This window comes from Microbacterium sp. 16-032 (assembly GCF_041079455.1).
Lineage (GTDB): Bacteria > Actinomycetota > Actinomycetes > Actinomycetales > Microbacteriaceae > Microbacterium > Microbacterium testaceum_A.
The window spans coordinates 57,672-115,342 of the sequence record NZ_JBFYGQ010000001.1; the positions used below are offsets into that span (position 1 = coordinate 57,672).

General features: G+C 70.3%; 47 protein-coding genes and 2 tRNA genes (2 of these 49 cut by a window edge). 29 read left to right on the forward strand and 20 right to left on the reverse strand.

Translation table 11 applies throughout. The features are described from left to right. Nucleotides 1–1,295 carry the 3' portion of a long-chain fatty acid--CoA ligase gene (locus AB6V31_RS00225; protein ID WP_369363287.1) on the forward strand. It extends 241 nt beyond the left edge of the window, so only the last 1,295 of its 1,536 coding nucleotides appear in the window; its start codon lies off the left edge, out of view; its stop codon occupies nt 1,293–1,295. Nucleotides 1,296–1,298: 3 nt separating this feature from the next. On the opposite strand, the gene AB6V31_RS00230 is transcribed toward AB6V31_RS00225, so the two are convergent. Next, nucleotides 1,299–2,186: a DUF808 domain-containing protein gene (locus AB6V31_RS00230; protein ID WP_369363289.1), complete on the reverse strand. Its 888-nt coding sequence runs from the start codon at nt 2,184–2,186 to the stop codon at nt 1,299–1,301. 239 nt (nt 2,187–2,425) lie between these two features. Here AB6V31_RS00230 and AB6V31_RS00235 point away from each other — a divergent pair, with 239 nt between their 5' ends. The 5 genes from AB6V31_RS00235 (at nt 2,426) to AB6V31_RS00255 (ending at nt 5,527) form a co-directional block, all read left to right on the forward strand. Then, nucleotides 2,426–3,016: a molybdopterin-dependent oxidoreductase gene (locus AB6V31_RS00235; protein WP_074694778.1), complete on the forward strand. Its 591-nt coding sequence runs from the start codon at nt 2,426–2,428 to the stop codon at nt 3,014–3,016. Further along, the gene (locus AB6V31_RS00240; protein WP_369363292.1) at nt 3,013–3,744 is read left to right on the forward strand and encodes an FAD-binding oxidoreductase; all 732 of its coding nucleotides are present in this window, start codon (nt 3,013–3,015) and stop codon (nt 3,742–3,744) included. Before AB6V31_RS00235 ends, AB6V31_RS00240 begins: the two co-directional genes overlap by 4 nt. Beyond that, nucleotides 3,744–4,004 carry a DUF6510 family protein gene (locus tag AB6V31_RS00245; protein ID WP_369363294.1) on the forward strand — a complete coding sequence of 87 codons (261 nt, stop codon included), beginning with the start codon at nt 3,744–3,746 and terminating at the stop codon, nt 4,002–4,004. Before AB6V31_RS00240 ends, AB6V31_RS00245 begins: the two co-directional genes overlap by 1 nt. A 92-nt stretch (nt 4,005–4,096) precedes the next feature. Continuing rightward, entirely contained in the window at nt 4,097–4,486 is a 390-nt protein-coding gene (locus AB6V31_RS00250; RefSeq protein ID WP_074694775.1) for a DUF2510 domain-containing protein, read from the forward strand. Between the two features lie 204 nt (nt 4,487–4,690). Next, on the forward strand, nt 4,691–5,527 hold the full coding sequence (locus AB6V31_RS00255; protein WP_369364109.1) for an alpha/beta fold hydrolase: 837 nt from the start codon (nt 4,691–4,693) through the stop codon (nt 5,525–5,527). A gap of 83 nt (nt 5,528–5,610) precedes the next feature. Here AB6V31_RS00255 and AB6V31_RS00260 read toward each other — a convergent pair. From AB6V31_RS00260 to AB6V31_RS00280, 5 genes are all read right to left on the reverse strand, one after another. Further along, a tRNA-Ser gene (locus tag AB6V31_RS00260) sits at nt 5,611–5,699 on the reverse strand. A 95-nt stretch (nt 5,700–5,794) separates the two neighbouring features. After that, entirely contained in the window at nt 5,795–7,084 is a 1,290-nt protein-coding gene (locus AB6V31_RS00265; RefSeq protein WP_268102426.1) for an LCP family protein, read from the reverse strand. Nucleotides 7,085–7,353: 269 nt separating this feature from the next. After that, nucleotides 7,354–7,438: transfer RNA gene (locus AB6V31_RS00270), tRNA-Ser, on the reverse strand. 99 nt (nt 7,439–7,537) lie between these two features. After that, nucleotides 7,538–9,361 (reverse strand): amidase family protein, encoded by a 1,824-nt coding sequence (locus AB6V31_RS00275; protein ID WP_369363296.1) that lies wholly within the window; start codon nt 9,359–9,361, stop codon nt 7,538–7,540. A gap of 41 nt (nt 9,362–9,402) precedes the next feature. Next, nucleotides 9,403–10,119 (reverse strand): cohesin domain-containing protein, encoded by a 717-nt coding sequence (locus tag AB6V31_RS00280; protein ID WP_369363298.1) that lies wholly within the window; start codon nt 10,117–10,119, stop codon nt 9,403–9,405. A gap of 261 nt (nt 10,120–10,380) precedes the next feature. Here AB6V31_RS00280 and AB6V31_RS00285 point away from each other — a divergent pair, with 261 nt between their 5' ends. After that, nucleotides 10,381–11,640: a DUF2254 domain-containing protein gene (locus tag AB6V31_RS00285; protein ID WP_369363300.1), complete on the forward strand. Its 1,260-nt coding sequence runs from the start codon at nt 10,381–10,383 to the stop codon at nt 11,638–11,640. A gap of 130 nt (nt 11,641–11,770) precedes the next feature. After that, the gene (locus AB6V31_RS00290) at nt 11,771–12,061 is read left to right on the forward strand and encodes a PLDc N-terminal domain-containing protein (protein WP_369363302.1); all 291 of its coding nucleotides are present in this window, start codon (nt 11,771–11,773) and stop codon (nt 12,059–12,061) included. Nucleotides 12,062–12,091: 30 nt separating this feature from the next. Here AB6V31_RS00290 and AB6V31_RS00295 read toward each other — a convergent pair whose 3' ends face one another. Both AB6V31_RS00295 and serS read right to left on the reverse strand, forming a co-directional pair. Continuing rightward, entirely contained in the window at nt 12,092–12,991 is a 900-nt protein-coding gene (locus AB6V31_RS00295) for an HAD family hydrolase (protein WP_369363304.1), read from the reverse strand. Beyond that, a complete protein-coding gene (serS, locus tag AB6V31_RS00300) occupies nt 12,988–14,256 on the reverse strand; it encodes a serine--tRNA ligase (RefSeq protein ID WP_369363306.1) in 1,269 nt (422 codons plus the stop codon). Before serS ends, AB6V31_RS00295 begins: the two co-directional genes overlap by 4 nt. Nucleotides 14,257–14,431: 175 nt before the next feature. On the opposite strand from serS, the gene AB6V31_RS00305 reads away from it, so the two are divergent. The 3 genes from AB6V31_RS00305 (at nt 14,432) to AB6V31_RS00315 (ending at nt 18,956) form a co-directional block, all read left to right on the forward strand. Next, nucleotides 14,432–15,721, forward strand: a complete 1,290-nt coding sequence (locus AB6V31_RS00305; protein WP_082450274.1) for a diacylglycerol kinase family protein — start codon at nt 14,432–14,434, stop codon at nt 15,719–15,721. A gap of 180 nt (nt 15,722–15,901) precedes the next feature. Then, nucleotides 15,902–17,272, forward strand: a complete 1,371-nt coding sequence (locus AB6V31_RS00310; protein WP_369363307.1) for a deoxyribodipyrimidine photo-lyase — start codon at nt 15,902–15,904, stop codon at nt 17,270–17,272. A gap of 268 nt (nt 17,273–17,540) precedes the next feature. After that, complete coding sequence (locus tag AB6V31_RS00315; protein ID WP_369363309.1) at nt 17,541–18,956, forward strand: tail fiber protein; 1,416 nt, start codon at nt 17,541–17,543, stop codon at nt 18,954–18,956. 137 nt (nt 18,957–19,093) lie between these two features. On the opposite strand, the gene AB6V31_RS00320 is transcribed toward AB6V31_RS00315, so the two are convergent. Next, nucleotides 19,094–19,516: an Asp23/Gls24 family envelope stress response protein gene (locus tag AB6V31_RS00320; protein ID WP_369363311.1), complete on the reverse strand. Its 423-nt coding sequence runs from the start codon at nt 19,514–19,516 to the stop codon at nt 19,094–19,096. Between the two features lie 204 nt (nt 19,517–19,720). On the opposite strand from AB6V31_RS00320, the gene AB6V31_RS00325 reads away from it, so the two are divergent. Further along, on the forward strand, nt 19,721–20,758 hold the full coding sequence (locus tag AB6V31_RS00325; RefSeq protein WP_176786316.1) for an LLM class flavin-dependent oxidoreductase: 1,038 nt from the start codon (nt 19,721–19,723) through the stop codon (nt 20,756–20,758). A 188-nt stretch (nt 20,759–20,946) separates the two neighbouring features. Here AB6V31_RS00325 and pheA read toward each other — a convergent pair whose 3' ends face one another. Next, complete coding sequence (pheA, locus tag AB6V31_RS00330; protein WP_056224342.1) at nt 20,947–21,909, reverse strand: prephenate dehydratase; 963 nt, start codon at nt 21,907–21,909, stop codon at nt 20,947–20,949. A gap of 165 nt (nt 21,910–22,074) precedes the next feature. Here pheA and pgm point away from each other — a divergent pair, with 165 nt between their 5' ends. Continuing rightward, a complete protein-coding gene (pgm, locus tag AB6V31_RS00335; RefSeq protein WP_369363313.1) occupies nt 22,075–23,721 on the forward strand; it encodes a phosphoglucomutase (alpha-D-glucose-1,6-bisphosphate-dependent) in 1,647 nt (548 codons plus the stop codon). A gap of 375 nt (nt 23,722–24,096) precedes the next feature. Here pgm and AB6V31_RS00340 read toward each other — a convergent pair whose 3' ends face one another. The 3 genes from AB6V31_RS00340 to AB6V31_RS00350 form a co-directional block, all read right to left on the reverse strand. Beyond that, a complete protein-coding gene (locus tag AB6V31_RS00340; RefSeq protein ID WP_369363315.1) occupies nt 24,097–25,143 on the reverse strand; it encodes an NAD(P)-dependent alcohol dehydrogenase in 1,047 nt (348 codons plus the stop codon). Nucleotides 25,144–25,313: 170 nt separating this feature from the next. Beyond that, nucleotides 25,314–29,168 (reverse strand): glycoside hydrolase, encoded by a 3,855-nt coding sequence (locus tag AB6V31_RS00345; protein ID WP_369363316.1) that lies wholly within the window; start codon nt 29,166–29,168, stop codon nt 25,314–25,316. 283 nt (nt 29,169–29,451) lie between these two features. Further along, nucleotides 29,452–30,498, reverse strand: a complete 1,047-nt coding sequence (locus tag AB6V31_RS00350) for a LacI family DNA-binding transcriptional regulator (RefSeq protein ID WP_056224350.1) — start codon at nt 30,496–30,498, stop codon at nt 29,452–29,454. A 111-nt stretch (nt 30,499–30,609) separates the two neighbouring features. On the opposite strand from AB6V31_RS00350, the gene AB6V31_RS00355 reads away from it, so the two are divergent. The 8 genes from AB6V31_RS00355 (at nt 30,610) to AB6V31_RS00390 (ending at nt 39,842) form a co-directional block, all read left to right on the forward strand. Continuing rightward, a complete protein-coding gene (locus tag AB6V31_RS00355; RefSeq protein ID WP_056224355.1) occupies nt 30,610–31,533 on the forward strand; it encodes a carbohydrate ABC transporter permease in 924 nt (307 codons plus the stop codon). A gap of 122 nt (nt 31,534–31,655) precedes the next feature. Then, nucleotides 31,656–32,465: a carbohydrate ABC transporter permease gene (locus tag AB6V31_RS00360; RefSeq protein WP_056228004.1), complete on the forward strand. Its 810-nt coding sequence runs from the start codon at nt 31,656–31,658 to the stop codon at nt 32,463–32,465. 143 nt (nt 32,466–32,608) lie between these two features. Then, nucleotides 32,609–33,949 (forward strand): sugar ABC transporter substrate-binding protein, encoded by a 1,341-nt coding sequence (locus AB6V31_RS00365; RefSeq protein WP_056228009.1) that lies wholly within the window; start codon nt 32,609–32,611, stop codon nt 33,947–33,949. Nucleotides 33,950–34,020: 71 nt separating this feature from the next. Beyond that, nucleotides 34,021–35,541, forward strand: a complete 1,521-nt coding sequence (locus AB6V31_RS00370) for an alpha-N-arabinofuranosidase (protein WP_369363318.1) — start codon at nt 34,021–34,023, stop codon at nt 35,539–35,541. Nucleotides 35,542–35,555: 14 nt separating this feature from the next. Then, complete coding sequence (locus AB6V31_RS00375; RefSeq protein ID WP_369363320.1) at nt 35,556–37,277, forward strand: beta-galactosidase; 1,722 nt, start codon at nt 35,556–35,558, stop codon at nt 37,275–37,277. A 219-nt stretch (nt 37,278–37,496) separates the two neighbouring features. Then, complete coding sequence (locus AB6V31_RS00380) at nt 37,497–38,060, forward strand: pyridoxamine 5'-phosphate oxidase family protein (RefSeq protein WP_369363322.1); 564 nt, start codon at nt 37,497–37,499, stop codon at nt 38,058–38,060. Further along, complete coding sequence (locus AB6V31_RS00385) at nt 38,057–38,497, forward strand: cupin domain-containing protein (protein ID WP_369363324.1); 441 nt, start codon at nt 38,057–38,059, stop codon at nt 38,495–38,497. Before AB6V31_RS00380 ends, AB6V31_RS00385 begins: the two co-directional genes overlap by 4 nt. Before the next feature lie 136 nt (nt 38,498–38,633). Continuing rightward, nucleotides 38,634–39,842, forward strand: coding sequence for a Fic family protein (locus AB6V31_RS00390; protein WP_369363326.1), 1,209 nt, complete (start codon nt 38,634–38,636; stop codon nt 39,840–39,842). 60 nt (nt 39,843–39,902) lie between these two features. On the opposite strand, the gene AB6V31_RS00395 is transcribed toward AB6V31_RS00390, so the two are convergent. Beyond that, nucleotides 39,903–41,174, reverse strand: a complete 1,272-nt coding sequence (locus tag AB6V31_RS00395; protein ID WP_369363328.1) for an MFS transporter — start codon at nt 41,172–41,174, stop codon at nt 39,903–39,905. A 69-nt stretch (nt 41,175–41,243) separates the two neighbouring features. On the opposite strand from AB6V31_RS00395, the gene AB6V31_RS00400 reads away from it, so the two are divergent. After that, a complete protein-coding gene (locus AB6V31_RS00400; RefSeq protein WP_295844327.1) occupies nt 41,244–41,828 on the forward strand; it encodes a TetR/AcrR family transcriptional regulator in 585 nt (194 codons plus the stop codon). 114 nt (nt 41,829–41,942) lie between these two features. Here AB6V31_RS00400 and AB6V31_RS00405 read toward each other — a convergent pair whose 3' ends face one another. Further along, nucleotides 41,943–42,959, reverse strand: a complete 1,017-nt coding sequence (locus tag AB6V31_RS00405) for a LacI family DNA-binding transcriptional regulator (protein ID WP_056224366.1) — start codon at nt 42,957–42,959, stop codon at nt 41,943–41,945. A 140-nt stretch (nt 42,960–43,099) separates the two neighbouring features. Between AB6V31_RS00405 and AB6V31_RS00410 the strand changes: the two genes are divergently transcribed. The 4 genes from AB6V31_RS00410 (at nt 43,100) to AB6V31_RS00425 (ending at nt 48,428) form a co-directional block, all read left to right on the forward strand. Continuing rightward, nucleotides 43,100–45,163, forward strand: a complete 2,064-nt coding sequence (locus AB6V31_RS00410) for a beta-galactosidase (protein WP_369363331.1) — start codon at nt 43,100–43,102, stop codon at nt 45,161–45,163. Nucleotides 45,164–45,240: 77 nt separating this feature from the next. Further along, entirely contained in the window at nt 45,241–46,101 is an 861-nt protein-coding gene (locus AB6V31_RS00415) for a carbohydrate ABC transporter permease (RefSeq protein ID WP_164481589.1), read from the forward strand. Continuing rightward, entirely contained in the window at nt 46,098–47,015 is a 918-nt protein-coding gene (locus AB6V31_RS00420; protein ID WP_056224371.1) for a carbohydrate ABC transporter permease, read from the forward strand. Before AB6V31_RS00415 ends, AB6V31_RS00420 begins: the two co-directional genes overlap by 4 nt. 72 nt (nt 47,016–47,087) lie before the next feature. Beyond that, nucleotides 47,088–48,428 carry an ABC transporter substrate-binding protein gene (locus AB6V31_RS00425; protein WP_369363333.1) on the forward strand — a complete coding sequence of 447 codons (1,341 nt, stop codon included), beginning with the start codon at nt 47,088–47,090 and terminating at the stop codon, nt 48,426–48,428. A 339-nt stretch (nt 48,429–48,767) separates the two neighbouring features. Here the strand turns inward: AB6V31_RS00425 and AB6V31_RS00430 are convergent, their stop codons facing one another. Beyond that, a complete protein-coding gene (locus AB6V31_RS00430; protein WP_369363335.1) occupies nt 48,768–49,733 on the reverse strand; it encodes a LacI family DNA-binding transcriptional regulator in 966 nt (321 codons plus the stop codon). Nucleotides 49,734–49,867: 134 nt separating this feature from the next. Between AB6V31_RS00430 and galT the strand changes: the two genes are divergently transcribed. The 3 genes from galT (at nt 49,868) to AB6V31_RS00445 (ending at nt 53,741) form a co-directional block, all read left to right on the forward strand. After that, nucleotides 49,868–50,959, forward strand: coding sequence for a galactose-1-phosphate uridylyltransferase (gene galT, locus AB6V31_RS00435; RefSeq protein ID WP_369364110.1), 1,092 nt, complete (start codon nt 49,868–49,870; stop codon nt 50,957–50,959). Further along, complete coding sequence (gene galK / locus AB6V31_RS00440) at nt 50,956–52,119, forward strand: galactokinase (protein WP_144784360.1); 1,164 nt, start codon at nt 50,956–50,958, stop codon at nt 52,117–52,119. The genes galT and galK overlap by 4 nt, the downstream gene beginning before the upstream one ends. 158 nt (nt 52,120–52,277) lie before the next feature. Beyond that, on the forward strand, nt 52,278–53,741 hold the full coding sequence (locus AB6V31_RS00445; protein WP_369363337.1) for a carboxylesterase/lipase family protein: 1,464 nt from the start codon (nt 52,278–52,280) through the stop codon (nt 53,739–53,741). Nucleotides 53,742–53,832: 91 nt separating this feature from the next. Here AB6V31_RS00445 and AB6V31_RS00450 read toward each other — a convergent pair whose 3' ends face one another. The 4 genes from AB6V31_RS00450 to AB6V31_RS00465 form a co-directional block, all read right to left on the reverse strand. Further along, the gene (locus tag AB6V31_RS00450; protein ID WP_056224383.1) at nt 53,833–54,816 is read right to left on the reverse strand and encodes an LLM class F420-dependent oxidoreductase; all 984 of its coding nucleotides are present in this window, start codon (nt 54,814–54,816) and stop codon (nt 53,833–53,835) included. A gap of 141 nt (nt 54,817–54,957) precedes the next feature. Next, on the reverse strand, nt 54,958–55,929 hold the full coding sequence (locus AB6V31_RS00455; protein ID WP_369363339.1) for a site-specific DNA-methyltransferase: 972 nt from the start codon (nt 55,927–55,929) through the stop codon (nt 54,958–54,960). Continuing rightward, entirely contained in the window at nt 55,908–56,957 is a 1,050-nt protein-coding gene (locus AB6V31_RS00460; protein ID WP_144784352.1) for a biotin/lipoate A/B protein ligase family protein, read from the reverse strand. The genes AB6V31_RS00455 and AB6V31_RS00460 overlap by 22 nt, the downstream gene beginning before the upstream one ends. Before the next feature lie 9 nt (nt 56,958–56,966). Beyond that, nucleotides 56,967–57,671: the final stretch of an MMPL family transporter gene (locus AB6V31_RS00465; protein ID WP_369363341.1), read on the reverse strand. 1,458 nt of this gene lie beyond the right edge of the window; 705 of the gene's 2,163 nt are visible here — the last part of the coding sequence; the start codon falls outside the window, past its right edge; the stop codon is at nt 56,967–56,969.

Here is a 57,671-nt window from a genome sequence, read left to right on the forward strand (position 1 = left end):
TCTTCGTGCCGGTCAATACCCGACTCGCGGGTCCTGAGATCGCTCACGTCCTCCGTGACAGCGGCGCGCGCGCCCTCGTGCACGATCCCGCGTTCGACGATCGCCTCGACGCGTTGCCGTCGCCCGAGCAGACGCCGCCGCGCATCCGCACCGGCGCGTCCGGTCGGAACGGAGAGCCGGGCCTGTCCCGCCTCCTGGATGCCGCGGGCCCGGCGCCCGCGCTCGTGGTCGCCGACCCCGCCACCCCGGCGGCGATCGTCTACACCTCGGGGACCACCGGGCGGCCGAAGGGTGCCGTGCTGACGCACGACAACCTCACCTCGGTCGCGGTCAACACCGTCATCGACTACGACGTGGTCTCCGAGGACGTCGCCCTGATGATCTCGCCCCTGTTCCACGTGGCGTCCCTGGGGATGGGAGCCCTCCCGGTGGTCTTGAAAGGCGCGACCCTCGTGCTCGAGAAGGGCTTCGAAGCGGGGCGCGCTCTCGACCTCGTCGAGCGCCACCGGGTGACGATGATCTCGGGCGTCCCCACGACCTTCCAGCTGATGGCCGACCATCCCGCGTGGAGCGACTCGGACGTCTCGAGTCTGCGCACCCTCACCTGCGGCGGCTCCGCCGTTCCCGACCGCATCCTGAGCGCGTGGGAGGCCCGCGGATTGTCGTTCTCGCAGGGATACGGCATGACCGAGACCTCCCCCGGCGCCACCTCTCTGGGCTCGCACATGACGAGGTCGAAGCAGGGCAGCGTCGGGCTGCCGCACTTCTTCACCGAGGTGCGCGTGGTCGACGAGCAGGGGCTGCCGGTCCCGTCCGGAGAGGTCGGCGAGATCCAGATCAGTGGGCCGAACGTGTTCGCCGGGTACCACGGGCTCGACGACGCCACCCGCGCTGCCACGACCGACGACGGCTGGTTCCGCTCCGGCGACCTCGGCTACCTCGACGCCGACGGTTACCTGTACGTGTGCGGTCGGTCGAAGGACATGATCATCTCGGGTGGCGAGAACATCTACCCCGCCGAGGTCGAGTCGCTCATCGCGGACCTCCCGGGCATCACGGGGGTCGCGGTCATCGGCATCCCGGACGATCGCTGGGGAGAGGTGCCCCTCGCGGTGGTCACCATCGCCCCCGGGGCGCAGGTCGACACCGCCGCCGTCCGCGCCCACCTCGACGGCCAGGTGGGCCGCTACAAGCTGCCGAAGGACGTCGTGATCGTCGATGCCCTCCCCCGCACGGCGTCGGGCAAGGTGATCAAAGCCGAGCTGCGCGAGCGCTTCTCGAGCGCCCACGCCTGAGCGTCAGTGCGCGGCCGCGCCGCGGCGCGTCAGTCGCGAGATACCCGTCACCACGCCCACGATGATCAGCCCCAGGATCAGCCCGAACACCGCCGACATGGCCGTCTCGATGATCCACTCGACGACCGGTCCCGCGGCCTCGATCGCGTGGGTCACGACGTGCACGAGGTCGAACGGGCCCGACCAGAGGGTGTCGGCGAGGTTCTGCAGCACCAGGTGCCCTCCGACCCACAGCATGGCGACCGTGCCGATCACGCTGATCACGCGGAAGACGGCGGGCATGGATGCCACGACCCGGGCCCCGAAGCGGCGGACGCCCCGCGACTCGCTCTTCATGAAGCGCAGGCCGATGTCGTCGATTTTGACCAGGAGCGCGACCGCGCCGTAGACGACCACCGTCATGGCCAGACCGATGATGAGCAGCGCCCCCAGCGTCATCCAGATTCCGAAGTTCGGGTCGAGGCTCGAGAGGGCGATGAGCATGATCTCGGTGCTGAGGATGAGGTCGGTGCGCACGGCCCCCAGCACGAGCTTCTTCTCGTCGCGCGGCTCGTCGGACTCGGCGTCTTCGTGGTGCACGCCAAACCACTCGAGCACCTTCTCGGCCCCCTCGAAGCACAGGAACCCGCCGCCGATGATGAGCAGGTAGGGAAGCACCCACGGGGCGAACGCGGTGAGCAGCAACGCGATCGGGATGATGATCACGTACTTGTTGATGATGCTGCCCAGCGCGATCTTCCAGACCACGGGCAGCTCGCGCGCGGGCGTCAGCCCCTGCACGTACTGCGGAGTGACGGCGGCGTCGTCGATGACGACTCCGGCCGTCTTGGCACTCGCGCGCATCGCGGCGCTGAGGATGTCATCGACGACGGCGAGGAGTCCGACGGACATGCGATTCTCCCGGGGTGCGAGGGCGCGCGAGGTGCGCACCGCAGGCACGACCCTATCGGGGCGCGGGGCTGTGGCCGACGGGGTGGCGCCGGGCCGGATGGCCATGGGAGGTGTTCCGGCGACGAGAGGTCGCATCGCGCACGCGTCGTCCTGCGTCGGCAGACCCCCGGCGCGCGGCGCCCTGTCGCCGCCACGCGACCGTGGCTAGGGTGAAGCCACCGCCACCGCAGAGGAGACCCATGTCGTTCATCACACGCGGATTCTCGGGACGACGACGCGAGCGCGACCCCCGACTCCCTCCCGGTCAGACGCTCGTCGGGGACTGGCCCGTGCTGTCGGCCGGCCCGACACCCCGCGTCGACGACGACGGCTGGGAGTTCGCGATCGGCACCGAGAACGGCGTGCACCGCTGGACGCGGGCAGAGCTCGAGGCCCTCGGGGTCGAGGACGTCACCGTCGACATCCACTGCGTCACGCACTGGACGAAGCTCGACATGCCGTGGCGCGGCGTCTCTCTCGATCGTCTCTTCGCCGAGGTCGACACCTCTCACCGCTTCGCGATGGTGCACTCGTTCGGCGGGTACACGACCAACATCGCCGTCGACGATCTGCTCGGGGGCAAGAGCTGGATCGCCTTCGAGGCCGACGGGGCGCCTTTGACGCCCGAGCACGGGGGACCTGCCCGCCTACTGGTGCCGCACCTGTACTTCTGGAAGAGCGCGAAGTGGGTGCAGGGGCTCATCACGATGCCCGCCGACAAGCCGGGCTTCTGGGAGCAGAACGGTTACCACCTGCACGGCGACCCCTGGCGCGAGGAACGGTACGGGTGACCGCGCGCACCGCGGCCTGGCACACCGCGACGGTCGTCGCCTCGCGCCCCGAGACCGCGACCGCCCGACGCATCGAGCTCGATGTGCCCACGTGGCCGGGCAACGAGGCGGGTTCGCACCTCGACGTGCGCCTCACCGCACCCGACGGCTACCAGGCGAGCCGGTCGTACTCGATCGCATCGGCGGGCCCGGGCACGCGCATCGTGCTCGCCGTCGACGAGGTGCCCGACGGGGAGGTCTCGCCGTTCCTCGTCCACGATCTGCGCGAGGGTGACCGGATCGAGGTGCACGGGCCGCTCGGTGCGTTCTTCATGTGGACGCCGTCCGACGACCCCGCTCCGGTGCAGCTGATCGCGGGTGGCTCTGGGGTCGTCCCGCTCTTCGCCATGGCCTCCGCGCACGCGGCGAGCGCCGACGAGACCCCCTTCCGACTGCTGTACTCCGTCCGCTCGCCGGACGACGTGTTCTTCGCCGACGAGCTCGCCACCCTCGTCGACGACCGCTTCACCCTCGACCTCGTCTACACGCGCCGAGCTCCAGCCGACGCGGATCGGGCACCCGCACGACTGACCGCCGAGGGCCTGCGCGCCGCGATCATCCCCGCCGATCAGCAGCCGCGCGTCTTCGTCTGCGGACCGACCCCGTTCGTCGAGGCGGTCGCCGGCTGGCTCATCGAGGCGGGTCACGCATCCACCCGCATCCGCACCGAGCGATTCGGAGGCTCCTGATGACGCTTCTCGACGGCAATGCCCTCGCTGGTCGCCTCGACGATCTGCTCGGCTGGGACGCCACGGCATCCGGGATTCGATGCACCCACTGCGGGCTGACGGGACTGCTCGCGACGGCGGCCGTCTACGCCTCGGCGATGGGGGCCGTCGCACGGTGCCGCGGGTGCGAGGCCGTGCTTCTCACCGTGGTCGACGGTCCCGACGGCCGCTCCTGGTTGGGGCTCTCGGGCGTGAGTGCGGTGGAGATGCACCGCGCCTGACCCGCGCGTTGCAGCGGAGCATCGGGCTCCGAAATACTCGAGCGCAGCGGCACCCGGCCATGGGGTCCGGAGCGACGAACAGGGGGCGGTCGATGAGCGACGCGCGGGCAGGGTGGTACGACGACGGTTCCGGGCGCATGCGCTGGTGGGACGGGCAGCGGTGGACCGAGCAGTTCCAGGAGCCGGCCGCCCCGCAACCGGGCGTCGCGGGCTTCATCGAACGGGCGCAGGCCGACGCCGTCTCGGGCGCGCAGCCGCGTCCCGCCCAGGACGGGTTCAGTTACGTCGTGCTCCAGGTGGTGCTGAGGGAGAAGTTCTTCGGCACGGGCTCAGGCAACCTGACCGAACTCGAGAACGTCATCAACCGCCAAGCCGCGCTCGGTTACCGCCTGCACACGATCACGACCGCCTCGTCGGGGAGCACCGGCTTCGGCGGCGGAGACCGGATTCAGGCCACGATGGTCTTCGAGCGGCAGGGCTGACCACCCGGCCGGTGACGAGGATCCCGCGGCGCCGTGACCGATGATCCGGTCACCACTCGCGTGCCTTCGAGGTGCATCGCGGCTGAACACTTCGCACTCGTGCTGGACACGGGGCGACGAGGAGGGTTTCATGCTGTTGTGTGAGCGCTCCCAGAGGCGATCGCTCCACTTACCGCCGAGCAGCAGAACATGAAAGGTTCACTCATGGGGTACGTCACGACGGACGACGGCGCGGAGATCTTCTTCAAGGACTGGGGCGATCACGACGCTCAGCCCATCGTGTTCCATCACGGGTGGCCCCTGTCATCCGACGACTGGGACGCGCAACTGCTCTACTTCCTCAACGAGGGCTATCGCGTGATCGCGACCGACCGACGCGGCCACGGTCGCTCGTCGCAGATCGGCACCGGTCACGACATGGATCATTACGCGAGCGACGTGAACGCGGTCGTCGAGCACCTCGACCTGCGCAACGCCGTCCACGTCGGCCACTCCACCGGTGGCGGACAGGTCGCCCGCTACGTCGCGAAGTACGGCGAGCCCCAGGGCCGTGCCGCCAAAGCCGTGCTCGTCGCGGCCGTTCCGCCCCTGATGCTGCAGACTGACGAAAACCCCGAGGGTCTCCCGATGTCGGTGTTCGACGGGTTCCGCGACGCCCTCGCCGCCAACCGCGCGCAGTTCTTCGAGGATGTGGCATCCGGACCCTTCTACGGGTTCAACCGCGAGGGCGTCGAGGTGCAACAGCGAGTGATCGACAACTGGTGGCGCCAGGGCATGACCGGCAGCGCCCTCGCCCACTACGCCGGCATCAAGGCGTTCTCCGAGACCGACCAGACCGAGGATCTGAAAGCGATCTCGGTGCCCGTGCTCGTACTGCAGGGGGACGACGACCAGGTCGTGCCCTACCAGGCCGCCGCCCTCAAGCAGGCCGAGCTGCTGTCGAACGCGACGTTGAAGATCTACGAGGGCTACCCCCACGGCATGCTCACCACGCACGCCGACGTGATCAACCCGGACATCCTGGCGTTCATCCGCTCCTGACCGCCACCCGACGGCGCTCGCGGCACCCCGCGGGCGCCGTCGGCAGGAACCAGAAAAGCCCCGGCGAACCGGGGCTTTTTCTGCGGAGACGGAGGGATTTGAACCCTCGGTCCCCTTACGGGGACTCCACCTTAGCAGGGTGGTGCACTAGGCCTGACTATGCGACGTCTCCAGGTGATCGACGCCCTGCGGCGCGAACACACCGGTCCATACTAACCGGATGCCGCCCGGCATTCGAACCACGTCCGAGATGCCGGGCGGCGAGGGTCAACCGCGGACGTTTCCGTTCGAGCAGGTCGCCTGTGCGGCGGTCTGCCCGGCGATGCCGCTCGGCAGCTGGATCGCGTCCGACGTCGGGGCCGGGGAGGCCTGGGCCGTCTGGGTGGGCGCGGGGCTGGCGGTGTCGACCGGCGCGGGAGCCTGCGTGGGCGCCGGGGTGGCGTTCTGGTCGACGACCACGCCGTTGCCGTCGCTGAGGTTGCCCGAGAGCTCCAGCGGCTGGTTCGCGGCGAGGGCCGCCCACAGCGTGTCGGCGTCGGTACGGTCGGGCACGACGCGGTTGGGGTTCGAGGGATCGGTGTACGTCGGGTACTGGATGAACACGATCTCGTTGAACGGCACGTCCTTGACCGCGGAGGCGATCTGCACCAGCGTCAGCGGGTTCGTCAGCGAGGTCGACGGGTCGACGTTGCGCAGAGCGGTGGAGGCGAGCTTGTAGAGCGTCGCGGGGTTCGACAGCACGTCCTGGCTCTTCAGCTTGTTGGCCAGACGCGACATGTACTGCTGCTGGTTCGAGATGCGCCCCAGGTCGCCGCCGTCGCCGACGCCGTGACGGGTGCGGAGGAACTGCAGGGCGTCGAGACCCTGCACCGTGCGCATGCCGGCGGGCCAGTCGATGCCGGTGTAGCGGTCCTTGATCCCGTTCGCGATGCAGACATCGACACCGCCGATCGCGTCGGTGATGTTGATCACCCCGCCGAAGCTGACCTTGGCGGCGAAGGGAATCTCGAGGCCGCTGAGCTCCGAGACCGTCTGCACGACGCACGAGAGGCCACCGTACGAGAACGCGGAGTTGATCTGCTGCTTGCTCATCGCCGAGGTCTCGTTGCCGTCCTTGTCGGTGCACGAGGGGATCGGCACCATCAGGTCGCGCGGGAACGAGATGACCGTGACCCGGCGGGGCGCGTCGGAGATGTGGACCAGCATGTTGACGTCGTTGAGGCTGCCCTCGGAGTCGGCACCGGTGCAGCGATCGCCGAAGAGCTGGGCGAAGCTGGGCTCGCACTCGTCGGTGCCGACGAGGAGCATGTTGACGCCGCCCTTGAGCTCGCCGAGGTCCGGCGGGACCGCCGGCTGACCCTTGAGCTCGACCGCGTCCGCGGTGAAGCTCTGAGTGAGGTCGACCGCGGCGTACGCGAGGACCGCACCACCCGACACGAGGAGGACGGCGAGGGCGATCGCCACGCCGCGGAACAGCTGCGCGAGGGGCCCCGGCGAGGTGAGTCGCCCGTGGCGCGCGACGGTCCGCTGACCGCGCGGGGTGGAGGTCTTGCTCACTCGGGTCCTTTCGAGACGGATGCCACCGGCCCGGCAGCACGTCGACCCGCGGCACGGCCGGAGGTCGCAGTAATACTAGGGATCAGGATCTGTGAATCCCGTGAAGATCGGGCGTTTCGGCGCGGGTCAGGTGCGGGAGGCGTCCCGACGGTGCGTGATCGAGACGACCCGGGTCGACGAGTCGCGCGGCGTGGGCCCAACGACGTTCTCATTGCGCTCAGCCGGTGATAACGACGAAGCGGACCCCTGCGGGGCCCGCTTCGTCGTTGCGGAGGGTGTGGGATTCGAACCCACGGGACATTGCTGCCCACTGGTTTTCAAGACCAGGTCCATCGGCCGCTCGGACAACCCTCCCGAACGACCCGAGTCTACCGAGCCGCGAACTCGAGGTCGCACGACAGGACCCGCGCGAGGCGGCCCCGGGCGAGCGAGCGCCCGGGACCGCCTCATCGCTCAGCCCAGCGGGCCGTAGGCCGCGGGCGTCGTGCGGGCGTGGGTCGCCTGCTCGAAGCCGTAGGCGAGGCCCAGGAGGGGACCCTCGGCGAAGTCGCGGCCGAGGAACTCGAGGTTCACTCCCCCGGTCGACGCCTCGGTCGAGAGCCCCTGGCCCATCGGCACCGTGACGGCGGGCAGACCCGTGTTCGGGCTCAGACGCATATTCGTGCCGATGGTGCCGTAAGGGTTGCCGGTCGGGTAGACGACGGCATCCAGCTTCTGGTCGTCCATGAACGCGGTCATGATCTGCTTGCCCTTCGCGAGCTGCAGGGTGTGCGAGCCCTGCGGACCGGCCCATGCCTGATAGGTCGACTCGGTGACGGCGGCGCGCTGACCGTACGGGTTGCTCGCGCGGCCGGGCACGATATTCGGCGACTGCGAAATGGCGAGCAGACTGCGCGCGCTCACCGTCGGGTCGAGGTAGGCGGTGATGTAGTTCTGCAGGTCGTGGTTGAACTCGGGACCACTGCCGCTCCCCTCGCCCACGATCGCCGAGAACCCGTCGGGTGCGGTGACGGCGACCACGGTCGCACCCCGTGCCTCCATGGCCGCCTTCGCCTGGGCGAAGAGACGCTGGGTGGTGGGGTTCGTTCCGAGCATCGACGCGATGTAGCCGATCTTCTTGCCCTTCAACGACTCCCCGTCGAGGTACGACGTGTACGTCTCGGGGACCTTTCCGGCCTGGCGTGCGGTGACCGGGTCACCCGCGTCTTCGCCGACGACCGCGTCGAGGGCGATCGCGGCATCCTGGACCGAACGGGCGATCGGACCACCGGTGTCCTGCGAGAGGGCGAGGGGCACGATGCCGTCGCGACTGGCGAGACCGACCGTCGGGCGTACGCCCACGAGCTGGTTGTAGGTCGAGGGGATGCGGATCGACCCGCCGGTGTCGGTGCCGAAGCCGATGCCGGCGAGGTTCGCCGCGATCGCGGCTCCCGTGCCGCCGCTCGATCCGCCCGAGGTCTGGGTCGTGTCGTACGGGCTCGACACGGTCAGCGCGGTGCCGTCGGGCTGGAACGCCGACCACTGCGACGACAGGTTGATCGCGAACTCGTCCATCGAGGCCTTCGCCACGATGACGGCTCCGTCGGCGCGGAGCCCCGTGACCATCGTCGCGTCGCTCGAGGTCTGGTTGCCGCTCCAGCAGCCGCAGCCGGCGGTGGTGGGCATGTCGGCGGTGTTGTAGTTGTCCTTCAACGCCACCGGGATGCCGAGAAGCATGCCTGTCATGCCCTTCTCGGCGCGGATGGCGTCTGCTGCCGCTGCGGCGGCGAGCGCGACCTTGCTCGTCGTGATGATCGAGTTGAGCGGTCGCACGCCGGTCGGGCGCACGACCTTGTCGTACGCGGCGATGCGGTCGAGGTACTGCTGGGTCAGCGAGACCGAGGTGATCACGCCCGCGTTCATCGCCGCCTGCATCGCCACGGCATCGGCCTCGACGATCTGGAAGGGACCGTCGTCGTAGATGATGCGCTCCGACAGCAGGGCGAGATCGGATGCCGTCACGGCACCGTCGTCGTCGAGGTCGAAGCCCGCGGCATCCGCCCATCCGGCATCGCTCGAGGTCATCCCCAGGTGGGGGGCAAGGGCTGCGAGGTCGGCCGTCGTCACCTGGGCATCGCCGGTGACGTCGAGCTCGGTGTAGTACGGGGCGAGGAAAGGCGCGGCGGACGGCGCGGGCGCGGGGGCGGCGAGCGCCGCGGTGGGGGCGACGACGGCCCCGGCGACGACGACACCGATCGAGGCGGACACGGCCAGAACACGGCGGGCCAGGGGGGTCATGACGGATCCTTCGTGGAAGAAGACGGACGAACGGGACGCGGTCATTCCTGCACCGCCTCACGGCGGCGGAGGACGAACAGCGCGCCTCCGGCGATGAGGGCGACGCCGAGAGCACCGGCGATCCACCACGGCGTCGCATCGACACCGGTCGTGGCCAGGTCGCCCGGGCCCTTCGCCGCGGGGGCGGGAGTCGCCGACGCGGACGCGGACGCCTCGGGTGAGGGCGCGGGTGACGACGTGGACGGCTGCGGAACGGGGACGGGTGCCGCCGCGATGACGACGGTTCCGGAGGCCACCGCTGCGGCCGTCACGACGTCACCGGTCGACGACACGAGACGCACCGACGACAGCTCGACGACGGCCGACCCGGCCGCGAGCGACCGGAGGGGGATGGATGCCAGGATCACACCGCTCGCGCCGCTCAGACCGGGAGACGTACCGAGGCGCGTGTGCGAGACGGTGAGGGAGCCGGGGCCCGTGACGGTCGAGGTGAACCCACCGGCGGGACCGGTCGGGGCATCGGCCGCGGGAGCGAGCAGCGTCGGGTCGAACGTGATCTCGAGGTCATAGGAGTAGAGGTCGCTCACACCGGATCCGGTGATGGTGGCGACGAGCGCGTCACCGGCGGTGACGCTCATAGGGCTCACCGACAGCGACAGGGTCGCCGCGGGAGGGGCGGCGTGCGCCGCGGGCGCGGCAAGCACGGGCCCGAACAGGGCCAGGGCCGCCACGAGGGCGGCGCCGAGGCGGCGTGACACTCTCGGGCGTGATGCGGGGCTGTGTGCAGACATGCGTGGGTCAGGCTCCTCGGGTGATGGAACGAGCACGACCGGGATCCGCGTGGGCCTCTCGGCATCCGACGATCGTTGGGTGACCCGACCTTGTCAGCACGGCATGTCCGACAAGTTGCCTCACATTTCCATCGCATATCCGTAGGCGAATGAGGGCGCGTTTTCAGGCGAGTCCCTCATCCGTCCAGCCCCCGGGTTCGCGGGGGCGCGCCGGATAACGTCGCGTCCATGGCGACGATGACGCGAAGCCCGCTGGCATCCTTCTTCCTCCGGCTCGGACGGCAGGTGTGGGTGCGCGCGGCGCTCTTCACCGCGATCTCGATCGTGGTGGCGCTCGCCGCGCGGTTCGTGGGGCCTCTGCTGCCCTTCTCGTTCAGCGTCGATCTCGCGGCCGGCTCCGTCGACGAGCTGCTGCAGATCATCGCCACGGCGATGCTCACCGTGAGCACTTTCTCGGTCACGGCGATGGTCACGGCCTTCTCGTCGGCGACGACGACCGCCACCCCACGATCGACGCAGCTGCTGATCGCCGACCCGACCTCGCAGAATGCCGTATCGACGTTCGTCGGCGCCTTCGCGTTCTCGCTCGTCGGAATCGTCGCCCTCTCCACCGGGTATTACGAAAGCCAGGGACGCACGATCCTCTTCGTGGCGACCCTCGTCATCATCGCCATCGTCGTCGTCACGCTCCTGCGGTGGATCGCCCACCTGTCGACCTTCGGACGGATGGCAGACGTCATCGATCGGGTCGAGAAGGCGGCCACGACCTCACTCGAGTGGCATGCAGCGCGGCCGACGCTGGGCGCGCGATCCGCCACGACGCCCCCAGCGGGAGCGGTGCCCGTACACACGGACGGCGTCGGATACGTCACCCATGTTGACGTCGCGGGGCTCGACCGACTCGCACGCCAGCACCAGATCGATGTGCACGTCCGCGCCGTCCCCGGCAGGATCGCCGATGCACGGGTCCCCCTCGCCCTCGTCGACGGCCCCGTCGATGCCGACGTCGCCGCGGGCGTGCGGCGGGCGTTTCGGGTCGAGAACCACCGCACGTACGAGCAGGACCCGCGATTCGGAGTGATCGCCCTCACCGAGATCGGCAGCCGCGCCCTATCGTCCGCGACGAACGACCCCGGTACGGCGATCGAGGTGATCGCGGCGCTCCATCGCGTCTTCTCGAGGGCCTTCGCCGTCCCCATCGATTCCACCGTGGATTTCGAGCGGGTGTTCGTCCCGGCGCCACGCCTCATCGATCTCGTCAACGACGCCTTCCGACCGTTGGCGCGCGACGGCGCCGCCGTGATCGAGGTGCAGGTGCGCCTGCAGAAGTGCCTTGCGTCGCTCGCCGCATCCTCACCCGGCCACGCCCCTCTCTTCCGGGAGGCCGCGCGCGCCGCGTTCGACCGCAGCCGTCGGGAGCTCGATCGCTCCGACACGCGCACCCTGCGTGCGGCCGTGCGGCAGGCCTGGGCGCGCGAAAGGGTCTGAGCGTCGGCTACGCCCCAGCTATGGACTTCCTGCGCTCCTCGGCGGAGGGATTGCCGCGCGCTCGCGCCCGGCGTAGACCGAGAACATCACACCCACGGCCCGTCGGGCCGTCCGAGTTGAGGAGGTCACCATGCTCGTCACCACGCTGTCAGCGCAGATCGTTCTCGCCGTCTTCGCGCTCGTCTACGCGGCATCCGTCTTCGCCGCGATCGTCGCCGTCCGCGATCCGCAGGCGTCCCCCGGCCTCAAGGCGATGTGGGTCGCCGCGCTGCTCCTGTTGCCGCCGGTCGGACTCCTCGCGTGGGAAGCGGCCCGCCTGGCTGATAGCCGCGCCGCCCGTCGCCCGATGACCGTCGTGGATCGCACCGCGTACCTCGCCCACCGCGCCGCGCACGTGGCGGGCGGGTCCGCGCGGGTCTGACGCCCCCCGGGCCGCCGATCCTGCAGCGGGTCAGAGCGCGCGCAGGATCGCGGCCACGCCGCCCTCGGTCACCGAGAGGCCGACCTCGCCCGCGGCGGCGTGCACCTCGGGAGGACCCTGGTGCATCGCGATCGCCCGCCCGCCGTTGCGGACGGCCCACTGCATCATCTCGATGTCGTTGCGACCGTCGCCCATGACCAGGACGCGCTCGGGGGCGATGCCCAGCCACCCGCGCACGAGCTCGAGCGCGGTCGACTTGTCGACGCCCTGCGGCGCGATGTCGAGCCACGCCGTCCACCCGATGGCGTACGACACCTGGGTCAGCCCGATCCGCTCGACGAGTTCGAGGAAGTCCTGATCGGTCTGCTCGGGCGCGACGACCACCACACGGCACACCGGCTCGGCGGACAGCTCGGCGAAGGTCACCTTGTGCGCCTTCTCGAGGTTCCAGTCGTCGAGGTAGTCGGTGAACTTGCGCGTACCGTCGGGCAGCTCCACCAGGAAGTGCGCACCCGACAGGTGCTCGCCCAGTAGCGCCAACACCTCACTGGGGTCGAACGTCTCGACGTGCGCGCGCTCGTACTCGGTGGCATCCACTCCCCCCACCCGGCGCATCACGATGGCGCCGTTCGAGCAGACGGCGTACTCGGGACGGATGCCGAGGCGGTCCATGATCGTGTGGGTGCTGTCCCAGCTGCGACCGGTGGCGAGCATGACCTCGTGACCCGCGCGGTGCGCGTGCGTGATCGCCTCGACGACCCCGGGGCTCAAGGTGTCGTCCTCGAGGAGCACCGTTCCGTCGATGTCGAGGGCGATGAGCAGGCGGCCGAGGTGAGGAGCGTCGGCGAGATCGGCGACCAGATCGGCCGCCTCCTGCTTCGGCGCTCTCTCAACGGCACCGGTGTCGGGGAGGGCGGCCTCGTCGCTCACGCGATGGGCTCCATGACCTCGAGCCCGCCCAGGTACGGCCGCAAGACCTCGGGGACCGTGACCGAACCGTCGGCGCGCTGGTGCGTCTCGAGAAGCGCCACGATCCACCGGGTGGTGGCGAGTGTGCCGTTGAGGGTCGCGACCGGCTGGGTCTTGCCTCCGTCGGCGGGACGGAAGCGGGTCTCGAGGCGGCGCGCCTGGTACGTCGTGCAGTTCGAGGTGCTCGTCAGCTCGCGGTAGGCATCCTGCGTGGGGACCCAGGCCTCGATGTCGAACTTGCGCGCGGCGCTGGACCCCAGGTCGCCGGCGGCCACGTCGATCACGCGGTAGGCGAGGCCGAGGTCCTGCAGCATCTGCTCCTGCATCGCGACGAGACGGTCGTGCTCGGCCTCGGCGTCGGCCGGGTCGGTGTAGACGAACATCTCGAGCTTGTTGAACTGGTGCACGCGGATGATGCCGCGGGTGTCTTTGCCGTACGAGCCGGCCTCGCTGCGGTAGCAGGTGGACCAGCCGGCGTAGCGCTTGGCGCCGCGCCCGAAGTCGAGGATCTCATCCATGTGGTAGCCGGCGAGGGGGACCTCGCTGGTGCCGACGAGGTAGAGGTCTTCTTTCGGCAGGTGGTAGACCTCGTCGGCGTGCTGGCCGAGGAACCCGGTGCCGCGCATGACCTCGGGGCGCACGAGCGTCGGCGGGATCATCGGGGTGAAGCCCGCCTGCAGCGCGCGGTCGAGGGCCAGGGTCATGAGCGCGAGCTCGAGGCGCGCGCCGATGCCGGTGAGGAAGTAGAAGCGGCTGCCCGAGACCTTCGTGCCGCGTTCCATGTCGATCGCCCCGAGCATCTCGCCGATCTCGAGGTGGTCGCGCGGGGTGAAGTCGTAGGTCGGGACGTCGCCGTGGGTGCGCAGCGTGACGAAGTTCTCTTCGCCCCCCGACGGGACACCGTCGATGACGATGTTCTCGATCTTCGCCAGGGCCGCCTCGGCTACCGCCTCGGCCTCGGTCGCGGCGTGCTGCGCGGCCTTGACCTGCTCGCTGAGCTGCTTCGCCTCGGCGACGAGAGCGGCCTTCTCTTCTTTCAGCGCCTGCGCGACGCGCTTACCGTGCGCGTTCTGCGCGGCACGGAGCTCTTCGAAGGCGGTGATGGCCGCGCGGCGGTCGCGGTCGGCGGCGAGGGCGTCGTCCACCGAATCCGGCGACTCCCCGCGGGCGATCTGGGAGCGCTTCACGAGCTCGGGATCTTCACGCAGCAGAGTCAGGTCGATCACGCGTCCATCCTACGGTCGAGGCGGCACGTGTCCTGCGCTGTCGCGAGCACGCGCGGCGTGCGCCGGAAGGCGGAAGGACGGGCTCCGCTCGCGGCGAATGCGGCTTCGGCATCCCTCCGTCAAGCCCGCCTCGAATACGAGTGACGGGATCGACCGCGGTCCTATGGTGGATGCCATGGCCGCCCCTGACGAGCCGCGTGACGACGCGGACGCTCCCGAAACCGTCCCCGCCGATGCTCCCGCCGAGGTGAGGGCGGACGCCGCCGCGGCCGGGGGCTCTGACGACCACTTCCACGCGGCGCGGCTGGGCGAGGACGTCGGTGACCGCCCGCGCAAGGACGTCCCTCACCCGAAGGACGCCGCAGAACCCGACGACACCATTCGCCAGCCGGAGGACGTCGAGCCGGACTCGTCGGCGGAGATGCCCGGCAAGACGCAGCGCGTCGACGCCGAGGGCGAAGAAGCGCCGATCGACGCCGAGACGACCGAGAAGAAGCGGGCCGCCCTCGTCTACAACCCCGTCAAGGTCGACCCCGACACGCTGCGCGCCCGCGTGGCGGAGCTCTCGGCCGCAGCCGACTGGGCCGAGCCGTTGTTCTACGAGACGACGGTCGACGACCTGGGCGACGACGCCACCCGCGCAGCCCTCGACGAGAAGGTCGACGCCGTGCTCGTGGCGGGCGGCGACGGCACCGTCCGTGCCGTCGCCGAGGCTCTGACCTCGACGGGTGTGCCCCTGACGATCATCCCGAGCGGGACGGGCAACCTGCTCGCTCGTAACCTCAACCTGCCCCTCGCCGACAGCGACGCGATGATCCGCTCGACTTTCGAGGGCGACGTGCTCTCCATCGACACCGGGATCGCACGCATCCGCCGCGCCAGCGGCGAGATCGAGGAGCACGGGTTCTCGGTCATGGCGGGCATCGGTCTGGATGCCGCGATGATCCAGAACACCCGCGACGACCTGAAGAAGCAGGTCGGATGGGTCGCTTATGTCGACGGAGCGGCGCGCTCGCTCGTCTCGGCCAAACCCTTCCGCGTCATGTACCAGCTCGACGGGCACCGCCTGCACTCGGCGAAGGTGCACAGCGTGCTGTTCGCGAACTGCGGCGCCCTGCAGGGCGGCGTCGCGCTGATCCCGGACGCCTCCATCGCCGACGGCAGCCTCGACGTGGCCGTGCTGCAGCCCAGCGGCGTGCTCGGCTGGTTGGGCGTCTGGCGCAAGATCGTGTGGGACAACTCGGTGCTGCGGAAGTTCCGCGCCGGTCGACGCGTGCTCGAGCGCCGTAGGGACTCGTCGGTGCGCTACCTGCGGGGCACGGGCATCGAGTTAGCGACCGCGCCCGCGCAGCCGATCGAGCTGGACGGCGACGAGTTCGGCGAAGCGACGCGCGTGTACACCCGCATCGTCCCCGGCGGGCTCTCGGTCGCGCTGCCGAAGGGGCACGACACCTCGTCTCTCTGACGGCCTCGGCACCGGCCGCCGTCCATCGAGAACGCATCCTTTCGTCGAGGACGCAGGCGTCCGGCGCCGAACGAATGCGGTCTCGGCAAACACGTGCGGTTTCGCCGAGCGCGGCCGGGCCGGGCGCGCACCGGGTGTCAAGCCCGGAATCACGGATGCCGAGGTGGATAGCGTCGAGGGATGCCATCGCCCTCCGTCGTGTGGTTTCGCGACGACCTTCGACTCACCGACAACCCGGCGCTGCGCGCGGCGCTCGACCGCGAGGAGCCGATCGTGGCGCTGTACCTCCTCGATGAGGAGTCGGAAGGCGTCCGCTCGATCGGCGGGGCGGCCCGGTGGTGGTTGCACGGGTCGCTGGCCTCCCTCAGTGAACGCCTCGAGGAGCGGGGCGGCCGACTCGTGCTCCGGCGGGGCCGAGCGGCCGACGTCATTCCCTCGGTGGTCGCGGAGGTGGGCGCCGGAGCGGTGTTCTGGAACCGGCGCTACGGCGGTGCGGAGCGCGAGATCGACGCCGGCATCAAGGAGAAGCTGCGTGACGACGGCGTGACCGTCGCGTCGTTCGCCGCCAACCTGCTCTACGAACCGTGGACGGTGCGCACGCAGAGCGACAAGCCGTACGGCGTGTACAGCCCCTTCGCCCGGGCCGTGCAGAAGCTCCCGGCCCCGCGCCCGCCGATGCCGGAAGCACGGAAGATCCCCGGCTTCGACGGCAGTGTCGACGGTGACGACCTCGGCTCGTGGGGCCTGTTGCCCACGAAGCCCGACTGGGCCGGAGGCCTGCGCGAGACGTGGGAGCCCGGAGAGCCCGCCGCGAAGGCACGTTTGAAGGAGTTCCTCGACGACGACCTGGGCGACTACTCGAAGTACCGCGACGAGTTCGCGGGCGGTGCCACCTCCAACCTGTCGCCGCGCCTGCGCTGGGGCGAGCTCAGCCCCTATCAGGTGTGGCACGACACCCTCGAGCACCGGGGATCGGGCCAGCACGCGCAGAGCGCGAGCGGGTTCCTCTCGGAGATCGTGTGGCGCGAGTTCGCCTGGCACGTGACCTACCACTCCCCCGACATCGCGACGGTGAACTGGCGTCGTACCTTCGACGCCTTCCCCTGGCCGAAGCTGAACCGATCGCACCTCGAGACCTGGCAGCAGGGCAAGACGGGCGTGGCCGTGGTCGACGCCGGCATGCGCCAGCTCTGGCACACCGGCGTCATGCACAACCGCGTGCGCATGGTCACAGCATCGTTCCTCATCAAGAACCTGCTCATCGACTGGCGCCACGGCGAGCAGTGGTTCTGGGACTGCCTCGTCGACGCGGATGCCGCGAGCAACCCCTTCAACTGGCAGTGGGTCGCGGGAAGCGGCGCGGATGCCGCTCCCTACTTCCGCGTGTTCAACCCCGACACGCAGCGCAAGAAGTTCGACCCGCACGACGCCTACATCAAGGAGTGGGCGCCCGAGTACCTCGGCGAGAACCCGCCCGAGCCGATGGTCGACCTCGGCGAGACGCGCAAGCGCGCGCTCGACGCGTACTCCCACGTGCGCCACGGGGGCTGAGTCCGCCCACGGGACCCGAGGTCGCCGCGCCGGTCGGAGCCGAGGCGTCGCCCGAGGGTCCCCCTCCGCGGAGCCCGAAGGCGATCGCCGTGCCGACAGCGAGTGCGGCAATGGCGGCTCTGTTCGTCGACCCCCGACGACACAGCGTGCACTTTCGTCGCTACGATAGCGTCCGACTACGGGCTGAGCTGGGTGCAGTGTGTTCTAGGCCGTCTTCGCACTGCTCGACGCGACCGCGTAGGAGCCCCGTCTCTTTGGGAGCCCCGCCATGAAGGCATCACCCGTTTCTTGGATCATCATCGGCGCGGTCGTCGCGGGAACGGTCGGCGCCGGCGCCGGGTGGGCCGCGTCATCCGTGGCACAGAGCCAGCCATCATCGCTGACCGCCTACGGCTGCTTCGATACGCAGTCGGGAGCGCTCACTCTGAACGCCGACTCGTCGACGTGCGACGGCGGCATGGTTCCGGTCACCTGGTCGAGCTCCCCCGCCGTAACAGGCGAGCCCGGCGCGACCGGAGAACCCGGGCCGCAGGGAGCACAGGGCGCCACGGGTGAGAACGGCGCGACGGGCGACAGGGGCACGAGCGGCGCGCGAGGAGCGACCGGCGAGACGGGACCCCAGGGCGCTGGCGGGGCCGACGGAGCGATGGGAGCGCAGGGCGCTACGGGGGCTGTCGGAGCGACCGGTGCCGACGGAGCAACCGGCGCGCAGGGAGCCACGGGAGCGCAAGGAGCCACGGGAGCGCAGGGCGAACCCGGAGAAACGGGCGCGCGAGGCGAGACCGGCGTGACCGGCGCTCAGGGAGCCACCGGCTCTCAGGGAGCCACCGGCGCCCAAGGCGCTACCGGCGAGAAGGGGGACGCTGGAGTCGCCGCATGGAGCACCGTCTCGGCGTGGTCCGCGACGTCGACCTACACGGCGGGGCCTCCCGCGGCCCTCGTCACCTTTGAAGGCAGTGCGTATGTCGCCGCGCAGTCCTCCCTCGGCAAGACGCCGGGGACGGACTCCAGCTGGATCCTCGTCGCCTCGAAGGGCGCGAAGGGCGACAAGGGCGATGTCGGGGCCACGGGAGACACCGGAGCGACGGGCGCAACGGGCCCGCAGGGTGCGCAAGGCACGCAGGGGCTTTCCGGCGCTCAGGGCCAGACCCCGTGGACGTTCCGAGGCGAGTGGACGAGCACCACGACGTACCAGACGGGTACTCCCGCCGACGTCGTGACCTACCAGGGCAGCACGTACATCGCCACCCGGACCAGTACGAACGTCGCGCCCACCTCGACCGCCGACTGGCGCGTGCTCGCCGCTGCGGGCGCCCCGGGAGCAACCGGACCGCAGGGACTCACCGGTCCCCAGGGGCCGACCGGTCCGCAGGGGCCGGCTGGATCGAGCACCTTCGTGGACAACCGTTTCGGACAGAACTCGGGGCAGGCTCGAGAGGGCCGCAGCGGCGTCGACTGCACACTGGGCGACGTCTACCTCTCCGCTTCTCGTATCGCGAGCGGGCTGATCGCAAACGGCCAGACGCTGAGCGTCTCGTCAAACCAGGCGCTGTTCGCCCTCTACGGCACGACGTACGGCGGAAACGGCGCGACGACCTTCCAGCTCCCCAACCTCACCTCCGTCACCCCGAACGGCATGACGTACTACGTGTGCAGTCCGGGCATCTTCCCCTCCAGCAACTAGGGACTCGTTCGACCGCCTCCGGGCAGACGAAAGGGGCGCCACCTCCCTCGCGACCGGCCCCCGGGGGTCGGAACTGATTTCTCAGTCCGAACTCCCGGGGGTCGGTTCACGCGGCGGCGCCCCTTTCGAGACGGTTGTCAGTTGACGCGCTGCTCGTCGGCGTCGTCCTCGTCGTCACCCGGGATGAAGACGTCGACCACGGTCACGTTGATCTCGGCGACCTTCATGCCCACGAGCTCGGTGATGGCCTGGTGCACGGCCGCGCGGACGTTCGACGCCACCCGCTGCAGCTGCTCGGGGTAGTCGACCTGAATCGAGATGTCGGCGGCGACCTCGGTCTCGCCGACCTCAACGCTCACGCCCTGCGCGTGGTCCTTGGCTCCCACGGCCTGGCGGATGTTGCCGATGACGCGGGCTGCTCCGCCGCCGAGGGCGTGGACACCGGGAACCTCGGCCGCGGCGATGCCGGCGACCTTGGCGACGACGGCGTCGACGATGACGGTCGAGCCGCCGTCCTTCGTGGCGGGGGTGGTCGTGGCGGTGGTGGTGTTCTCGGCCATGTTCGCTTCCTTCCGTCGTTCCGGGACCGTGTGTCCCGCGATGTCAAAGGTGAGACGCGGTGGGCGGCGCATTCGTCACGCCGTTTTCCTGAGAGAACGCTGAAGATGGATGCGGCTTCGCCCTGCACCCCTCGTGGTCCGCCGCGACGCCCGGAGAGGAATAGCGGGGATCGATCGGGCGTTCTTCTCGGGGTGAACGACGCCATGCCCTCCCTCTCTGTTCTCGATCTCGTCCCCGTCCGCAGCGGACAGAACAGCGCACAGGCGGTGAGCGCCGCCCTCGACCTGGTCGAGCGCGCCGACCGCCTCGGGTATCGCCGGTACTGGTTCGCCGAGCACCACAACATGCCCTCGGTCGCGTCGACCACGCCCCCCGTGCTGATCGCCGCCGCGGCTGCCCGCACCTCGCGCATCCGCGTCGGATCGGGCGGCGTGATGCTGCCCAACCACTCCCCCCTCATCGTCGCCGAGCAGTTCGCCGCCCTCGAGGCCCTGGCCCCCGGCCGCATCGACCTCGGCATCGGCCGTGCCCCCGGCAGCGACCCGGTCATCACCCAGCTGCTGAACCGCTCGGGCACCACGAGCGACGTCTCCCGCTTCCCCGATCACGTGACCGACATCATGGCGCTCACCTCGCCCGATGGGGCGACGGTGCGCTTCACCTCGGGCACCGAGTACCAGGTGAAGGCGACGCCCGCGGCATCCGGGATGCCCCAGGTCTGGCTTCTCGGCTCGAGCGACTACTCGGCGCAGCTCGCGGCCAGCTTCGGCCTGCCCTACGTCTTCGCGAACCACTTCTCGGGCGAGGGGCTCACCCACGCACTCGGGGTGTACCGCGACCAGTTCGTTCCCAACGAGTCGGGTGAGGGCCCGCGCACGTTCGTCACCGCCAACGTCGTCGCCGCGCCGACCGCCGAAGAGGCCGAGGACCGCGCGCTGCCGCAGCTGCGCATGATGGCGCGCCTGCGCACGAACCGCCCCATGGTGCCGCTCGAGACGGTCGAGCAGGCGAAGGCCGAGCCGTTCGACGCGATGGCCGAATCGATCATGGCCTCGACCCGGCAGAAGTGGTTCGTGGGCACCGGCGACGACGTGCGCGCGCAGTTGAGCGCGTTCGCCGCACAGCACGGCGTCGACGAGATCATGGTGTCGCCGGTGGCGGGAGCCTACGACGGCGAGACCTCCGAAGGCCGCGTGCAGACCCTCGAGCTGATTGCGGCTCCGGCGACCGTCGCGGCCTGACGCTCGGCGGCGTCGCCGCCGCTGTCGGTGCGGCTGAGCCTGTCGAGTTCGCCGGTCACCGACGCGGGTCTTGGTCCCGTCGACGAGCTCGGGGACCTAGGGCGCGCGGGGCGGCGAGGCCTCTCGGGGCCCCCGGTCACCGACGCGGGCTCTAGGCCCATCGACGAGCACAGGGGCCTGGCGACGGGTCAGGCCTCGGGCTCACCACTCAGCAGGCCGCGCAGCCAGTCGCGCGCCTCGACGAACACGTCGTCGCTGTAGCGCTGCGGGTAGCGCACGATCGCGCGATCGGCGCGGGCGTACGACCCCAAGAAGATGACCTTCGGGCTGAATCGGCGAAGCCCCAGCAGGGCGTCGGCCATGCGCTCGTCGAGCACGTGACCGTCGGCGTCGATCACGAAGCGGTACCGGCCGAGGGCGTCGCCGATGGGGCGGGATGCCAACAGGCTCAGGTTGATCCCGCGCGTGGCGAACTGCTCGAGTAGTTCGAGCAGGGCACCCGGGTGGTCCTCGGGCAGCTCGACGATGAGCGAGGTCTTGTCGGCACCGGTGGGCGGAGCCGGAGCGACCGTGCGGCTGACGAGAACGAAACGCGTCACCGCGTTGGGGTTGTCGCCGATGTTCTCGGCCAGCACCGAGACGTCGTGGTGGGCGACGATCCCGGGGGCCGCCACCGCGGCATCCGCCGCACTCGTCCCGTCGAGCACGCCCAGCGCGCTCGCGACGTTGCTCTCGGCGGGGAGGTGCGCGTGGGCGGGGAGGTTCTTGCTGAGCCATCCGAGGCACTGCCCGTAGGCGACCGGGTGGGCGGCGACGAGCGAGACGTCGGCGAGGGTGGCTCCGGGGCGACCCACGAGCACGAAGTTCACCGGCACGAGGTACTCGCCCACGATGCGCAGGCCCGGCACGGTCGCCAGGGCATCCTGCGCGGTCGAGACGCCGCCGTCGACGGAGTTCTCGATGGCGATCATCGCGGCATCCGACCGCCCCTCGACGACGTCGGCGAGCGCTTCGCCGACATTGCGCACGGGACGCCAGATCTGATCGCGCGCCTCAGGCACCTGCGCCAAGGCCGCCTCGGTGAACGTGCCGGCCGGGCCCAGGTAGCTGTAGGTACGGCGGGCGGGCACGGTCTCTGTGTCGGGCAGCACGGCGTCCAGCCTAGACCTGGGGGAAGATTCCGGATGCCGCGACAGCGGGCCCGCGCCACCGTTGCGGACCGCATCGACCGGCGACCGCCCGCGACGCGACCACGGATTCTCTCAGAATGCGTCACAGCGTGTGCGCATGTCGGAGGGAGCGGGCAGACTGGGCGCATGAGCAGTCGCGCAGGGCAGCCCGCAGAGGCATCCGATCTCATCGACATCGACGAACTGATCGCGGCGTATTACGACCGCAAGCCGGATGCCGCGGTGCCCGAGCAGCGCGTCGCCTTCGGCACCAGCGGTCACCGCGGTTCGTCGCTGAGCACCAGCTTCAACGAAGACCACATCCTCGCCACGACCCAGGCGATCGTCGACTACCGCGCAGCGCAGGGGATCACCGGTCCGCTGTTCCTCGGTCGCGACACCCACGGGCTGTCGCTGCCGGCCGAACGCAGCGCGATCGAGGTGCTGGTCGCCAACGGCGTCGACGTGCGCGTCGACTCCCGCGACGCGTGGGTGCCGACCCCCGCGCTCAGCCACGCGATCCTCACGTACAACCGCGACCTCGCGGCCTCCGACCCCGGCCGCGCCGACGGGATCGTCGTCACGCCCTCGCACAACCCGCCGCGCGACGGCGGCTTCAAGTACAACCCCCCGCACGGCGGACCCGCCGACACCGACGCGACGGGCTGGATCGCCGACCGCGCGAACGAGCTCATCGCCGCGGAGCTCGAGGGCGTGCATCGCACGCGGCACGCCGACATCGACCTCGACGGCCTGGGCCAGTACGACTTCCGCGACGCGTACGTCAGGGATCTGGCATCCATCATCGACGTCGACGCCATCAAGAGCGCCGGCGTCCGCATCGGCGCCGACCCGTTGGGCGGGGCATCGGTGGACTACTGGGCGCTCATCGCCGAGGTCTACGGCCTCGACCTCACCGTCGTGAACCCCGAGGTCGACCCGACGTGGAAGTTCATGACGCTCGACTGGGACGAGAAGATCCGCATGGACCCCTCCTCGCCCTCGGCCATGGCGTCGCTCGTCGCCGCACGCGACGAGTACGACATCCTCACCGGCAACGACGCCGATGCCGACCGCCACGGCATCGTCACCCCCGACGCGGGCCTGATGAACCCGAACCACTACCTCGCGGTCGCCATCGACTACCTGTTCTCGCACCGCCCGAACTGGCCGGCCGACGCCGCCGTGGGCAAGACGCTCGTGTCGTCGATGATCATCGACCGCGTGGCCGACGCCCTCGGCAAGACGCTGCTCGAAGTGCCCGTCGGGTTCAAGTGGTTCGTCCCCGGCCTGCTCGACGGCTCCGTCGCGTTCGGCGGCGAGGAGTCGGCGGGTGCGTCGTTCCTGCGCAAGGACGGCACGGTGTGGACGACCGACAAGGACGGCATCCTGCTCTGCCTGCTGGCCGCCGAGATCCTCGCCGTCACCGGCAAGACCCCCTCGCAGCGCTACGCCGAGCTCGAGCAGCAGTTCGGATCGTCCGCGTACCAGCGGGTCGATGCGCCCGCGTCGCCCGCGCAGAAGTCGGCGCTGTCGAAGCTGTCTCCGGATGCCGTGTCGGCCACCGAGCTCGCCGGTGAGCGCATCACCGCGAAGCTCTCGCACGCGCCGGGCAACGGCGCCGCGATCGGCGGGCTGAAGGTGCAGACGGAGTCGGCGTGGTTCGCCGCACGCCCCTCGGGCACGGAGGACGTCTACAAGCTGTACGCCGAGTCGCTCCGCGGCGAGGACCACCTGCGCGAGGTGCAGGAAGAGGCGCGGGCGGTCGTCTCGGCGGCGCTCGGCCAGGCCTGATCCGCACGGTTCGTCAGCGGCGTCGCCCCTCGGGGCGGCGCCGCTTTCGCGTGTCCGGGGTTTGCGCAGCGCACGGGTCCGGCAGAGCGGGGCGCCGCGGCGAAGCGGAGGCGCCGCGGCGGTGCGGGGCGCAGCGGCGGTGGCCACGGCCCCACCCACGCCGATGAACGCGATTCCTCACGAGACACGCTGCGACACCGCGTTTACGCGGAGGAATGGCGTTTATCGGGGCGGGGGAAGGGGGAAGGGGGAGGCAGGGGATGCCGCGACCCCGAACGCTCGGCGGCGCGTCGGGGCGGGAGGAATGCCGGGAACGCCACGGCCCCGACTCTCCGTGGAACGTCGGGGCCGTGGCATCCGGGGCCGAAGCCGGGATCAGGCGGGGGCGAAGGTCTTCGCGTCGATCACGAAGCGGTAGCGCACGTCGCTCTTCAGCACGCGCTCGTAGGCCTCGTTGATCTGGTCGGCCGAGATGAGCTCGGTCTCGGGCGCGATGCCGTTCTCGGCGCAGAAGTCGAGCATCTCCTGGGTCTCGCGAATGCCGCCGATCGACGAACCCGCGAAGGAACGACGGTTGGTGAACAGCGTGAAGACCTGGATGGGCAGGGGCTCCGGCGGGGCGCCGACGTTGACCATCGTGCCGTTCAGGGCGAGAAGGCCCAGGTACCGCTTGAGGTCGAGCGGAGCGCTGACGGTGTTGATGATGAGGTCGAAGTTCTTCTTGAGCTTCTCGAAGGTCTCGTCATCCTTCGTCGCGTAGTAGTGGTCGGCGCCCATCTTCAGGCCGTCGTCCTTCTTGCTGAGCGTCTGCGAGAGCACGGTGACCTCGGCGCCCATGGCGTGAGCGATCTTGACGGCCATGTGGCCGAGCCCTCCGAGGCCGACGACGGCGACCTTCTTGCCGGGGCCGGCGTTCCAGTGGTTCAGCGGCGAGTAGGTCGTGATGCCGGCGCACAGCAGCGGCGCGGCCTTCTCGTAGGGGATCGACTCGGGAACGCGCAGCACGAAGTGCTCGTCGACGACGATCTTCTCGCTGTAGCCGCCCTGGGTGATCGTGCCGTCGACGTCTTTGGCGCCATACGTGCCGATGTTGCCCTTCTCGCAGTACTGCTCCTCGCCCGCGAGGCAGTTCTCGCACTCGCGGCACGAGTTGACCATGCAGCCGACGCCGACGCGGTCGCCGACCTTGTGGCTGGTGACCTCGGAACCGACCTCGGCGACCGTACCGACGATCTCGTGGCCGACGGTCAGGGGGTAGGGCACGTCGCCCCACTCGCCGCGGATGGTGTGGATGTCGGAGTGGCAGATGCCGGCGTAGGCGATGTCGATCAGGACGTCCTTCGGGCCGACGTTGCGGCGCTCGATGGTCGTGGGTTCGAGGGGTGAGGTCGCGGACGACGCCGCGTAGGCGTTGACGTGCATGGGTCTCCTCAGTGGGGATCGTTGCGGACGGTCAATCTTCTCTCGCCCGCGGGTGAAGAAGGTCGGGGTTGCACGGATGTGCGACGAGGGGGTGGGATGCCGCCACCCGGGAACGCCGAAGGCCGTGACGGTCGCGGGAGGCGACCGTCACGGCCTTCGGGTTCAGAGGGTCACGCGCGAGAGCGGCGCCGCAGCACCACCGCAGCGGCTCCAAGCAGGAGCAGCAGGACGGCACCGACGGTCAACCCGGCCACCCCCTCGGTGTTCTGACCGGTGGTCGCCAGGTCGCGACCGTTCGCCGTCGAGGACCCTGCGGCGTTGTTCGCGGAGCCCGCCGGTGACCCGGCGGCGCCTCCGGCACCCGATCCTCCCGATCCGGAGCCCGCTCCCGCGCCCGGAGTGCCCGAGCCACCGCCGGTGCCGGGGTCCGTGACGGCCGCCGTGGGAACGACCGCCGACGACACGGCACGACCCACGGTGAAGCCGGCCGCCGTCGCCGTCACCTGGACGGTGATCTGTCGCCCCTCGTCGGCCGCGGTCAGCGCGTACCCGTCGGCGGTGGCGCCGTCGATGGCGACCCCGTCGCGCATCCACACGAACGTTGTTCCGGCATCGGCCGGGTCGGTCACGGCGGCCGCCCGCAGGGTGGAGCCCACGCGGGCCTCACCCGTCAGAGCGACAGAGGTCACGCCGACGACGCGATCCACGGTCACCGAGTAGGTGCGCGAGGTGCCGTCGGGGGCCGTGACCTGCACGGTCCCGACGTTGTCCGCCGCGGCGACGGCTGCCGCACGGGCGGTGGCGGCGCCCGCGGAGGCGCCGGGCTGGGTCACGACGACGCTCGCGTCCTCGTCAACCGCCAGAGCGTGCAGCGTCGGCCACGCCGCGCCGGTCGAGCTGACGGTGTAGTCGAGCGTGTCCGCGGCGAACCCTGCGACCGGCTCATCGCCCACCGTCAAGCGGGCGAGGTCGGCGATGCCGGCCGGAGCCGGGGCTGCGGCGAAGATCTCGACCTCGGACACGATCATGTGGGTCTGCGACCGGGCGTTCATGACCACGCGGACCTCGTCGGCGGCACCGACGACCGGGACGTCGACCCGGGGCGCACCGCTCGAGGGCGTGGGGACCGGAACCAGGTCGCCCTCGATCCACGAGCCGCCGCTGACCCGACGGTCCACGCGCATCGTCGTGGGCCAGCTCAGCGTGTTGCCGTCACGGTAGAACTGCACCGCGACGTGCGTCAGCGTCTCGCGCTGCTTCAGCACGTAGCTCAGGGTGTCCTGGTCGTTCTTCGTCCCCGACCGCCAGTTCGACCAGCCCTTGTCGGTGGAGCTGCCGTTGATCGTGTTGGCGACGCCGTACTGGGAACTCTCGGTGAAGGTCGCCGACGGCTGGCTCTGCGGGGCGACGTTGCGCTCCGACGCCGCGGTGACGATGACCGTCAGTCGCGCGTCGAGCTTTTCTCCGCTCGGTCCCGTCGCGACGCCCGTGACGGTGACGGTTCCCGTCGCGGCGAACGCCGCATCGGTCAGTCCGTCCCAGGCCCACTGCACGGGCACCCAGAATCCGGAGCCCGAGGGGCTGAGCTCGGCCTGGACGCTGCCGTCGGCTTGACTTCTCACCACGTCGAGCGCGCTCCCGGCGGGAACGGTGACGGATGCCGGGCGCGTGGCCGTGTACGGACCCACCTCGACCGTCGCGGTCGCCTCGAAGGGCGCCCCGAACAGGTCGGTACCGGTGCCGCGCACCTGGACGGTGCCCAGGCGCGAGAAGTCCACGCCGTCCGTCTGCCAGGTCACCGCGGCGCTGCGGAGCGTCCGTCCGGCGTAACGCAGGGTGACGGTGCCGGGCAGGGTGGGGCTCACGCCCACGGCGGTCGCCGCCGAGACCGGCTCGGCGCCGACGACCGCGGTGCCGGCGATGCGCCACTGCTGGTTCCCGCCGCCGTTGGAGGTCCACAGGCCCACGGACGCACCGGGGGTGGTGCTCGCCCCGTTGACGTCGAGCACGCGTTCGCTCGCGACGTTCAGCAGGGAGTAGGAGGTGCCGTCGGTCGTCGAGGCCATCCATTGCAACGCCGGATTCGTCGCGGCCGCGGCCGGGTCGGCATCCACCAGGGCGGTGTTGGTGCCGTTCGAGGCGAGGAACTTCCCCGACCCGTTCTGAAGCGTGAAGCGGTGGCGGTTCGTACCTGCCCCGTCGATCGTGCGAACGGTCCACGACTGGGCGCGAGCCGCGTCGGTGGTCGTCGCGGCGGTGCGCACGGCGAGCGTCGAGGCGCCGTCGAGCGCGAGTCCGCTCTGCAGGCCGGAGAGCTGAACGGTCTGTCCGTCGCGGAAGGCCGCCGCGTCGGGGGACACTCCCGACACACCGTCGATCTTGAACGTCACGACGGATTTGGCGGGGATGGTGAGCGTCGCGGTTCGGGATGCCGCGTCCACCGCGACCGGCTGCCCCTTCGCGAGCGCGTTGAGCGTCGGCGCGTCGGCCGTCGACTGGGTCGTGACGATCGGGGTCACGGTCGCCCCGGGTGCGACGGTACCGAAGTCGCGCAGGTCGATCTGCACGGTGCGGGCCGAGGCCTCGGAGTTGACGTGCACGATCGTCGCGCCCTGACCGTCTTCGTCGATCGCCGCGGTCGATTGGGCATTGTCGGTCGCCATGAGGTGGTCGCCGGGCGCGATGTAGTGGGTGAAGTTGCGCACCGTGTTGAACTTCTCGTTCGTCAGCACCTGGCACGAGGGGTCGGCGTCGCCGTCCTTCAGGCGCCGCTCGGACATCCCCTGGGCGTTGCAGTCGAAGTCGATGAAGACGCTGCCCCAGTTGAGCTTCTCGACCTTCTCCATGTTGTAGAGGTCTTCGACCGGCTGCCAGAACACCCACGCGTCGGGTTCGAGCTCGCGCAGGTCGCCTACGATGTGCTGGGCCATGCCGAGGCCGTTCTCGATGTCGTCGGTGACGAAGCCCTTGTTCTGGGCGGTCCAGTTGCCCTCGACCTCGCTCATCCACAGCGGCTTGTCCGCGGCCTTGGCGATGTCGCGCACGACCTGCCGGCCGTCGGTGCCGTAGGTGTGGACGTTCAGCTGGTCGACCAGGCTCTTGGACTGAGCCGACCACGCGTTCCAGTTGGTGGCGAAGATGCCGGGGTTGGTCTCATCCATCGCCGAGATGACGGCGTCGGTGGTGGTACTCGGCTGCGCGAGGCGGGCGGCGAGCGCCTTGACCATGGCATCCTGCGCCTGGGGCCCAATGTGCGCGCCCTCCTGGCGACCGCCCGTGGGCCAGGTCGCGCCGTTGGGGATCTGGGTCTGCCAGTAGTTCGTGTTCGGCTCGTTGAACGGGTCGATCGTGTCGAAGGTGATGCCGTGCTTCTTCTCGAGCTCGTCGACGACGTTCACGAGGTAGCCGGCGAACTTGTCCATGTCAGCGGGCGCGAGCTGCTCGCTCGTGGCGTTGTTGATGCCTCCGGAGGCGTACCCGCTCTGGGTGAGGAAGTACGGCGGGGAGTTGCTGAAGGCCTCCCAGTGGGTGACCTTGCCCTTGAGGGCGTCGAGCCACCAGCGCTGGGCGGAGTCCTTCGAGAAGTCGTACGCGTTCGGGTCGTCGGGATTCCAGGCCGCCTTGTAGCGCGCGCGGTCGGCGTAGTTCGAGGTGATCGCGCCGTTGGCGTCCGTCGCCGGGAGATCGGGGTTCCAGAAGCCGGGGACCGCTCCGCCGGGGCGCAGGTACGACGGCACGTCGGAGGCGTTGCCTCCGCCGATGTTGTACCGCGCGATGTTGAGGTTGAGCCCGTCTTCGCCGAACACGGCGTCGAAGAGCTTCTGTCGGACGTCGGCCGGGTAGTTCCCGGTCGCGTTGGCGAACCAGACGAGGCTCGTGCCCCACCCCTCGAACGGCTTCTCGGAGGCGGTGGCGGGGTTGGGGGTGATGCGCACGGGGGCGGCGGTCGCCGCCTCGGCGGGCGCGGGGGCCACGGCGGCCGTGGCGGTGATCGCGCCGGCGGCGAGGGCCACGGCGCAGGTCATCGACAACAGTCGAGCTGACTTCATCGTCATTCCGATCCGGCCGCAGCGGTGCGACCTCAGGTGGGGATGTTGACGTCAACATGTTGACGTCAACACCGAGCCTAAGGGAGCACTATGGATTGCCGCAACGTTTCCCCAGAATGTGTCGCCGTCGCGCGTCTCACGAGCGCAGCGCCTCCTCAGAGGCTCGGCGCAGAGCCGGCGCGGACGATCGGTGAGCGCGGCCCGACGGTGCGGGCTCGCCCGCGCGGCGCGCGACCCGTGCGCGGCTCAGCGGCGCGACTCAGAGGCGCGGCGCGGAGCTGGCGCGAACCACCAGCGAGGTCGGAACGAGGGTGCGGGCGTGCTCGCCGCCCTCGCCCTCGATGTCGGCGATCAGGGCGCTCATCGCCTCTTCGCCGACGCGCTCGAAGCGCTGGCGCACGGTGGTGAGCGGCGGCCAGAAGTTCGCCGCCTCGGGCATGTCGTCGAAGCCCACGACACTGACGTCGCGGGGCACGACGCGACCCGCCTCGTGCAGCGCGCGGATCACCCCGAGGGCCATCTGGTCGTTCGCGGCGAAGACCGCGGTCACGGCCGGATCCTGGGCGAGCGCCTGACCGATCCGGTGCCCGGAGTCGGCGGTCCAGTCGCCGATCTGCACCTCGGGCACACGGCATCCGCGGTCCTCGAGCGCCGAGCGCCACGCGTCGCGCCGCCGCTCCGCGGCGAATGACTCGGGCGGACCCGACAGGTGCCACACGGTCTCGTGGCCGAGGTCGAGGAGGTGCTCCGTGGCCAGACGCGCCCCCTGGGCCTGGTCGTTGTCGACGACGGCGTAGGGGTAGTCGGCACTCGAGTCCACGACGACGACCGGCAGCCCCGTCGGCAGAGAGAGTTCGTTCTCGCCGAGTCGATGCGTCTCGATGAGGATGACGATCCCGTCGACCGCGTGCTCGTGAAGGCGCAGGAACGCGCCCGACACGTCGGACTGAGAGGCCGACTGCACGGTGATAAGGGTGATGGAGTATCCGGATGCCGCGGCCACCGACGCGAGCGCGTCGAGGGTGCGCGTGTTGCCGTACGAGCTCAGCGAGAACATGATGACGCCGATGCTGCGGAAGCGCCCCGACCGCAGCGCCCGCGCGGCACTGTTCGGGCGGTACCCCAGCGTGGACATCGCGTCGAGCACCCGCTGGCGAGTGTCGGGGTCGACGTTCGTGCGACCATTGGCGACGCGCGAGACGGTCTGTCCCGACACCCCCGCGGCCGCGGCCACGTCGGCCATCGACACCTCGCGTCGACGCTCGCGCGTCGGAATCGCGGTCGACGTCGTCGTCGTCTCGCTCATGCATGCCCCCTTGGGATGTTGACGTTGACACACTAGCGGGGTCGAGTTATGTTTACGTCAACATCTCGGCCAACCCGACCGAAATGCGCACCAACGAAGAGGCACCGGACGATGACGACCACTGCGGCACCCCCGCCCGCCCTGCGCACCCCCCAGCGCAAGCGGCGCTCCCGAATCGAAGACCGCGGCTGGCTGTTCGTCGCCCCGTTCGCCCTCGTCTTCGCCCTCGTGTTCCTGGCGCCGCTGGCGTACTCGGTCTACCTGAGCCTGTTCCGCGACCAGCTCATCGGCGGCAACGCCTTCGTCGGTCTCGACAACTACATCGCGGCCTTCGGCGACGCGAAGTTCTGGGACGGCTTCGGGCGCGTCCTGATCTTCCTCGTCGTGCAGGTGCCGATCATGCTGCTGCTGGCCCTCGGCGCCGCCCTCGCGATCGACAGCGCACGGCTTCACGCGGCCGGTTTCTACCGCATGGTGATCTTCCTCCCCTACGCGGTGCCCGCCGTCGTGGCCGTGCTGATGTGGGGCTACATCTACGGCGACCAGTTCGGCCTGACGCGCAACCTCAACGACCTGTTGGGCGGACAGTTCGTGCAGCCCTTCCTGCCCGAATGGATGCTGCTGTCGATCGGCAACATCGTCACGTGGCAGTTCGTGGGCTACAACATGCTGATCTTCTACTCCTCGTTGAAGACCATCCCCAACGAGCTGTACGAAGCGGCATCCATCGACGGAGCGGGCGCCTGGCGCACGATCTTCTCGATCAAGATCCCGGCCGTGCGCGGCGCGGTCGTCATCGCGACCATCTTCTCGATCATCGGCAGCTTCCAGCTCTTCAACGAGCCGAACATCCTCAAGCCGCTCGCGCCCAACGTGATCTCGACGTTCTTCACGCCGAACATGTACGCGTACAACCTCTCGTTCGCCGGCCAGCAGTACAACTACGCGGCCACGATCGCCATCATCATGGGCGTCATCACCGCCGTCATCGCTTACGTCGTGCAGCTGCGCGGCTCCCGTCAGGAGGCGCGATGACCACCGCGACCGCACCCCGTACCGACACCGTCGCCGTGACCACCGAACGACAGGGCGCCCGCCGCCGCTTCGCGCGCACCTCGCCCACGCACAGCAAGAAATCGGTCGTCCTCACCATCGTGATGGCGCTGTACCTGCTGTACACGCTCGTGCCCCTCGCGTGGCTGGTCATCAACGCCACCAAGACCCAGCCCGACCTGTTCAGCACCTTCGGCCTCGGGCCGGGCAACAGCTTCGCGCTGTTCGACAACATCGCGCAGACCCTGACCTACCGCGACGGGATCTTCCTGCGCTGGCTCGGCAACACGCTGCTCTACGTCGTCGTCGGCGCCGGCGGAGCGACGCTCCTCGCCACGCTCGCGGGCTACGGCCTGGCGAAGTACAACTTCCGCGGCCGCAAGGCGGTGTTCGCCGTCGTGCTCGGTGCGATCGCCGTCCCCGGTACCGCCCTCGCCGTGCCGACCTTCCTGCTGTTCAGCCAGCTCGGGATCACCAACACCCCCTGGGCGATCATCATCCCGTCGCTCATCAGCCCGTTCGGCCTCTACCTGATCTGGGTCTACGCCACCGACGCCATCCCCACCGAGCTGCTCGAGGCCGCCCGCATGGACGGGGCCGGAGAATTCCGCACCTTCTTCACCATCTCGATCCGCCTGCTCACGCCCGGCATCGTCACGGTGCTGCTGTTCGCGGTGGTGGCGACCTGGAACAACTACTTCCTCCCGCTGATCATGCTGAGCGACCCCGCGTGGTACCCGCTCACCGTCGGCCTCAACCAGTGGAACGCGCAGGCGACCGGTGTCGCCGCGCAGCCCATCTACAACCTCGTGATCACCGGATCGCTGCTCTCGATCATCCCGATCGTCGCCGCGTTCCTGCTGCTCCAGCGCTTCTGGCAGTCGGGTCTGACCGCCGGCAGCGTCAAGGAGTGATCCACCCGAGCTCCCCCTGACCGGGGCATCGCCCCGGAAACCCGCAACACCGCACAACCGGAGCGTCCTGCCCCGGAAACCACAACACCCCGGGGCTCCCGCCCCGACTCCACAACAACGAAGTGAAGGAACCGATGACATTCATGCGCAAGAGCACCGCCGCTCGGCGGGCCGTCTTCGCCGTCGCCGCCACCGCCCTGACGGTGGGCGCCCTGACCGCGTGCTCGGGCGGTAACGCCGGCGGCGCCGCCGGCGGATCGGCCGACGACATCGAGAAGGCCCTCGAGGCCGGCGGCGAGATCACGTACTGGTCCTGGACCCCCTCGGCCGAGGCCCAGGTCAAGGCGTTCGAGGCCAAGTACCCCAAGGTCAAGGTCAACTACGTCAACGCCGGCACCAACACCGAGGAGTACACCAAGCTCCAGAACGCCATCAAGGCGGGCTCGGGTGCCCCCGACGTCGTCCAGATCGAGTACTACGCCTTCCCGCAGTTCGCCCTCTCGGACTCGCTGCTCGACCTGTCGTCGTACGGGTTCGCCGATCTCAAGGGCGACTACGCGACCGGCCCCTGGGGCTCGGTCAACTTCGACGGCAAGCTCTACGGCCTGCCGCAGGACTCGGGCCCCATGGCCCTGTTCTACAACAAGTCGGTCTTCGACCAGTTCGGCATCGCCGTTCCGACCACGTGGGACGAGTACGTCGCCGCGGCCGAGAAGCTGCACGCCGCCGACCCGACCAAGTACATCACCGCCGACACCGGCGACTCCGGCTTCACCACCAGCATGATCTGGCAGGCCGGCGGCACCCCGTTCAAGACCTCGGGCACCGACGTCACCATCGACCTGCAGGACAGCGGTTCGAAGAAGTTCGCCGACAACTGGAACCGTCTCATCGAGGGCGGCCTGCTCTCGGACACCCCCAGCTGGAGCGACGAGTGGTTCAAGGGCCTCGGTGACGGCTCGATCGCCTCGCTCGTCATCGGCGCCTGGATGCCCGGCGTGCTGGAGTCCTCGGTGAAGGACGGCTCGGGCAAGTGGGCCGTGGCCCCCATCCCCACCTACGACGGCAAGGCCGTGACGGCCGAGAACGGCGGCGGTGGCCAGGCCGTGACCAAGCAGAGCAAGAACCCCGCCCTCGCGGCCGGCTTCCTCAAGTGGCTCAACAACGATGACGAGAGCCTGAAGATCTTCGCCGAGTCGGGTGGATTCCCCTCCACCACCGCTCAGCTGAGCGACCCCGCCTTCGTCGACAAGAAGTCGGACTACTTCGGCGGCCAGCAGATCAACCAGGTCCTCACGCAGGCCTCGAGCGAGGTCCGCGAGGGCTGGAGCTACCTGCCGTTCCAGGTGTACGCCAACAGCATCTACGGCGACACCGTGGGCCAGGCCTACTCCAAGAAGAGCGACCTCAACGCGGGCCTGACCGCGTGGCAGGACCAGCTCGTCCAGTACGGCAACGACCAGGGCTTCTCGGTCAACAAGTAAGAAGTTCCCGGGGCGGGTCGCGTGCACGCATGCGGCCCGCCCCTTCCATTCCCTCGCCAGGAGAGACCCGAATGACCTCCCCCACCCGCATCGTCGTCGACCGCACCGCGGTCGGAGCCGCCGTCCCCCGCCGCCTGTTCGGCTCGTTCGTCGAGCACATGGGCCGTTGCGTGTACGACGGCATCCACTCCCCCGGCCACGACACCGCGGACACCGAGGGTTTCCGCGCCGACGTGCTCGAGCTCGTTCGCGAACTGGGCGCCACCGTCGTGCGCTACCCCGGCGGCAACTTCGTGTCGGGCTACCGCTGGGAGGACGGCGTGGGCGCTCGCTCGCAGCGTCCCGTCCGGCTGGATGCCGCCTGGCACAGCACCGAGACCAATCAGGTGGGTCTGCACGAGTTCGCCGAATGGGCGGATGCCGCGGGCCTCGAGGTCATGGAGGCTGTGAACCTCGGCACGCGCGGCGTCGCCGAGGCGGCCGACCTGCTCGAGTACGCGAACCACCCCTCGGGCACCGCCCTGAGCGATCGCCGGCGTGAGAACGGCCGGGAAGACCCCTTCGGCATCCGCCTGTGGTGCCTGGGCAACGAGATGGACGGTCCCTGGCAGATCGGCCACAAGACCGCCGACGAGTACGGTCGCCTTTCGGCCGAGACGGCGCGCATGATGCGCTTCATCGACCCGACGGTCGAGCTCGTGGCCGCGGGCAGCTCGAACCACGAGATGCCGACCTTCGGCGCGTGGGAGCGCACGGTGCTCCGTCACACCGCCGGCCTCATCGACCACATCTCCGTGCACGCGTACTACGAGGAGGACCCCGCCGACCCCGCGAGCTTCCTCGCCAGCGGCGCGGCCCTCGATCGCTACATCGGCGAGGTCGCCGACATCATCGACGAGGTCGGGGCGACAACCCCGGACGGGCGTCCGGTCGGCATCAGCGTCGACGAGTGGAACGTCTGGAACCAGACGCGGTGGAACGAGGTCGACAAGCCACGCGTCTTCACGGGCGACTGGCCCATCGCGCCGCGCCTGATCGAGGACGACTACACCGTCACCGACGCGATCGTCGTCGGATCCCTCCTCATCACGCTCATCCGCCGCTCCGACCGCGTGTCGATGGCCAACCTCGCCCAGCTGGTGAACGTCATCGCCCCCATCCGCACCGAGCCCGGTGGCGGGGTCGCCTGGCGCCAGACCACCTTCCACCCCTTCGCCCTCACCGCGAAGGCGGCATCCGGTCGCGTCGTCGTCCCCCGCGTCGAGGGTGCCACGATCGACACCGCTCGCCACGGGCGCGTCGACGCCGTCGACACGGTCGCGACCGTGGACGACGACACCGTCTCGGTGTTCCTCGCCCACCGCGACCTCGAGTCGGCGACCCCGGTCGAGCTGGACCTCGGCCGCGTCTCCGACGTCGAGGCCGTGATCGTCACCGTCCCCGAGGGCGGAGATCGACACACCACCAACTCCGCCGACGGCGAGCCCGTCGCACCGGTTGCCCTCGCGGTCGAGGCCGGCTCCGACGGCATCCTGCGCTTCACCCTCCCCGCCCTCGCCTGGGTGCGCCTGACCGCGCGCCTCAACGACTGATACCGAAAGACATCGTGACGACTTTCTCCATCGGCGAGACCGACTTCCTGCTCGATGGGAAGCCCCACCAGGTCATCTCCGGCACCCTGCACTACTTCCGCATCCACCCCGAGCACTGGGCCGACCGCATCCGCACGGCGAAGGCGATGGGCCTCAACACCATCGAGACCTACGTCGCATGGAACGCGCACGAGCCGGTGCGCGGTGAGTGGGATGCCACGGGCTGGAACGACCTGGGCCGCTTCCTCGACCTCATCGCCGCCGAGGGCCTGCACGCGATCGTGCGACCCGGCCCCTACATCTGCGCGGAGTGGCACAACGGCGGACTGCCGGTGTGGCTGACCTCGACGCCGGGCATCGGCATCCGCCGCTCAGAACCCCAGTTCGTCGAGGCGGTGTCGGAGTACCTCCGCCGCGTGTACGAGATCGTGGCCCCGCGCCAGATCGACCGCGGCGGCAACGTCGTGCTTGTGCAGATCGAGAACGAGTACGGCGCGTACGGCTCCGACAAGACCTACCTGCGCGAGCTCGTCCGCGTGACCGAGGAGGCCGGCATCACGGTGCCGCTGACCACCGTCGACCAGCCGATGCCGTGGATGCTCGAGGCCGGCAGCCTTCCCGGGCTGCACCTCACCGGCTCGTTCGGTTCGCGCTCCGAGGAACGGCTCGCGACCCTCCGCGAGCACCAGCCCACCGGACCGCTGATGTGCAGCGAGTTCTGGGACGGCTGGTTCGACTGGTGGGGCAGCATCCACCACACGACCGACCCCGCGGCATCCGCCCACGACCTCGACGTGCTGCTCGCCGCCGGGGCCTCGGTGAACATCTACATGGTGCACGGCGGGACGAACTTCGGCACGACGAACGGGGCGAACGACAAGGGCCGCTACGACCCCATCGTCACCTCGTACGACTACGACGCCCCGATCGACGAGTCGGGACACCCCACGGCGAAGTTCCACGCGTTCCGCGAGGTCATCGCCAAGTACGCCCCCGTCCCCGAGCAGGTCCCCGGCCCCCGGCCCGAGGCTCCCGCTCTCGAGGTCGCCCTCTCGGGCGAGGGCGATTGGATGCCGCCCCTCAACGCGGCCGCCATCGCCGACGACCCGCCGAGCTTCGAGCAGATCGCCCACCTCGGTCCCCTCGTCCGCTACGACGTCGACCTCCCCGCGTTCGCCGGGCCCGCGGCCCTCGTCTTCGACGAGATCCGCGACCTCGCGTGGGTGCACGTGGACGGCACCCCGGTGGGTCGACTGTCGCGGGCTCTGCACGAGCGCGCACTCACGATCCCCGCGGGCACACGGCTCACCGTCCTCGTCGAGGACCAGGGCCGGGTGAACTACGCCGACCGCCTCGGCGAGGCGAAGGGTCTCGTCGGCTCCGTGACGCTCAACGGCGAGGCGCTCACCGGGTGGACCGCGACCCCCGTCGCCCTCGAAACCGCCGTGGGAGGCGGCACGGGCACAGTCGGGCGCGCTCTGCTGCGCGGGTCGTTCGAGCTCGACGCCCCCGTCGATCTGTTCCTCGACACCACGTCGTGGGGCAAGGGATACGCCTTCGTCAACGGCTTCTTCCTCGGCCGCTACTGGAACAACGTCCCTCAGAACACGCTGTACGTGCCCGGTCCCGCAACGCGTGCCGGGGCGAACGAGATCGTCGTCCTCGAGCTGGAGCACGCCGTCGATCCGGTCGCGCGCTTCGTCGCGGAGCCGTCGCTCGGTCAGCTCGAGGAGTAACGCGTCACGAGAACAGGCGCGTGCGCCGAGAACAGGCCGGTCCCGCGCGGATCGGCCTGTTCTTGTGGCGGCGTCCTGTTCTAGTGACGCCGCGCCCCCGCCCGCGCGCCGCAACCCGCTCCCCCCGCGCGTGAGGCGCCGAGATGTGTCGCTTGACGGCACCCGTGGGCGACACTTCTTGGCGCCTCACGCGAAACAAGAGGGAGCAGGATGGGGGGCATGAAGATGGCCACGTGGCTCCGCTCGCTCCCCTCTCTCACCGGCACCCCACCGACCCCGGATGCCGAGCCCCTTCCCGACCAGCCGGAGGAGCTCTTCGAACGGTGGATCCGGCAGGCCGTCGACGCCGGCGTGGCCGAGGCGCACGGTGCCACGCTCTCGACGGTCGATGCCCACGGCGTCCCGGACGCCCGCACGCTGATCCTCAAAGACCTCCGGCCCGACGGGTGGGCTTTCGCCGGGCCACGCGCCTCCGCGAAAGCGGCGCAGCTAGCCGCGCATCCCGCCGCGGCGCTGACCTTCTGGTGGCCGGCGGTGCTGCGCAGCGTTCGCGTGCGCGGGCGCGTGGTGGAGGCCTCGGCCGAGGAGTCGGCGGCGGATCTCGCCGCGCGCTCGGCCGCCGCTCGCGACGGCATCGGCCCGGGTGAGTGGGTGCTGTGGCGCCTGGTCGCCGACCGCGTGGAGTTCTGGCAGGGCTCCCCCGACCGCAGGCACCTGCGCACGATCTACCGCCGCACCGACGACGGCTGGCAACTGACCGACCCCGAGAGCGAGACCCGATGAGCGACTACGAGATCACCCAGATCGGCGGGCTCGACGCCTGGCGCGACCACTTCGGCGGCTTCGCCCCCGCCCGCTCACGCGACGGGCGCCACGTGGTCGACCACGAGCTGACGATGCAGTTCATCGGCATGACCACGAACGCCCTCACCCCCGGTGAGGAGGCCGGGTACTGGCACACGCACACCCGCGTGGAGGAGCTCTACGTGTTCCTCGAGGGGCGCGGTCAGATGGGCCTCGACGACGACGTGGTCGACGTCGGCCCCGGCAGCGTCGTGCGGGTCGGGCAGAACGTGTGGCGCACCTGGCGCGCTCTCCCCGACAGCGAGGGCGAACTGCGCTGGCTCTGCATCCGCGCGGGCGGCGAGGCCCTCCCCCACATCCCCGACGACAGCTCACGCGACCTCGAGCGTCCGATGCCCTGGGGCCCCTCGGCGTAGAACGTTCCGGATGCCGCGACGCATGGCATCCGCCGGCCACGAACGCTCTGCCCGGCTCGCGGGGCCGGTCACCCAGAATGTCGCCTCCCTCGCATTATGAGTAAGTTGTTTACCCATAACGAAGGACCGAGCGATTATGAGTAACAAAGACGCCGCCACGGCACCACCGCAGGACGGCTCGTGGCCTGCGATCGGCAGCGAGGAGCTGTCGTGGATGCCCTCCGTCTCGCCGCGCACGTCGCTCGGGCCGAGGCTCTATACCGCGGCGGTGCCGCCCTTCATTACGTCGCTCGATCCGCGATGCGACCGCGACACGACGGCCCTGGCCGACGAGGCGGCGGGAGAACTCGCACGATTCGATGGCGAGTTGGGGCACCGCGTCTCGGCCTTCGCCCCCGTTCTTCTGCGCTCGGAGTCGGCCTCGTCGTCGCAGATCGAGAACCTGACCGCGAGCGCGCGCGCGATCTTCAGCGCGGAACTCGGCGCGCGCCGGAGCCGGAACGCGCTCGAGATCGCCGCGAACACCCGCGCGATGGCCACCGCTCTCGAGGGAGCCGACGACCTCTCCGCTGAATCGATCCTCGCCATGCACGCGGCCCTTCTCCACGACCAGCCGCGGCACACGCCCGGCCGATTCCGCACCGAGGCCGTTTGGATCGGAACCCGGTCCGACTCGCCCGTCGGCGCGGAATTCGTCGCTCCCGCCTTCACCCGCGTCCCCGACCTCGTCGATGACGTCGTGCGCTTCGCGCGTCGGACGGACATCGCTGCACTCACGGCGGTGGCCGTCGCGCATGCACAGTTCGAGACGATCCACCCCTTCACAGACGGCAACGGCCGCACGGGGCGTGCCCTGGCGCAGGCCCTGCTCCGCTTCCGGGGGACGACCCGCAATGTCGCGATCCCCGTCTCGGCGGGCCTGCTCGCAGATGTCGACGGATACCACCGAGCGTTGACGGCCTATCGAGCGGGCGAGGTCTCGCCCATCGTCCATGCCTTCGCGATGGCGTCACTGCGCGCGGTCGAGAACGCCCGCCGACTCGTCGCCGACATCGACGCGATCAGGACGGCCTGGAACGATCGGTTGACGGTTCGCCGATCGAGCAACGCGTGGCGACTGCTCGATGTGATCGCCACCCGCCCCGTCATCGACGCGGCGACGGCTGCGCGCGAACTCGGTTCGCTGCAGCCGAACGTCTATCCCCCGCTGCAGGCGCTCGTAGACAGTGGAATCCTGAAATCCAAGGCCGAACACGGCCTCGGTCCGTTCTGGCGCAGCGACGAGATCCTCGATGCCATCGATCGGTTCGCCGACCGGGCCGGACGTCGGCAGAGAGCGATGTGAGATCGACCGGATGCCGCGGCCTCAGCGCACGGCATCCGGTATCACCCCTGATCGGGAGCGTCACTCCGGCGCGAGCACGGGCTCCGCAGCATCCGGAGCCTTCGTCCGCAGGGAGGGGCTGGAGAAGCGCGTCCGGCCGATGACCACGGCGGCGGCGATCATGAGCGCAGCGCCCAGCACGTAGGGCGCGGCGTGGGCCACATGGGCGTAGAGCAGGCCTGCCACTAGCGGGGCGACCGTTCCGACCCCGGCGTTCAGGGATTGCGCGGCCCCGGCGACCCAGCCCTGCTCGTCGTCTCCGACGGCGTTGGAGAGCAGACCGTCCATGGTCGCCTGAGCCGCACCCTGGCCCGCCGCGAGCGTCAGGGCGCCCACGATGAACAGCCACGGCTGCGCGAGCAGCGACGCGACCCCGGCGAGGGCGACCAGCCCGGCCGCCTGGGTGACGATGCCGCTGACCACGACGCCGCGCTCGCCGATACGCGGCAGCAGGAAGCCGAGCAGCACGCCCTGGATCGCGATGTCGATGATGCCGACGCATGCGGTGAGCAGGCCGATCGCGGTGGGAGTCCACGAGATGGCGTCGAGCGCGAGGACGCTGAAGTTGTTGACGAAGAACCCGAACGGCAGCCCCACGAGGATCAGGCCGATCATGATCCCGCGCAGCTCGGGCCGACGGAAGACCCCGCGGAACACCGCGAACGGGTGCACGGCCCGCAGGTCGAGCGAGGTGATGCGCGTGCTGGGCGCGAGGCTCTCGGGCAGGAGGAAGATGCTGAGGATCGCAACCGTCAGGGCGAGGCCCGCGGTGACGAAGACGGGGAGGTCGACGTCGATCGCGGCGAGGGTGCCGCCGAGGGCGGGGCCGACCATCGTGCCGATGCCGGCGGTCGCGCCGAGCACGCCGAAGCGACGCGCGCGCTTGTCGGGCGGGGTGATGTCGGCGAGGTAGGCGAAGAGGGCGGGAAGGTCACCGGCGGTGACGCCCTGCACGACGCGGCCGAGCAGCAGCACCCAGATCGCCCCGCCGATGCCGAAGAGCACGAAGCCCAGCGCCGCACCGAACCCGGCGACGATGATCACCGGTCGACGGCCGAAGCGGTCGGAGATGCGGCCGAGGAACGGGGCGACGAGGAACGCGCACAGCGCGTTCACGGTCTCGAGGATGCCGACCCAGACGGCGAGGTCCGCGGGGTTCGACACGTAGCGGAGCACGACGAAGGGCAGGACGGGGAGCACGACGGTCATGCCGGCGGTGGTCAGCGTCGTGATGACGACGAGCATGACCCAGGCGCGGCGGCCCGACTGAGGAGAGAGCGAAAGTGAAGTCACGCCGTAACTGTAGTCGTACCAGTTTTGTTGTCAACACGATTTTGTATTCGATTCGGTATCATGGGAGCCATGAGCGAGACCATCGGACGCCGCGAGCGCAAGAAGGCGGCGACCCGCAAGGCCATCTCGGACGCGGCGACGATCCTGTTCGTGGAGCGCGGCTTCGACGAGGTCAGCATCCGCGAGGTCGCCGAGGCCGCCGACGTGTCACCGACGACGGTGTTCGCGCACTTCCCGCAGAAGGAGGCTCTCGTCTTCGACGAGGACGACGCCCAGCGCGACCTGCTCGTCGGCGCGGTGCGCGACCGCACCCCCGGAACCACGGTGTCGCAGGCACTGAGAGACCTCTATCGCCGCGAGCTCTTCGGCCTGGCCTTCGACCCGACGGGCGACAACCGCCGGCGGTTCATGGCACTCATCTCCGACACCCCCGCGCTTCGCGAGTACGCCGCGCGCATGTGGGTCCGTCACGAAGACGCCCTCGCCCAGGCGATCGCCGAGACCACGGGGCGTGAGACACCGGATGCCGCGGTGCGCGTGTACGCGCGGATGGTGCTGCAACTGCAGATCCTCGCCTTCGAGAACGACGACTCCGAGGCCACGATCGAGGCGGGCTTCCGCATCCTCGACGAGGGCTGGCGCGAGGAGCGCTGACGCCCGGCACGCGGCCGGTGTGGGGCGGGTTCTTCCGTTTGGGGCGGGCAATTTCGCGCCCCGAACGGACAGTCGCGCCCCGAACCCGACAACCGCGACCGGCGGCGAGCGCCTCTAGACCGAGGCGCGCCAGACGATCGGGGCGTCGAGCAGGATGCCGCCGGCATCGGCGACCCCGCCCGAGAGCTGCAGCAGCACGGCCTCGGCGGCCGCGGCACCCAGCCCCTCTGCGGGCTGGTCGATCGTGGTGAGCGGCGGGTCGGTGCGCACCGCCCACGCGCTGTCGTCGAAGCCGACCACGCCGACGTCGTCGGGCACACGGCGACCGGCCGCGCGAAGAGCCTGCACGGCGCCGGCGGCCACGGCATCCGAAGCTCCGAACACCGCGTCGATGTCGGGAGCGCGCTCGAGCAGGCGTCGCATCCCCGCCTCGCCGTCGGCGAAGGCGTAGAGCGGCACGGGCTCGACCAGCGACTCGTCGAAGTCCTCGCCGAGCGCCTCACGGAAGCCCGCGAGCCGGTCGCTGCCGGAGTCGCGGTCGAGAGCCGCGGCGATCATGCCGATGCGACGGCGTCCCGATGCGCGCACGCGTTCGGTGATGGCCCGGGCGGCGCCGAGGTTGTCGATGCCGACCCAGGGGCGACGGATGCCGGGAGGGTGGCCCACGTAGGCGACGGGGAGCCCGAGTCGTTCGACGACATCGGTGATCGGGTCGTGGTGTCTCGCCGAGACGATGACCGCCCCGTCGACGAAGCCACCGCTGAGGTAGCGCGCGACCCTTTCGGTGTCGCGGTCCGTATCGACCACGACGCACACCATCTGGTAGTCGGCGTTCGATAGGGCGGTGTTGGCCCCGAGCATGATTCCGCCGATGTTGGGGTCTTCGAGGAACAGCGAGTGCGGCTCGTGCACGATGAATCCGACCGCCTGCGTGCGCTGGCGCACGAGATTCCGGGCGGCGTTGTTGGGCACGTAGCCCACCTCGCGAATGGCCGCCTGGATGGCCTCGCGGGCGTGGTCCGAGACGTAGCCGCCGTTCAGGACGCGGCTCACGGTGCCCCGCGAGACCCCCGCGACCTTGGCGACGTCGTGCACGGTACTGCGCCGGCGCCCGGGCGGAGGAGGCGTCATGCTCCTCACCCTATCGGGCCGCGGAAGTTGACGATCGCGCGACGCCGTGTCAGTATGTGCACGTTCACACATTCTGTCGGGAAGAACCGGCGGTCAGATGTGTGCACGTTCACAGAACCCCGCAAAGGAGCGCCTCCCGGATGCTTGCCGTCGACCATCTGGCCCCGCTCGATCGCGAAAGCGATCGTCCGGCCGATCTGACCCGCACGGGCGACGCTCTGTCGGCCCTGACCCGCGAAGGTCTCGTCTTCGGCTGCGACTACAACCCCGAGCAGTGGGACCGCGCCGTGTGGGACGACGACATGCGGCTCATGGTCGAAGCGGGCGTCGGACTCGTCGCCGTCAACATCTTCGGGTGGTCGTGGATCAACCCCGCCCCCGGCGTCTGGACCTTCGACGAGCTCGACGAGGTCATGGACCTCGCCCACGCGCACGGCATCCGGGTCAACCTGGGAACCGCGACCGCCTCCCCCGCGCCCTGGGTGACCACGCGGCATCCCGAGATCCTCCCCGTGGCCGAGGACGGCACACGCCGCTTCCCGGGCGGTCGACAGGCGTACTGCCCCAGCTCCCCCGTCTTCCGCGGGTACGCCGCGGAACTCAGCCGCCGCGTCGTCGAGCGCTACGCCGATCACCCCGCCCTGGCCATGTGGCACGTCTCGAACGAACTCGGATGCCACAACGCCCTCTGCTACTGCGACGCCAGCGCGGTCGCGTTCCGCGAGTGGCTCAAGGCCCGCTACGGCACGGTGGCCGCCCTCAACACGGCCTGGGGCACCTCGTTCTGGAGCCAGCGCTACAGCGCGTGGGACCAGATCCTCCCGCCGATGGCCGCACTGTCGCTGCGCAACCCCGCACAGCTGCTCGACTTCCAGCGCTTCTCGTCCGACCAGCAGCTCGAGCTGTACCGCGCCGAGGCGCGCGTGATCCGCGAGCGCAGCACCGCACCCGTCACCACCAACTTCATGGTGACGGCGCACATCCGCGCTCTCGACTACTTCTCGTGGGCCGGCGAGATGGACGTCATCGCCAACGACCACTACCTCGACCGGCGCCTCCCCGACCCGCTCGCCGAGCTGTCGTTCGCGGCCGACCTCACCCGCGGCCTGGCGAGCGGCACACCCTGGCTGCTCATGGAGACCTCGACGGGCGCGGTCAACTGGCAGCCGCACAACCTCGCCAAGGGCGAGGGCGAGCTGCTGCGCAACGTCGTCTCGCACGTGGCGCGCGGCGCCGACGGCATCTGCTTCTTCCAGTGGCGCGCGTCGGCACAGGGCGCCGAGAAGTTCCACTCGGCGCTGCTCCCCCACGCGGGCACCGACACCGCCCAGTGGCGGAGCGTGCTCGAGGTCGGCCGGACGCTGCGTTCGTTGCAGCCGATCGCCGGAACGCGCGTGGCGTCGGACGCCGCCGTCCTGTTCGACTGGGAGAGCTGGTGGTCGCTCGAGAACGAGGGGCGCCCCAGCGAAGACCTGCGCTACCTCGACCAGGTGCACGCCGCGCACGCCGCCCTGATCGCGGCCGGCATCTCCACCGACGTCGTCTCGGCCTCCGCGGACCTCGCGGACTACCGCCTCGTCATCGTGCCCGCGCTGCACCTCGTGCGCGACGCCGACGCCGCCGCGATCGCGCGCTTCGTCGAGGACGGCGGCACCGCCGTGATCACCTTCGCCAGCGGCATCGTCGACCAGGACGACCGCGTCCGTCTCGGCGGGTACCCCGGCGCGTTCCGCGACCTGCTCGGCATCGTGTCGGAGGAGTTCTCGCCCCTCGGCCCGGCGCAGTCGATCACCCTCGACGACGGCTCGACCGGCACCGTGTGGTCGGAGCGCCTGCGCGCCGTCGACGCCGAGGTCGACGCCCGCTTCAGCGACGGCCCGGCCGCGGGACTCCCCGCCCGCACCCGCCGCGCGGTGGGCGACGGCCAGGCCTGGTACCTCGCGACCCTTCCCGAACCGTCGGCCTACCGCGCACTGCTCGCCCGCGCGGCCGAGGCCGCCGGCATCCGCACCGTCGACACCCGCCCCGGGGTCGAGGTGGTCCGCCGCGCCGACGCCGAGCGCGCGTTCCTGTTCGTCATCAACCACACCACCGACACCGTCGAGATCGCAGCGCACGGCCGCGACGCGATCAGCGGCGAAGCCATCGACGGCTCGGTCGCCGTCGTCGGCGGTGCCGTCCGCATCATCGAGGAGGCCTCGTGACCACCACCGCCCCCGCCCCGACGGGCACGAAGCGCGCGGGCGCGACCGGGGCCGCGCGCCCCCGCCGCCGCCCGCGCGTGCTGCACAAGGGCTCCATCGCGATCCTGCTCGCCCCCTTCGGCATCCTGTTCGCGCTCTTCTACGTGCTGCCGATCATCTTCGCCATCGGGCAGTCGCTGCTCGTGGTGCGGCGCGAAGGCACATTCGGCAAAGCCGAGCTCGTCTTCGGCGGGCTCTCGCAGTACGCGCTCGTGTTCCAGAACGAGGCGTTCTGGGCCTCGATGCTGCGCATGCTCGCCTTCGGCGTCGTGCAGGTGCCGATCATGCTCGGACTCGCTCTGCTGTTCGCCCTGCTGCTGGACTCGCCGCTGCTGAAGGGCAAGCGCTTCTTCCGGCTCGCCTTCTTCGTCCCGTACGCCGTTCCGGGCGTCATCGCCGCGATCATGTGGGGCTCGCTGTTCTCGCCCAACCTGTCGCCCTTCACCGCCCTGACCGAGAAGGTCGACTTCCTCGGCGCCGACCTCGTGCTGTGGTCGATCGCGAACGTCGTGACGTGGGTCTACGTCGGCTACAACATGCTGATCATCTACTCGTCGCTGCTGTCGATCCCCAGTGAGATCTACGAGGCGGCCCGCCTCGACGGCGCCGGACAGTTCCGCATCGCGTGGTCCATCAAGATCCCCCTCGTGCGGCCCGCGATCGTGATGACCGCGATCTTCTCGATCATCGGCACCCTGCAGCTGCTCGCCGAACCCCAGGTGTTCCGCTCGTTCAGCTCGGCCGTCACCAGCACCTTCACACCGAACATGACCGTCTACGCCACGGCATCCATCCCCAACTCCAACCTCGCCGCGGCCTTCTCCGTGGTGCTCGCCGTCACCACCTTCGTGCTGTCGTTCGGGTTCATGAAGTGGATGCAGAAGAAGGGCAACGCATGAGCGCCGTCACCACCTCCCGCCCCCGCGTCGGCCGTTCCGGCGCTCCGCGCTCGGACTCCCCGCGCTCGCGCGCCATCCGCGAGCCGCTGGTCTCTCGCACCTCGGCGATGCTCATCATGGCCGTGTTCACGGTCTACTTCCTGCTGCCGCTGTGGTGGCTGCTGGTCGCCTCGAGCAAGAGCACCGGCGACATCCTCACGACCAACCCGCTGTGGTTCGCCGACATGCGGCTGTTCTCGAACATCGGCGACCTGTTCGCGTACCGTGACGGGATCTTCCTGCGCTGGCTGGGCAACTCGCTGCTCTACGCCGGTCTCGGCGGCGCGGTCGCGACGCTGCTGGCGGCGATGGCCGGATACGCGCTGGCGAAGTACCGCTTCCCGGGCCGCGAGATCATCTTCGACGTCGTCCTCGGCGGCGTGCTCGTCCCCGCGACCGCCCTGGCCCTGCCGCTGTTCCTCATCTTCAGCCAGGTGCAGCTCACCAACACCTTCTGGGCCGTGTTCCTGCCGTCGTTGGTCAGCCCGTTCGGGGTGTACCTGGCGCGCATCTTCGCCGCGTCGTCGGTGCCCGACGAGTTGCTCGAGGCCAGTCGTCTCGACGGCGCGGGCGAGATCCGCACCTTCTTCACCGTGAGCCTGCGCCTCATGAGCCCCGCCCTGGTGACGATGTTCCTCTTCCAGTTCGTCGCGATCTGGAACAACTTCTTCCTGCCGCTGATCATGCTGCGCAGCGAAGAGCTCTTCCCGGTGGTGTTCGGCCTCTACGGCTGGAACAACCAGCTGAACCAGATCCCGGAGCTCCGCGGTCTCGTGCTGATCGGCGCCCTGCTGTCGGTCATCCCCCTCATCGTCATCTTCCTGCTCCTCCAGCGCTTCTGGCGCAACGGTCTCGGGACCGGCGCCCTGAAGTAAACCCTCGGCGGCTCCGGCCGCCCCTCACCCCGGGCGGAATGGCCCACCCGGGCACCCAGAGAAAGGCATTCCATGAAGAACAGAATCCTCACGGCGACCGCGGGCGTCGCCCTGTCGGCTCTCCTGCTGGCCGGTTGCGCCGGCGGCGGAAACGGCGATAGCGCCGGCTCGGGCGCCGCGGCCGCGGCCGACTGCGCCCCCTCGGACGGACCCGTCACGCTCGAGTTCACCTCGTGGATCCCGGGCATCGAGAAGGTCGTCGACATGTGGAACTCGGCGAACCCCGACATCCAGGTGAAGGTGCAGACCGGCCCCAACGGCAACAACGGCACCTACCAGAACTTCTTCAACCAGATCGCGGCCGGCAACGCGCCCGACCTCGGCCAGATCGAGTACGACGCCCTCCCCAACTTCCTCGTGCAGGACGGCGTCGAGAACATCGCGGGCTGCGCCGACGTGATGGCCGCGAAGGACCAGTTCGTCGGGTGGGCGTGGAACCAGGCCACCCTCGGCCAGGACAACGCCGTCTACGGCATCCCGCAGGACATCGGCCCGATGGCGCTGTTCTACCGCAAGGACCTGTTCGAGAAGAACGGGATCGCGATCCCCACCACGTGGGACGAGTACACCGAGGCGGCCAAGAAGGTCCGCGCACTCGGCGGGTACATCACGAACTTCTCGCAGTCCGACATCAACCAGTTCGCCGGCTTCGTCTGGCAGGCCGGTGGACAGTGGTTCGGCAACGACTCCGACGGCTGGACGGTCTCGCTGACCGACCCCGCTTCGAAGAAGGTCGCCGACTACTGGCAGTCGCTCATCGACCAGGACCTCGTTTCGACGTACCCGGCGTGGACCGACGAGTGGAACAACGCCTACAACTCCAGCAAGGTGTGGACGTGGAACTCCGCCGTCTGGGGTGCCAACTCGATCTCGAGCGGCGCTCCCGACACCGCCGGCGGCTGGGCCGTCGCCGACCTCCCGCAGTGGAAGGCCGGGGACGCGGTCTCGGGCAACTGGGGCGGCTCGTCGATCGCCGTCCTCAAAGGCAGCACGCACGCCTACGAGGCCACGAAGTTCGCGCTGTGGCTGAACACGTCGCAGGAGGCGCTCACCGCCCTGAACGAAGAGGCCAACATCTACCCGGCCACGACCGAGGGTCTCAAGCTCCCCTCGCTCGCGAAGGGCGTTGACTTCTACGGCGGCCAGAAGATCTACGACGTCTTCGCGAAGGCGGCCACCGAGGTCACCCCCGACTTCACCTGGGGTCCGACCATGACCAAGACCTACGCCGACGTCTCGGACGGTTTCAAGGCCGCGGTCAGCGGTAGCGGCACCCTCGCCGACGCCCTCCAGAAGGGTCAGGACGCCACGATCGGCGCCCTCGAGTCGCAGTCGATCCCCGTGAAGAAGTAACAGACTCTCCCCCACGAGAGGCGCCCGCGGATGCTCCGGCATCCGCGGGCGTTCGTCGTTTCCGGATGCCGCGGGGCGGCGGGCGGTTCGGAGGCGGGGCGAGGGCGCGGTTTGGGGCGCACTATGTCGTTTGGGGCGTGTGTTTCCCGCCCCGAATGCCGGAATTCGCCCCAAACCACGTGATGTCGACGCCAGGCGCGACGGCGCGAGGACGTCTTGGACGGTGCGCCGAACCGCGCCGGAGCCGCGGGCAGCGAGGGCGGAGGAGACCGACGGAGTGGTCAGTCGACGGCGGGCACGGCGAGCCCGAGCGAGGACTTCGGTATACCACCCTGCCGGTCAGAGCGCGGCGCTGCTCGCGCGCACCACCAGCGCCGCGGGGACCGACTCGACGATCGGCTCCCCACCCTCGATCGCCGCGACGAGGGCGGCCACAGCGCGACGGCCGAGCGCGTCGAAGTCCTGGCGCACGGTGGTCAACGGCGGGCGGAACTCCGCGGCATCCACGATGTCGTCGAAGCCGACGACGGCGACGTCTTCGGGCACCCGCCGACCCGCGTCGGCGAGGGCGCGCAGGGCGCCGAGCGCCATCTGGTCGTTCGCCACGAAGATCGCGCGGGCGCCGCAGAGACCGCTGACGGCCGAGTGACCGGATGCCGAGGTCCAATCCCCCCGGACCGGCTCGGACACCACGGCCCCGGCGTGGGCGAGGGCCTCGCGCCAACCACGTTCGCGCTCGGTCGCCGCGAAGGAGCGCGCGGGCCCGGCGATGTGATGCACCGTCGAGTGCCCGAGGGAGAGGAGATACTCCGTCGCGACGCGCGCTCCCCCGGCGTGGTCGGTCTGCACGATCGAGAAGCGCTCGTCCGGCGGAGAGTCCACCACGACGAGGTGCAGATCGGCGGGAGGCGCCGCGTCGCGCGCGAGCTCGGTCGCCTCGTTCAGCACGACGGCGCCGTCGACGCCCTGCGAGCGGAGCCGGGCGAAGGCGTCGCGGATGCCGCGTTCTCCGACGGTCACCACGGCGAGCGCGTAGTCGCGGGCGGCGGCGGCCTCGGAGATCGCCTGCAGCATGCGGGAGTTGCCGACCGAGGCGAGAGTCGACACGACCAGGCCGATGGTGGACGTCTGCCCCGTGCGCAGGGCCCGGGCGGCCCGGTGCATGCGGTAGCCGAGATCGGCCATGGCCTTCTCGACGCGCGCCCGGGTGGCGGGGTCGACGCGGGGGCTTCCGTTGGCGACGCGCGACACCGTCTGCGCCGAAACGCCGGCCTTCTCGGCCACATCGGCCATGGATACGCGCATCACGCCCCCTCCGTGTTGACGATATCACGCCCCAGATGTAGCGTGTTATCGTGAACACGGACAACCCCTCCGTCGTGCCCCTCGGCGCCGGCGTCGTCAAGCGGACGACGCACCTGGCCGACGGCCGCGAACTGATGTACTTCGACGACCCCGGCACCGCGCTCGGCGCCGAGCGCGCGATCGACGCCCGCACGCTCGACCCGCGTCCCGCCACCGCCACCATGCGTCAGGACGTGCTGACCGGCGACTGGATCACCGTGGCATCCAATCGTCAGAACCGCGCGTTCCTGCCGCCGGCGCACCTCGACCCGCTCTCGCCGCAGACGCCGACGAACCCGTCCGAGATCCCCTCGCTCTACGACGTGGCGGTCTTCGAGAACAAGTCGCCCTCGTTCGGACCCGCCCTCGACGCGGCGATCGGCGACGCCCCGGCCGCCGTCGACCCACCCCGCAGCGACGACGACCTCGAGCACCTCGGCCTCGGCCGCACCCGCACCTCGGTGGGCCGCTGCGAGGTCGTGTGCTTCAGCCCCCAGCACGAGGGGTCGTTCGGCTCGCTCTCGCGCACGCGCGCCCGCACCGTCATCGAAGCCTGGGCCGATCGCACCGCGGCCCTGTCGGCTCTCCCCGGCATCCGCCAGGTGTTCCCCTTCGAGAACCGGGGGCAGGAGATCGGTGTCACCCTCCCCCACCCGCACGGGCAGATCTACGCCTACCCGTACGTGACCCCGCGCACGCACCGCCTGCTCGACACGATCGCGCGCAGCTCGAACGACCTGTTCCAGCGCATCCTCGAGTTCGAACAGGCCGGCGAGCGCGTCGTCCTGCGGGGCGAGCACTGGACGGCGTTCGTCCCGTTCGCCGCCCGCTGGCCCATCGAGGTGCACGTGCTCCCGCACCGCCACGTCGCCGATCTCGCGGAGACGACGGATGCCGAGCGTGACGAGCTGGCGCCGTTCTACCTGCGCCTGCTGCGGGGGATCGACGCCCTGTACGACACCCCCACGCCCTACATCGCCGCCTGGCACCAGGCGCCGGTCGGACGCGGGCGGGATGCGGTGCGTCTCAACCTGCAGATCACCTCTCCGCGTCGCGCCGCCGACAAGCTGAAATACCTCGCCGGATCCGAGGCCGCCATGGGCGCCTGGATCGGCGACGTGACCCCCGAGTCGCAGGCCGAACGCCTGCGCGCCGCCCTCGACACCGTTCCGGAGGTGACGGCGTGACCGCCGTCGACGACGCCCGCGCCCTTCTCGCCACCCTCACCGACGCCCCCGAGGTCGGAGTCTGGTCGGCCCCCGGCCGCGCCAACCTCATCGGCGAGCACACCGACTACAACGAGGGCTTCGTCTTCCCCTTCGCGATCGCCCAGCGCACCGCGGCGGCCGTTGCCCTGCGCGACGACGACGTGATCCGCGTGCGCTCGACGTTCGCCGACGCCGCGGTCGAGGTCCCGCTCTCGGAGCTCGATGCGCGGATCGCCGCCGGCGGCCTCGACTGGGCGGGCTATCCCCTGGGCGTGGCGTGGGCCCTGCGTCGGGCGGCTCCGGATGCCGTGACCCGGGGCGTCGACATCGCCCTGGCCTCCGACGTGCCGGTGGGTGCCGGCCTGTCGTCGTCCGCCGCGATCGAGGGGGCCGTGGCCTCCGCCCTGAACGACGTGTGGGCCGCCGGCCTCGACAAGGTCGCCCTCGCGCGGGTCGGCCGCGTCGCCGAGAACGACGCCGTGGGCGCTCCCACCGGGATCATGGACCAGATGGCGTCGATGCTGGGCGTGGCGGATGCCGCGACCTTCCTCGACTGCCGCACCCTCGAGACGCGCGCCGTCGCCCTCGGCTTCGCCGACGCGGGGCTCTCGATCCTCGTGACCGACACCCTCGTCGAGCACGCCCACTCCACCGGTGGCTATCGCGAGCGTCGCGAGGCCTGCGAGCGGGGAGCGGCGGCGTTCGGCGTCGGATCGCTGCGCGATCTGACCGTCGACGACCTGCCGCGCGCCGAGGAGATCCTCGACGACGTGACCTTCCGCCGCGTCCGCCACGTCATCACCGAGAACCAGCGCGTGCTCGACACCGTGGCCGCCCTCGACGCCGACGGCCCCTCCGCGATCGGCGACCTTCTGGTCGCCTCGCACGCGTCGATGCGCGACGACTTCGAGATCTCGGTGCCCGAGCTCGACCTCGCCGTCGAGACGACGCTCGCGAACGGCGCCCTCGGTGCCCGCATGACGGGCGGCGGTTTCGGCGGAGCGGCCATCGCGCTGATCCCCACCGGACTCGTCCCGGCGGCGACGGCGGCCGTGCGCGCCGCGTTCGCGGCATCCGATTTCCGCGCCCCGAACATCTTCACGGTGACCCCCTCGGAGGGCGCGCGCCGCGACGCGTGACCCACCCTCCCCGATGAACGCCTGCTGCACCGGGCTGCCCGTGCTGCGCCGTCAGGACGGAGCACGCGTGCGCGTGAGGGGTCGAGATCTGTCGCCTCCGGGCACGCCGAGGCGACACTTTTCGACCCCTCGCGCGGGTGGCGCGGCAGGATGAGGGGATGGATGCCACTCCCCTCGCCGTGACCTCGAAGGGGGCCGTCCGCGGATTCCGGCGGGGTGCCGCCGCCGTGTTCCTCGGCATCCCGTTCGCTCAGGCTCCGGTCGGGGCGCTGCGCTTCGCCGCTCCCGTGCCGGTGGAGGCGTGGGAAGGCGAGCGGGATGCCACCGCGTACGGCGCGACCGCGCAGCGGGGCGACGCGGGGATCACCCTCATCCCCGAGCCGAGCGTGCCGGGAGACGCCACGCTGAACGTCAACGTGTTCGCCCCGGTGGACAGCGGTCCGGATGCCGCTCTGCCGGTGCTCGTGTGGATCCACGGGGGTGGTTTCACCTCGGGCTCGCCCGCGAGCCGCTGGTACGACGGCGATGCGTTCGCGCGGGATGGGGTGATCACCGTGGTGATCTCGTACCGGATCGGCTTCGACGGCTTCGGTCTCATCGACGGAGCTCCCGCCAACCGGGGTCTGCGCGACCAGATCGCGGCGCTGGAGTGGGTGCGCGACGAGATCCGCGCGTTCGGCGGCGACCCGACCCGAGTGACGGTGGCCGGGCAGTCGGCGGGCGGAGGGTCGGTGCTCGCGCTGTTGTCGAGCCCCGCCGCATCCGGACTCTTCCACGCCGCGATGGCGATCTCGCCCGCGATCGGCGCGGTGCCACTCGAGGCGGCCAGGCGTTTCGCCGACCGGGTCGCCGCCCGCGTCGGGGTGCGCGCCGACCGTGACGGCTTCGCGTCGGTGTCCGAGGACCGGCTTCTCGCGGGGCAGAGAAGCGCCCTCACGCCGCCCCTGGTCCGGGCGCTGTCGTCGCTCGCGACGCTGCTCGACGACGGCTTGCCGCTGGGGCCGGTGATGGACACGGACGTGCTGCCCCGGCATCCCCTCGCGGCTCTCGCCGGCGGTGTCGGGGCCGGCATCCCCCTCGTGATCGGGTCGACGGACGACGAGTTCACGGGCCTGACCGCCCGGTTCGCGGGCGCCCTCCGGGTGGTGCCGGTCCCTCTCGCCCTCGCCGTGCTCGGTCTGCGGCGATCGCGGCGACGCGCGTATCTCGAGCGCACGCGACGGCGCGGGGCCGCGGCCCTGCTCGGCGGATACGTCACCGATCGGGTCATCCGCGCGACCGTGCGCGGGACCGCCCGGGCGCGCGGCGACGCCTCGACCTGGCTCTACCGTTTCGCGTGGGCATCGCCCGTGCCCTCGATCGGCGTTGCCTGCCACTGCCTCGACGTGCCGTTCTGGTTCGACCGCCTCGACGCCGAGGGGGTCGATCGCATCGCGGGCGAGACTCCCCCGCCCGCTCTGGCCGCCGAGATGCACGCCGCGGCAGTCGCGTTCGCGCGCGACGGAGACCCAGGATGGCCGACGTGGCATGCCGCGACCCGGCGCGCGCGGGTGTTCGGCGCCGCGGCATCCGTCCCCGCCGTCGAGACCGACGCCTACGCCGACGTCGCGCCGCTGGTCTGACCCGCGCCCTCCGGCGTGAGGAGTCACTTCTTGCCGCTCAGACGTCTGCGCGGCGACAGAAAGCGACCCCTCACGCGGGAGGGGACCCCGGTCAGAGGTGCGGGATGACCTCGCGCTCGAAGAGGGAGATTCCCGAGGTGTCGTAGGCGGCCTCGGGGAAGTAGTGGATCGCGTAGCCGAGGCCGTGGTCGGCGCGCTCTCGCAGGCGCTCGACGATCTGCTCGGGGGTGCCGAAGGCGTCGGACGAGCGGTAGTCGGCCTCGATGGCATCCGCCCGCTCATCTCCGACGTGCGGACGCAGGCGCGCGACCACCGCGGCCAAGCGGTCGGAGGCCTCGGCCTCGGTCTCGGCGACGATCGTGTTGAAGTTCGTCGAGCGGGTGATCTCGGACGCGTCGCGGCCGAGGGACTCGCAGTGCCCGCGCAGCACCTCGGACTTGTGGTCGAACTCCTCGAGCGAGCCGCCGAAGTTCGTGTACGAGGCGTACTTCGCCGCGATCTTGAGCGTGACCTTCTCGCCGCCGCCGGCGATCCAGAGCGGGATGCCGCCGGGCTGCAGGGGCTTCGGCTGCACGATCGCGCCATCGACCTCGTAGTACTTCCCCGACAGGGTCGCCTCGCCCGTGGTCCAGGCCTGGTGCATGATCTCGACACCCTCGCGCAGACGCCCGAGGCGCTCGGCGATGGGCGGGAAGCCGTAGCCGTACGCCTTCCACTCGTGCTCGTACCAGCCGCCGCCGATGCCCATCTCGGCGCGACCGCCCGAGATCGCGTCGACCGTGGCCGCGACCTTCGCGAGGTAGGCGGGGTTGCGGTAGCCCATGCACGTGCACATCTGGCCGAGGCGCACGCGGTCGGTCGCGGCGGCGAAGGCGGCCATGAGCGTCCACGCCTCGTGCGTGGCCTCGGTGCTCGGGACGGGGGTGGTGTGGAAGTGGTCGTACACCCACAGCGACGTCCACGGGCCGTCGTCGGCGCTCTGGGCGAGGGAGTTCATCACCCGCCAGTGCTCCGCGGGGTCGATCCCCACGAGGTCGAAGCGCCAGCCCTGCGGAACGAAGATGCCGAAGTCCATGGCTTCACCCTAGGTGCGACCGCCGACATCTGGGCGGGCTTCTCACGGAGCCGGGTGCGGGCCGGGGGTTCGGGGCGGGATTTTGCGCTCGGGGCGGGAAAACACCGCCCCACCCCCGCGAACGCGCCAGCCGCGTCGCGCTCAGTCCGCGTACGGCTCGAGGCGCTTGTGCATCACGGCCACCGCATCGGCGTTGTCGTCGATGAGCACCGAGTTCCGTCCCAGAGGGGCGGCGACGGCGCCGAGCGTGCCACTGCCGGCGAACATGTCGAGCACCCGATCGCCGGGGCGCGAGGACGCCTGCACCATGCGGCGCAGCACCCCCTCGGGCTTCTGCGTCGGATAGCCGGTCTTCTCGCGGCCCGTGGTCGGCACGATCGTGTGCCACCAGACGTCGGTGGGCATCTTGCCGCGCGCGGCCTTCTCGGCCGTGACGAGCCCCGGGGCCATGTAGGGCTCGCGGTCCACGGCATCGGAGTCGAAGAAGTACGCCGACGGGTTCTTGACGTACACGAGGATCGTCTCGTGCTTGGTGGGCCAGCGGCGCTTGGTCTTGGCGCCGTAGTCGTAGGCCCAGATCAGCTCGTTCAAGAAGTGGTCGCGACCGAAGAGCGCGTCGCACATGACCTTGGCGTAGTGCACCTCGCGGTAGTCGAGGTGCAGGTAGAGCGTGCCGTCGTCGGCGAGCAGGCGCCAGGCCTCGACGAGCCGCGGCTCGAGGAAGCCCCAGTAGTCGTCGAACCGGTCGTCGTAGGTGCGCAGGTCGCCGCGCAGGCGCGCGTACTCCCGGCCGTGGAAGCCGCGCTGCACCACGGGAGGCGGGGGCGGCTCTTCTTCAGGGAAGTCGAGCATGTTCGGATCGTCGACGGATGCCGCGGCATCGGGCGCGGCGGCATCCGTAGTCTCGTCCACCGGCGCCTTGCGCGTCGCGGACTCCACGGCCTTCGAGCGGGTGCGCCCCGTGTTGAAGGGCGGGTCGAGGTAGACGAGAGCGAAGGAGCCGTCGGGGTAGCGCGGCGTGACCGTGAGATTGTCGGCGTGGTGGATCTCGACGCCACCCGGTGCGGGAGCGTCGGCGAGGTTCTCGGCGCTCACGGGACGCGCTGCAGCCACGCGTCGGTGGCGAACTTCGAGTCGACCAGGGCCTGGGCCTCGGCGTACTCCTCGTCGCTGATGTGCCCGGGCGTCGCCCCGTAGAGCGTGGTGAAGGTCTGGATGAACCGTTCGATGACCTCGGCGCGAGGCAGACCGGTCTGGCTGCGCAAGGGGTCGACGCGCTTGGCGGCCGACACGGTCCCCTTGTCGCTGAGCTTCTCGCGGCCGATGCGGAGCACCTCGGTGAGCACCTGACCGTCCATGTCGTAGCTGAGGGTGGCGTGGTGCAGCACGCCCCCGTTGGCGAGGCGCTTCTGGGCGGCCCCGCCGATCTTGCCGTGGGGACCCGCGATGTCGTTGAGCGGCTGGTACACCGCGTCGATGCCGAGCGAGCGCAGCGCCTGCAGCACCCAGTCGTCGAGGAACGCGTACGAGTCGGCGAACGTCATACCGGCGACGAGGGATGCCGGCACGTACAGCGAGTACGTCACGATCGAGTTCGCGGCCATCATCATGGCGCCCCCGCCCGAGATGCGGCGCACGACGTCGAATCCGTGCTTCGCCGCCCCCGCGGGGTCGACCTCGTTGCGCAGCGACTGGAACGAGCCGATGACGACGGCGCTCTCGTCCCACTCCCACAGGCGCAGGGTGGGTTTGCGCAGCCCCGCGCCCACGCGGGTGGTGAGGACCTCGTCGAGCGCGAGGTTCATGCGCGGCGAGACGGGGCCGTCGTGGACGACCTCCCACTCGAAGTCGGCCCATCCCGGCGCGGTGACCAGGGCGCGGCGGATCGCGGTCGCCACCGATTCGGGCGTGAAGCCGAGCAGCTGGGCCCCCTCGGGGAGGGCCGCGCGGATGGCCGCGGCGATCGTGGGGACGTCGGACTCCACCGCGAGGCCGTTGACGGCCGCGTCGATGTCGTCGAGGGCGTCGTCGGGCTCGAGGAAGAAGTCGCCCGCGAGGTGGAAGCCGTGGATACGGCCCTCGCGCTCTTCGAGGTCGACGACGACCAACTTCCCGCCGGGGACCTTGTACTCGCCGTGCATGTCTCCAGCCTACGACCGCACGGGCACGCGGCGATCGACGGCGGGCGTCGGTTCGGCGGGCACCGGGATCGGGCGACGCGCGTTCGGCCACCAGTTCGCGCGACCGAGGAGCGTCATGAGCGCAGGGAGGAGGAGTCCGCGGACGACGGTGACATCGAGGACCACCGCGATCACCATGCCCACCCCGATCTCTTTCATCGCGACCAGCTCGCCGAACGCGAAGCCGACGAAGACGACGGAGATCGCCGCCGCGGCCAGCGTCACGACGGGGCCGGTGCGGGTGATGCCGTGGCGCACGGCCTCGGCGTTCGCCGTGCGCGGGTCGGCGGAGCGCCCTCGCGCGCGCCAGCCCTCGGTGATGCGCGACAACAGGAACACCTCGTAGTCCATCGTGAGCCCGAAGGCGAGCAGCCCGATCAGCAGGGGGGTGGTCACATCGAGCGTGCCGCGGGGCTCGAACCCGAGCAGAGGGGCGCCCCAGCCCCACCCGAAGACGGCGGTGAGCACGCCCAGGGTCGAGGCCACCGTGAGGGCGGCGAGCAGGAGCGCCTTCAGCGGGACCACGAGCGAGCGGGTGAGCGCGAAGAGCAGGGCGAAGCTCGCCGCGGCGACGATGACCAGGGCCCACGGCAGGCGCGCGGCCAGGTGATCGCGCGTGTCGATGAGCGAGGCGGCGGGGCCCGTGACCTCGACGGGGACGGGCGTTGAGAGACC

Bases quoted from the DNA above. Each gene is read 5' to 3' on its own strand.
- AB6V31_RS00400 (WP_295844327.1), top strand. From the start codon at position 41,244: ATGAGCGAGACCATCGGACGCCGCGAGCGCAAGAAGGCGGCGACCCGC.
- AB6V31_RS00410 (WP_369363331.1), top strand. From the start codon at position 43,100: ATGCTTGCCGTCGACCATCTGGCCCCGCTCGATCGCGAAAGCGATCGT.
- AB6V31_RS00340 (WP_369363315.1), bottom strand. From the start codon at position 25,143: ATGCACGTCAACGCCTACGCGGCGTCGTCCGCGACCTCACCCCTCGAA.
- AB6V31_RS00360 (WP_056228004.1), top strand. From the start codon at position 31,656: ATGGCGCTGTACCTGCTGTACACGCTCGTGCCCCTCGCGTGGCTGGTC.
- AB6V31_RS00385 (WP_369363324.1), top strand. From the start codon at position 38,057: ATGAGCGACTACGAGATCACCCAGATCGGCGGGCTCGACGCCTGGCGC.
- AB6V31_RS00255 (WP_369364109.1), top strand. From the start codon at position 4,691: ATGGGGTACGTCACGACGGACGACGGCGCGGAGATCTTCTTCAAGGAC.
- AB6V31_RS00420 (WP_056224371.1), top strand. From the start codon at position 46,098: ATGAGCGCCGTCACCACCTCCCGCCCCCGCGTCGGCCGTTCCGGCGCT.
- AB6V31_RS00365 (WP_056228009.1), top strand. From the start codon at position 32,609: ATGCGCAAGAGCACCGCCGCTCGGCGGGCCGTCTTCGCCGTCGCCGCC.
- AB6V31_RS00405 (WP_056224366.1), bottom strand. From the start codon at position 42,959: ATGACGCCTCCTCCGCCCGGGCGCCGGCGCAGTACCGTGCACGACGTC.
- galT (WP_369364110.1), top strand. From the start codon at position 49,868: ATGTACTTCGACGACCCCGGCACCGCGCTCGGCGCCGAGCGCGCGATC.
- AB6V31_RS00425 (WP_369363333.1), top strand. From the start codon at position 47,088: ATGAAGAACAGAATCCTCACGGCGACCGCGGGCGTCGCCCTGTCGGCT.
- AB6V31_RS00370 (WP_369363318.1), top strand. From the start codon at position 34,021: ATGACCTCCCCCACCCGCATCGTCGTCGACCGCACCGCGGTCGGAGCC.
- AB6V31_RS00315 (WP_369363309.1), top strand. From the start codon at position 17,541: ATGAAGGCATCACCCGTTTCTTGGATCATCATCGGCGCGGTCGTCGCG.
- AB6V31_RS00355 (WP_056224355.1), top strand. From the start codon at position 30,610: ATGACGACCACTGCGGCACCCCCGCCCGCCCTGCGCACCCCCCAGCGC.
- AB6V31_RS00430 (WP_369363335.1), bottom strand. From the start codon at position 49,733: ATGCGCGTATCCATGGCCGATGTGGCCGAGAAGGCCGGCGTTTCGGCG.
- AB6V31_RS00290 (WP_369363302.1), top strand. From the start codon at position 11,771: ATGCTCGTCACCACGCTGTCAGCGCAGATCGTTCTCGCCGTCTTCGCG.
- AB6V31_RS00250 (WP_074694775.1), top strand. From the start codon at position 4,097: ATGAGCGACGCGCGGGCAGGGTGGTACGACGACGGTTCCGGGCGCATG.
- AB6V31_RS00275 (WP_369363296.1), bottom strand. From the start codon at position 9,361: ATGACCCCCCTGGCCCGCCGTGTTCTGGCCGTGTCCGCCTCGATCGGT.
- AB6V31_RS00320 (WP_369363311.1), bottom strand. From the start codon at position 19,516: ATGGCCGAGAACACCACCACCGCCACGACCACCCCCGCCACGAAGGAC.
- AB6V31_RS00445 (WP_369363337.1), top strand. From the start codon at position 52,278: ATGGATGCCACTCCCCTCGCCGTGACCTCGAAGGGGGCCGTCCGCGGA.
- AB6V31_RS00325 (WP_176786316.1), top strand. From the start codon at position 19,721: ATGCCCTCCCTCTCTGTTCTCGATCTCGTCCCCGTCCGCAGCGGACAG.
- pgm (WP_369363313.1), top strand. From the start codon at position 22,075: ATGAGCAGTCGCGCAGGGCAGCCCGCAGAGGCATCCGATCTCATCGAC.
- AB6V31_RS00230 (WP_369363289.1), bottom strand. From the start codon at position 2,186: ATGTCCGTCGGACTCCTCGCCGTCGTCGATGACATCCTCAGCGCCGCG.
- AB6V31_RS00310 (WP_369363307.1), top strand. From the start codon at position 15,902: ATGCCATCGCCCTCCGTCGTGTGGTTTCGCGACGACCTTCGACTCACC.
- AB6V31_RS00350 (WP_056224350.1), bottom strand. From the start codon at position 30,498: ATGAGCGAGACGACGACGACGTCGACCGCGATTCCGACGCGCGAGCGT.
- AB6V31_RS00450 (WP_056224383.1), bottom strand. From the start codon at position 54,816: ATGGACTTCGGCATCTTCGTTCCGCAGGGCTGGCGCTTCGACCTCGTG.
- AB6V31_RS00285 (WP_369363300.1), top strand. From the start codon at position 10,381: ATGGCGACGATGACGCGAAGCCCGCTGGCATCCTTCTTCCTCCGGCTC.
- AB6V31_RS00460 (WP_144784352.1), bottom strand. From the start codon at position 56,957: ATGCACGGCGAGTACAAGGTCCCCGGCGGGAAGTTGGTCGTCGTCGAC.
- AB6V31_RS00245 (WP_369363294.1), top strand. From the start codon at position 3,744: ATGACGCTTCTCGACGGCAATGCCCTCGCTGGTCGCCTCGACGATCTG.
- AB6V31_RS00235 (WP_074694778.1), top strand. From the start codon at position 2,426: ATGTCGTTCATCACACGCGGATTCTCGGGACGACGACGCGAGCGCGAC.
- AB6V31_RS00390 (WP_369363326.1), top strand. From the start codon at position 38,634: ATGAGTAACAAAGACGCCGCCACGGCACCACCGCAGGACGGCTCGTGG.
- AB6V31_RS00380 (WP_369363322.1), top strand. From the start codon at position 37,497: ATGAAGATGGCCACGTGGCTCCGCTCGCTCCCCTCTCTCACCGGCACC.
- AB6V31_RS00305 (WP_082450274.1), top strand. From the start codon at position 14,432: ATGGCCGCCCCTGACGAGCCGCGTGACGACGCGGACGCTCCCGAAACC.
- AB6V31_RS00345 (WP_369363316.1), bottom strand. From the start codon at position 29,168: ATGACCTGCGCCGTGGCCCTCGCCGCCGGCGCGATCACCGCCACGGCC.